Source organism: Streptomyces sp. NPDC057623 (assembly GCF_042800355.1).
In the GTDB taxonomy this organism is placed as follows: Bacteria; Actinomycetota; Actinomycetes; order Streptomycetales; family Streptomycetaceae; genus Streptomyces.
In genome coordinates this window covers 39177-96847 of record NZ_JBHVGZ010000035.1, presented here as the reverse complement: position 1 = coordinate 96847, position 57671 = coordinate 39177, and the positions used below count along the sequence as shown (strand labels likewise).

Annotated in this window: 49 protein-coding genes (1 of these 49 only partly in view); 21 read left to right on the top strand and 28 right to left on the bottom strand. The window is 68.8% G+C overall.

Annotated features, from left to right (window positions below):
• Both ACFU95_RS30090 and ACFU95_RS30085 read right to left on the bottom strand, forming a co-directional pair.
• Positions 1-185, bottom strand: partial view of a PucR family transcriptional regulator gene (locus ACFU95_RS30090; RefSeq protein ID WP_383833554.1) — the 5' end (the start) only. The gene continues 1459 nt to the left of window position 1, outside the view; only the first 185 of its 1644 coding nucleotides appear in the window; it begins with the start codon at positions 183-185; its stop codon lies beyond the left edge, outside the window.
• A gap of 601 nt (positions 186-786) precedes the next feature.
• Positions 787-1647, bottom strand: a complete 861-nt coding sequence (locus tag ACFU95_RS30085; protein ID WP_383833550.1) for a calcium-binding protein — start codon at positions 1645-1647, stop codon at positions 787-789.
• Positions 1648-1979: 332 nt separating this feature from the next.
• Here ACFU95_RS30085 and ACFU95_RS30080 point away from each other — a divergent pair, with 332 nt between their 5' ends.
• Positions 1980-4484 (top strand): DnaB-like helicase C-terminal domain-containing protein, encoded by a 2505-nt coding sequence (locus ACFU95_RS30080; RefSeq protein WP_383833547.1) that lies wholly within the window; start codon positions 1980-1982, stop codon positions 4482-4484.
• Entirely contained in the window at positions 4484-5065 is a 582-nt protein-coding gene (locus ACFU95_RS30075) for a hypothetical protein (protein WP_383833545.1), read from the top strand. The genes ACFU95_RS30080 and ACFU95_RS30075 overlap by 1 nt, the downstream gene beginning before the upstream one ends.
• A gap of 43 nt (positions 5066-5108) precedes the next feature.
• On the opposite strand, the gene ACFU95_RS30070 is transcribed toward ACFU95_RS30075, so the two are convergent.
• From ACFU95_RS30070 to ACFU95_RS30045, 6 genes are all read right to left on the bottom strand, one after another.
• Entirely contained in the window at positions 5109-6653 is a 1545-nt protein-coding gene (locus ACFU95_RS30070) for a fused MFS/spermidine synthase (RefSeq protein WP_383833542.1), read from the bottom strand.
• Between the two features lie 206 nt (positions 6654-6859).
• Positions 6860-8200, bottom strand: coding sequence for a crotonyl-CoA carboxylase/reductase (gene ccrA, locus ACFU95_RS30065; RefSeq protein ID WP_383833539.1), 1341 nt, complete (start codon positions 8198-8200; stop codon positions 6860-6862).
• 25 nt (positions 8201-8225) lie between these two features.
• Complete coding sequence (locus ACFU95_RS30060; RefSeq protein ID WP_383833536.1) at positions 8226-12698, bottom strand: SDR family NAD(P)-dependent oxidoreductase; 4473 nt, start codon at positions 12696-12698, stop codon at positions 8226-8228.
• A gap of 314 nt (positions 12699-13012) precedes the next feature.
• Positions 13013-14932 (bottom strand): amino acid adenylation domain-containing protein, encoded by a 1920-nt coding sequence (locus tag ACFU95_RS30055; RefSeq protein WP_383833532.1) that lies wholly within the window; start codon positions 14930-14932, stop codon positions 13013-13015.
• A gap of 47 nt (positions 14933-14979) precedes the next feature.
• Positions 14980-15978: a hypothetical protein gene (locus tag ACFU95_RS30050; protein WP_383833529.1), complete on the bottom strand. Its 999-nt coding sequence runs from the start codon at positions 15976-15978 to the stop codon at positions 14980-14982.
• Positions 15979-15990: 12 nt separating this feature from the next.
• Positions 15991-17184, bottom strand: coding sequence for a serine hydrolase domain-containing protein (locus ACFU95_RS30045; RefSeq protein WP_383833526.1), 1194 nt, complete (start codon positions 17182-17184; stop codon positions 15991-15993).
• Positions 17185-17201: 17 nt separating this feature from the next.
• Here ACFU95_RS30045 and ACFU95_RS30040 point away from each other — a divergent pair, with 17 nt between their 5' ends.
• Positions 17202-18779, top strand: coding sequence for an oligopeptide:H+ symporter (locus tag ACFU95_RS30040; protein WP_383833523.1), 1578 nt, complete (start codon positions 17202-17204; stop codon positions 18777-18779).
• Between the two features lie 90 nt (positions 18780-18869).
• Here the strand turns inward: ACFU95_RS30040 and ACFU95_RS30035 are convergent, their stop codons facing one another.
• Complete coding sequence (locus tag ACFU95_RS30035; RefSeq protein ID WP_383833520.1) at positions 18870-20081, bottom strand: MFS transporter; 1212 nt, start codon at positions 20079-20081, stop codon at positions 18870-18872.
• Positions 20059-20820: a class I SAM-dependent methyltransferase gene (locus tag ACFU95_RS30030; RefSeq protein ID WP_383833517.1), complete on the bottom strand. Its 762-nt coding sequence runs from the start codon at positions 20818-20820 to the stop codon at positions 20059-20061. Before ACFU95_RS30030 ends, ACFU95_RS30035 begins: the two co-directional genes overlap by 23 nt.
• Positions 20821-20984: 164 nt before the next feature.
• Between ACFU95_RS30030 and ACFU95_RS30025 the strand changes: the two genes are divergently transcribed.
• Positions 20985-22130 carry a GNAT family N-acetyltransferase gene (locus tag ACFU95_RS30025; RefSeq protein ID WP_383833514.1) on the top strand — a complete coding sequence of 382 codons (1146 nt, stop codon included), beginning with the start codon at positions 20985-20987 and terminating at the stop codon, positions 22128-22130.
• A 32-nt stretch (positions 22131-22162) separates the two neighbouring features.
• On the opposite strand, the gene ACFU95_RS30020 is transcribed toward ACFU95_RS30025, so the two are convergent.
• The 5 genes from ACFU95_RS30020 to ACFU95_RS30000 form a co-directional block, all read right to left on the bottom strand.
• Positions 22163-22729 carry an LmbU family transcriptional regulator gene (locus tag ACFU95_RS30020; RefSeq protein WP_383833511.1) on the bottom strand — a complete coding sequence of 189 codons (567 nt, stop codon included), beginning with the start codon at positions 22727-22729 and terminating at the stop codon, positions 22163-22165.
• Between the two features lie 779 nt (positions 22730-23508).
• On the bottom strand, positions 23509-24432 hold the full coding sequence (locus ACFU95_RS30015) for a hypothetical protein (protein ID WP_383833508.1): 924 nt from the start codon (positions 24430-24432) through the stop codon (positions 23509-23511).
• A 267-nt stretch (positions 24433-24699) separates the two neighbouring features.
• Positions 24700-25470, bottom strand: a complete 771-nt coding sequence (locus tag ACFU95_RS30010; RefSeq protein ID WP_383833505.1) for a DUF4328 domain-containing protein — start codon at positions 25468-25470, stop codon at positions 24700-24702.
• Between the two features lie 305 nt (positions 25471-25775).
• The gene (locus ACFU95_RS30005) at positions 25776-26309 is read right to left on the bottom strand and encodes an AAA family ATPase (RefSeq protein ID WP_383833503.1); all 534 of its coding nucleotides are present in this window, start codon (positions 26307-26309) and stop codon (positions 25776-25778) included.
• 88 nt (positions 26310-26397) lie between these two features.
• Entirely contained in the window at positions 26398-27261 is an 864-nt protein-coding gene (locus tag ACFU95_RS30000; protein ID WP_383833500.1) for a neutral zinc metallopeptidase, read from the bottom strand.
• A 586-nt stretch (positions 27262-27847) separates the two neighbouring features.
• Here ACFU95_RS30000 and ACFU95_RS29995 point away from each other — a divergent pair.
• From ACFU95_RS29995 to ACFU95_RS29955, 9 genes are all read left to right on the top strand, one after another.
• On the top strand, positions 27848-28888 hold the full coding sequence (locus tag ACFU95_RS29995; RefSeq protein ID WP_383833497.1) for a vWA domain-containing protein: 1041 nt from the start codon (positions 27848-27850) through the stop codon (positions 28886-28888).
• A 326-nt stretch (positions 28889-29214) separates the two neighbouring features.
• Complete coding sequence (gene ltnD, locus ACFU95_RS29990) at positions 29215-30132, top strand: L-threonate dehydrogenase (RefSeq protein ID WP_383833494.1); 918 nt, start codon at positions 29215-29217, stop codon at positions 30130-30132.
• A 1-nt stretch (position 30133) separates the two neighbouring features.
• Complete coding sequence (otnK, locus tag ACFU95_RS29985) at positions 30134-31414, top strand: 3-oxo-tetronate kinase (RefSeq protein ID WP_383833491.1); 1281 nt, start codon at positions 30134-30136, stop codon at positions 31412-31414.
• Positions 31411-32112, top strand: a complete 702-nt coding sequence (locus ACFU95_RS29980; RefSeq protein ID WP_383833488.1) for an aldolase — start codon at positions 31411-31413, stop codon at positions 32110-32112. The genes otnK and ACFU95_RS29980 overlap by 4 nt, the downstream gene beginning before the upstream one ends.
• 50 nt (positions 32113-32162) lie before the next feature.
• Entirely contained in the window at positions 32163-33488 is a 1326-nt protein-coding gene (locus tag ACFU95_RS29975; protein ID WP_383833485.1) for an MFS transporter, read from the top strand.
• Between the two features lie 39 nt (positions 33489-33527).
• Complete coding sequence (otnI, locus tag ACFU95_RS29970; RefSeq protein ID WP_383833482.1) at positions 33528-34331, top strand: 2-oxo-tetronate isomerase; 804 nt, start codon at positions 33528-33530, stop codon at positions 34329-34331.
• Positions 34328-35374, top strand: coding sequence for a D-erythronate dehydrogenase (denD, locus tag ACFU95_RS29965; protein ID WP_383833478.1), 1047 nt, complete (start codon positions 34328-34330; stop codon positions 35372-35374). Before otnI ends, denD begins: the two co-directional genes overlap by 4 nt.
• Before the next feature lie 10 nt (positions 35375-35384).
• Positions 35385-36137 carry a FadR/GntR family transcriptional regulator gene (locus ACFU95_RS29960; RefSeq protein ID WP_383833476.1) on the top strand — a complete coding sequence of 251 codons (753 nt, stop codon included), beginning with the start codon at positions 35385-35387 and terminating at the stop codon, positions 36135-36137.
• A 161-nt stretch (positions 36138-36298) separates the two neighbouring features.
• Complete coding sequence (locus tag ACFU95_RS29955) at positions 36299-36868, top strand: dihydrofolate reductase family protein (protein ID WP_383833473.1); 570 nt, start codon at positions 36299-36301, stop codon at positions 36866-36868.
• A gap of 91 nt (positions 36869-36959) precedes the next feature.
• On the opposite strand, the gene ACFU95_RS29950 is transcribed toward ACFU95_RS29955, so the two are convergent.
• Positions 36960-37454, bottom strand: a complete 495-nt coding sequence (locus ACFU95_RS29950) for a hemerythrin domain-containing protein (protein ID WP_383833572.1) — start codon at positions 37452-37454, stop codon at positions 36960-36962.
• A gap of 383 nt (positions 37455-37837) precedes the next feature.
• On the opposite strand from ACFU95_RS29950, the gene ACFU95_RS29945 reads away from it, so the two are divergent.
• Positions 37838-38629, top strand: a complete 792-nt coding sequence (locus tag ACFU95_RS29945; protein WP_383833470.1) for a GNAT family N-acetyltransferase — start codon at positions 37838-37840, stop codon at positions 38627-38629.
• A complete protein-coding gene (infA, locus tag ACFU95_RS29940; RefSeq protein ID WP_352391515.1) occupies positions 38626-38850 on the top strand; it encodes a translation initiation factor IF-1 in 225 nt (74 codons plus the stop codon). The genes ACFU95_RS29945 and infA overlap by 4 nt, the downstream gene beginning before the upstream one ends.
• Positions 38851-39040: 190 nt before the next feature.
• Here the strand turns inward: infA and ACFU95_RS29935 are convergent, their stop codons facing one another.
• A complete protein-coding gene (locus tag ACFU95_RS29935; RefSeq protein ID WP_383833466.1) occupies positions 39041-39817 on the bottom strand; it encodes an MBL fold metallo-hydrolase in 777 nt (258 codons plus the stop codon).
• A 276-nt stretch (positions 39818-40093) separates the two neighbouring features.
• Between ACFU95_RS29935 and ACFU95_RS29930 the strand changes: the two genes are divergently transcribed.
• Positions 40094-41341, top strand: a complete 1248-nt coding sequence (locus ACFU95_RS29930; RefSeq protein ID WP_383833463.1) for an MFS transporter — start codon at positions 40094-40096, stop codon at positions 41339-41341.
• A 306-nt stretch (positions 41342-41647) separates the two neighbouring features.
• Here ACFU95_RS29930 and ACFU95_RS29925 read toward each other — a convergent pair whose 3' ends face one another.
• The 6 genes from ACFU95_RS29925 to ACFU95_RS29900 all read right to left on the bottom strand — a co-directional run bounded on the left by ACFU95_RS29925 (position 41648) and on the right by ACFU95_RS29900 (position 47459).
• Complete coding sequence (locus tag ACFU95_RS29925; protein ID WP_383833461.1) at positions 41648-42901, bottom strand: acyl-CoA dehydrogenase family protein; 1254 nt, start codon at positions 42899-42901, stop codon at positions 41648-41650.
• Positions 42888-43709, bottom strand: a complete 822-nt coding sequence (locus ACFU95_RS29920) for an enoyl-CoA hydratase-related protein (RefSeq protein ID WP_383833458.1) — start codon at positions 43707-43709, stop codon at positions 42888-42890. The genes ACFU95_RS29925 and ACFU95_RS29920 overlap by 14 nt, the downstream gene beginning before the upstream one ends.
• Positions 43706-44524, bottom strand: coding sequence for an SDR family oxidoreductase (locus ACFU95_RS29915; RefSeq protein WP_383833455.1), 819 nt, complete (start codon positions 44522-44524; stop codon positions 43706-43708). The genes ACFU95_RS29920 and ACFU95_RS29915 overlap by 4 nt, the downstream gene beginning before the upstream one ends.
• Before the next feature lie 198 nt (positions 44525-44722).
• Positions 44723-45415, bottom strand: coding sequence for a TetR/AcrR family transcriptional regulator (locus ACFU95_RS29910; protein WP_383833452.1), 693 nt, complete (start codon positions 45413-45415; stop codon positions 44723-44725).
• Positions 45416-45558: 143 nt separating this feature from the next.
• Positions 45559-46218, bottom strand: a complete 660-nt coding sequence (locus tag ACFU95_RS29905) for an HAD family hydrolase (RefSeq protein WP_383833449.1) — start codon at positions 46216-46218, stop codon at positions 45559-45561.
• A gap of 41 nt (positions 46219-46259) precedes the next feature.
• Positions 46260-47459, bottom strand: a complete 1200-nt coding sequence (locus tag ACFU95_RS29900) for an acetyl-CoA C-acyltransferase (protein ID WP_383833446.1) — start codon at positions 47457-47459, stop codon at positions 46260-46262.
• Positions 47460-47795: 336 nt separating this feature from the next.
• On the opposite strand from ACFU95_RS29900, the gene ACFU95_RS29895 reads away from it, so the two are divergent.
• The 4 genes from ACFU95_RS29895 to ACFU95_RS29880 all read left to right on the top strand — a co-directional run bounded on the left by ACFU95_RS29895 (position 47796) and on the right by ACFU95_RS29880 (position 51720).
• The gene (locus tag ACFU95_RS29895; protein WP_383833569.1) at positions 47796-48674 is read left to right on the top strand and encodes an alpha/beta fold hydrolase; all 879 of its coding nucleotides are present in this window, start codon (positions 47796-47798) and stop codon (positions 48672-48674) included.
• Entirely contained in the window at positions 48671-49492 is an 822-nt protein-coding gene (locus ACFU95_RS29890) for a hypothetical protein (protein ID WP_383833443.1), read from the top strand. Before ACFU95_RS29895 ends, ACFU95_RS29890 begins: the two co-directional genes overlap by 4 nt.
• A 149-nt stretch (positions 49493-49641) precedes the next feature.
• Complete coding sequence (locus tag ACFU95_RS29885) at positions 49642-50370, top strand: DUF4328 domain-containing protein (RefSeq protein ID WP_383833440.1); 729 nt, start codon at positions 49642-49644, stop codon at positions 50368-50370.
• A gap of 111 nt (positions 50371-50481) precedes the next feature.
• Positions 50482-51720 carry a PP2C family protein-serine/threonine phosphatase gene (locus ACFU95_RS29880; RefSeq protein WP_383833437.1) on the top strand — a complete coding sequence of 413 codons (1239 nt, stop codon included), beginning with the start codon at positions 50482-50484 and terminating at the stop codon, positions 51718-51720.
• Between the two features lie 92 nt (positions 51721-51812).
• Here ACFU95_RS29880 and ACFU95_RS29875 read toward each other — a convergent pair whose 3' ends face one another.
• The gene (locus tag ACFU95_RS29875; protein ID WP_383833434.1) at positions 51813-52736 is read right to left on the bottom strand and encodes an MBL fold metallo-hydrolase; all 924 of its coding nucleotides are present in this window, start codon (positions 52734-52736) and stop codon (positions 51813-51815) included.
• Between the two features lie 335 nt (positions 52737-53071).
• On the opposite strand from ACFU95_RS29875, the gene ACFU95_RS29870 reads away from it, so the two are divergent.
• Positions 53072-53905 (top strand): BTAD domain-containing putative transcriptional regulator, encoded by an 834-nt coding sequence (locus tag ACFU95_RS29870; protein WP_383833431.1) that lies wholly within the window; start codon positions 53072-53074, stop codon positions 53903-53905.
• A 93-nt stretch (positions 53906-53998) separates the two neighbouring features.
• Here ACFU95_RS29870 and ACFU95_RS29865 read toward each other — a convergent pair whose 3' ends face one another.
• Genes ACFU95_RS29865 through ACFU95_RS29850 form a run of 4 tightly spaced genes read right to left on the bottom strand, consistent with a single transcriptional unit; the run spans position 53999 to position 57598 of the window.
• Positions 53999-54769 (bottom strand): siderophore-interacting protein, encoded by a 771-nt coding sequence (locus ACFU95_RS29865; protein WP_383833428.1) that lies wholly within the window; start codon positions 54767-54769, stop codon positions 53999-54001.
• 39 nt (positions 54770-54808) lie between these two features.
• Entirely contained in the window at positions 54809-55621 is an 813-nt protein-coding gene (locus ACFU95_RS29860) for a BTAD domain-containing putative transcriptional regulator (protein ID WP_383833425.1), read from the bottom strand.
• A complete protein-coding gene (locus tag ACFU95_RS29855; RefSeq protein ID WP_383833422.1) occupies positions 55618-57180 on the bottom strand; it encodes a phytoene desaturase family protein in 1563 nt (520 codons plus the stop codon). The genes ACFU95_RS29860 and ACFU95_RS29855 overlap by 4 nt, the downstream gene beginning before the upstream one ends.
• Complete coding sequence (locus ACFU95_RS29850; protein WP_383833419.1) at positions 57167-57598, bottom strand: SDR family NAD(P)-dependent oxidoreductase; 432 nt, start codon at positions 57596-57598, stop codon at positions 57167-57169. The genes ACFU95_RS29855 and ACFU95_RS29850 overlap by 14 nt, the downstream gene beginning before the upstream one ends.
• Positions 57599-57671: the final 73 nt, after the last annotated feature.

Sequence of the window (57671 nt, the reverse complement as noted above, 5' to 3'; positions counted from 1 at the left end):
CCACGGGCACCGATGACGAGGATCAACTGGCCGGGCTGGGCGCTCGGAGGGTCCTCGGGGTCGAGCAGGCAGACATCCCGGATCTCGACATCAAGCCCCGCGGGAGCGGCCTGCACCTCCACCAGTGAGTCACCCATGGACATCAGCAGTTGACGCAGGGTGATACTCGCTACGGGGGGAGGCATCGCGGCCGGATCCATGAAGGTCGCCTTTGCTGGGAACCACGCCGGGCCCTGATGCTATCCGCCCAGGCAAGGGGAGCGTACGGGGCCATCGCACCGTCGAGCGCATTCGCTCACGCCGGAAGCCACCGCCTGTGCGACCACCATGCCGCCGAATGCCGGGCAAGCCGTCGCCCCGGCGGCACACACGGCCCGCTCTCCCTTCGGTGCGATCGGCGGGTTCGTCCTGCTCAGGCTGGGCCATACCGAGAAGCCAGGGATCACCTTCGCGGACGGCCAGGTCCAGCAAGTCGCTCCGCAGTCAGTGGCGTTGTGCACTGAGACAGGGACGCCGAAGGCCGCACCCTGCGTAGACCACCAACCATCCGACGACGGCCGACCGGCGGCCGTCTGTTCAGGATCGCTGACCTGCACGTCGTCCCGCTCCATGAGCTGCGGGCGGATGGCGTGATCGGCGTCGATGCGAACGCCGACCACCTCGCCGCCGGGCTCCTGGACGAGTATGGCAACCCGGTCGGCGTGCCGCGCCGTTTGTGCAACTCGTGCTCAGTCTTCAGGAACGGTGGGAGCAGGCGTCCCAGTCACCCGGCGCGTGCTGACCGGATCAGGGTCGTACGTCGACGTAGTCGCCGGTCGCCTTGGCCGGGCCGGTGGTGGTGGTGCCGGTGAAGTCCCAACGCCAGTAGCCGTCCTTGACGGCCTTGACCGTGGTGCGCAGGGTGCCGGTGTTGCTGGTGTTCACCGTGGCCACGGTGGTGTAGGTGCTGCTGTCCTTGGGGCGGAACTGCAGTTTCACGGCTTGGCCCGTGTATCCCGCATACCGGTAGGTGTCCCAGTTGGCTCGCACGAGTTTTCCGGTCACCGTGATGCGGGCACCCTTGGCCACCGGTTCCGGTGAGGCGTTGACCGTGAGCCGCGCGGCACGCTTGAGGCCGAACGACCCCACGCCGGGGGCAAAGACCGAGTCGCCGGTGTCGGCGTCGACCAAGGCGTCGACCGACCAGGTTCCCGCGTTGGCGTTGGCCAGGTCCACCGGGTCGTCGCTGCCCGCGGCCGGGTGGGCGTTGACGGTGAACACCGTCGTGCATGCCGTCGCGGTCTCGCAGTACGCGTCAGTGGTGTAGAAGCCTCCGTGCGGCCCCTTCAGATCCACGTCAGCGAAATTCAGGCCGGGGTCATCCGAACCGGTGACCGTGACCGGGAACACCACGTCGTGCGTGATGCCCACTATGACGTCCCGTCCGGAATTGACGGTGGCACCACTGACCACCGGGCCCCTGGGCGTGGCATCGGCCGAGGAGCCGACCCCGACCAGCAGAAGACCGACGGCCGACGCCACGGCGCCGCGGCTGGTCGCGCGACCGACGGACTCGCGCCGCAGGCGGGCACGTGGGGCGGCGCTGCGCGGACCGCTGTCGCACCCGTCGCTCTGTCTGTCGCCAGGTGGCGTGGCCAGGCTTCTCATGAAATCTCCCAGGGATGACAGGCCGGCTGCCAACCACATCACCGGCAAGGTCGGTTGGTGGCTGGACCGGATACGGATACATGTCACTCCTACGACTACCGAAACGGCCCGATCGTTGCCCCCGGCCGTGAAGCGGCCAACGACCCGCCATCTGCCACGGAAGCCGGAGAGAGAGTGAACGGTGAACTCACACCGGAAGTCTTCAGAGGTGAGTGAGATTCACGAAAACAGGTATGAATAGGATCCTCTCAGTGCGTGGGTATCGCTAGCATGATGGCGAGTTCAAAGGCCCGGGAGGGTGAGTGAGTCCGGCAGAACCCGAAGTAACCGCGATGAACGCGACCGAGGCGCGCAACGCCCTCTACTCCCTGGTGAAGCGTGCCGAGGAAGAGGGGCGCACGACCCTGATCCACAAGGGCCAGAAGCGTCAGGATCGCGTGCTGCTGGCGCCACTCGACCGGCTTCCGGCAGCGCGGAAGTCCGAGGTTCCCTCCCACGTTCTCAGTGCGGCCCAGAAGGACTTCGGTGACCTCATCACACGGGCGGCTCAGGGACAGCCACAGGTGCTCCTGCGCAACACCACACCGGTCGCGGTGCTGCTGCCCGCCGACGTCCGCGCCGGTACCCACTCGTCCGATCCAGCCGCGGCCGCCGGCGCGGCGCCCGCAGGGGGTGCGGTGAACAGCCGAGGTCGTTCGGAACGCGAGAGCGCGCCGCGCAGGCTCGCCACGCTGGGCGACGCCATCGGCGCCGCACTCACCTCAGGGCCGGTCGGCAGCACCACGTTCGGGCTGCCCGGTCTGGACGCGGCGACGGGGGGCCTGCAGTCGGGCCGGCTGACGCTTGTGGCGGCCGCCCCGAACGTCGGCGGAAGCCTCCTGGGACTGGCCGCCGCAAGGCAGACCGCGCTCGTCGACAACCACAAGGTTCTCTACGCGGCGTCGGGGCCGAACCAGGCTGACGTCATGCGGCGGATCATCTCGGCGGAGACCGGCGGCGACTACCCGCGCCTGAAGCAGGGCCGCCTCACCGAACACGAGCAGCAGCTCGCCCAGCAGTTGGTCCAGGCGCCGCTGCTGATCGACGACGGCAGTGATCTGACCGCCGAGGCGATCGCGGAGACCGCCCCATACGTGCAGGACCTGGCCCTCGTGGTCGTGGACCGCCTCCAGGCCGCCCACAACGCCCGGCTCCCCCTGTCCGGCGACCGTCTTCCGGGCGCCTCGCAAGCCCTGGCCGGGCTCGCGCGCACTCTGCACGTACCGGTGCTGGCCATCGTGGACAGCGACGATCCCAGCCTCCTGGGTCTCCTGGACGCCGACATCCTGGTGACGCTCGCACCGACCGCGGACCCCGCCAAGGTCCAGGTATCGGTCACGGAACGCGACTTCGGTGCGATCGGCTCGGCATACCTACGGCCCGACCTGCTGCACGCCCGCTTCCTCGATGCCGGAGAAGCCCCCGTCGACCGTGCCGGCGGCGAAGGAACCGGCCGGCCGCCGGGCAGCCCGCTGGAGCAGGAGCTGGCCGAGGCGGCGCTCCCCTACACCTCCGGTGCCCGGCAGGGCCTGCCCGCCTCCGTCACCCACGTATTGGCGGCGCTGCGCACCGCACTGGTCAACGGCGATCTCGAAGCTCTCGCGGAACTCGGGCAGCCCCTCGCTGAGGCGGCTTCGGCGCCGCTGCGACTGCCGGACACCGCCGAGGGACGCCGTCTCGCCGCCGCGCTGGAGGCGTACGGCAACGCCGCGCCCGCCGACACCGCCGGGAGACCCGCCGTCGCCGGCGCCCAGCCCATCGCTGCCCGTGAGCAAGCGTCCGACGGCGTCGGCGAAGAGGACGACGGGGACGGCCTGGTGCCGGGGGATGAGGAGGACGAGCCGGAGGGAGCGGTCTTCCCCGCGTTGAGAATTCTCAAGGACGCGGTCGGCCGCTCGAAGATGCACCCGATCAAGGTCATCCGCACCGAGGAACGCGACAGCGCCCCATGGCCGCTGATCAGCGAGGACATGGACGGCGAGCCCGGCTGGGTCCACCCCGACGTCACCCTGGAACGCGTTCCCCACATCAAGGCGAACGGAAAGCGCGTCCGGCGCGACCGCCTCGACGTGCCCGCCTCCTTCGGCGAGGGCGTGATCTGCCTGATCGACCGCAACGGCAGCTTCCCCTCCGCCTGTTCGGCCGTCCCCCTCGCCCCGAACAAGCTTCTGCACACCGGCCCACTCGACGCGTTCGACAAGACGACGGCCGGCATCTACCTCATCGACATCCCGGAGTGGAACCGCACCGACATGCCGCACCCTCTGGGGCGGATCACCGAGCGGCCCGACGACCAGGGCCGCGTGTGGGTGACCACCCCGCACATCAGGCAACTGGAGAAGCTCGCCCGGGACGGCCACCTCGGCGCCGCACCGGCCATTCACGACTCGTGGACAGGGAAAGCCAACGAGTCCCTGTTCAAGCCCTTCTACGAGGCCACCCGAAAGGCACGGACCGAGCTGGTCCAGGTCGGCGGTGACCCCTACAAGGCGTACAAGACCCGGCTGTCCATCGCGCTGCGCCTGCTGTGGCCCAAGCGCGCCGAACAGAAGTCCCCGTTCTGGCGGCCGGACTGGCGCATGAGCATGGTGGCCGAGGCGTCGGTCCGCCACTGGTCGGTGGCCTTCAGGGCCGTCCAGGAGGGCAGCAGGCTCATCGGGCTGTTCAACGTCGACGCGGCCGCCTTCTGGACGCCTGACGGCACTCCGCCCACCACGTACCGGATCGGGACCGGATTCGGCGAAGTGAAGGCCAAGTTCATCCGGCCCGGCGAGATCATTCCCAAGGGTGACGACTGATGGCCGGCCCCACGGGCCGCGGTGGCACCCTGGGCGGCGCACTCAACGACCTCCTGCGCGCCCAGGTCACTCCCCGGCACCGCCTGTCGTCGTACCACGCCCGGCACTGGCACGCCCAGCTCAGCCACCTCACCGCAACCCACCGCGGATACCAGGCCCTCGAAGACGCTGGGCTCGACGTGACCGCCAGAACCCTGCTCAACTGGCTGTCCGACGCTGAGTACAACGTCCGCCGCAGCTACCGCGACCTCATTCACACCGCCTACGAGAACGTCGCCGTCGTCCCTGCCGACCCGCTTCCCGACCGCGTCACGGAAGGGCAGTTCGAGATCAGCGGCATCGTCAGGACAGGCAATGACGAACGTGAGCGCGGCACACGGCGGGCGGCGCCCCTGCGCATCGACGCGAGCAGGGGCGACTGGACCACGATCGAGGCACTCTGGCTGGCCGGCGAACTCACCGACGTCGAGTTCGAGGACCACTTCGTCGACGACGTCATCGTGGCGGACATCGGCGAAGGCACCGACGGGTGGGAGTTCCCCGGCGCCTCGTACTCCGTTGAACTCAGGTACGCGCGCTGACCGGTCGACCGCGCGCCTCGGCAGGGCACGGACGTGTGTCGCGTCACCGGCCGCTCCGTGGGCTGGAGGGCTGCAGGAGCTGGTCGACAGGCGCGTAGTCGTCGGTGAGTATGTGGGCATCGCCGGTCCAGGAGGTGACATCGTCGCCGGTGGCGATCTTCCACCCGGTTTTCCGGGCGTCCAGCGCTTTCTGGGTCGCGTGTAGGTCCACCGGTCGGTCGGAGGCGAGCACCACCAGATTGCCGCCTTCTGCGGTGGCGGTCGGATCGAGGCCGATATCGGCGGGTTCGCCGAGGACGGCAACGTGCTCGAAGGTCTCGCCGAGGGTGGCTACTTCAGCACGTGCGAAGGCCATACGACCGTGATCGATGAGGTTGGCCACGTACAGGCCGTCCGTCTTGAGCACCCGCCGGACGTCCGTCATCGCTTCCACGGTGGTGAGGTGCCAGGGGACGCTGACGCCCCCGAAGGCGTCGCCGACGACGAGGTCATGACTGCCTGCGCCCAGTCTCCGCAGGCCGAGCCTGCCGTCCTCGACGCGCATGTCGATACCGGCCTGTGGTCCCAGACCGAGGTGATCGCGGTTGATGCCGACGAGTCCGCCGTCGATCTCGGATACCAGGCTGCGCGTCCCGGGCCGCGTGGCCGCGAGGTAGCGGGGAAGTGTGAGCCCGCCTCCGCCCAGATGGTGGGCAGCGAGGGGTTCACCTTCGGGAAAGGCGGTATCAACCACCGACGCGATGGCGCGCACGTACCCGAACTTCAGAAAGGTCGGGTCGTCGATGTCGACGTAGGAGTGCCGCAGGCCGTCGAGAACGAGGGTGCGGCCGCCGTCCCGGTGGGGGTCTGCGACGACCCTTGCGCAGTGGTACTTGGTCTCCGTGTCACAGCCGCCGGGTGCGACCGTGGTCGCCAGGCCGCCGGCAACGACGAGGAGTGTCAGGGCGGGGGCGCCGCTCCGTCCTCGCCTTCGCCACTCCACCAGCGCTGAGCCGATGACCAACAGCGTTCCGAGGCCGATGAGTATGCCGCTGACCGGCAGCCGCGATACGAGTACGAAGCCGGTGAGGACGGTGCCGACGATGGCGCCGGCGGTGCCGACACCGGACAGGCGGCCGACCACCGCTCCGGTCTCGGCGAGGCTGGTGAGACGCAGCTTGGTGACGATCGGCGTCACCGCAGCGAGCAGCGCGCCGGGGACGAGGATGGCGGTGGTCGCGATCAGCAGGAGCATCGCCGGCGCCCACTCCGCGGTGGCGCGCAGCGCGGCAGGCGTGAGCGCGACGACCACTCCCGACATTCCGAGCGAGGGGCCGATGAGCCGGCGTGGATCGACCTGGTCGGCGATGCGCCCACCCAGCCAGGAGCCCAGGGCGATCGCGGTGAGCGCGATGCCGATCACCATCGTGCTGGTCTCCAAGGTGAGGCCGAGATAGGGAGCCAGCAGCCGCAGAGCGACGATCTCGACCACCAGCACCGCGGCCGAGGACCCGAACACGAGCACGGCAGCGACACGCGGGCCCAGGCCGTGACTGCGAGGCATGCCCTCGGCGTCAGGCGGCGAAGACAGTTTGGTCACGGACGACATCCTCGCATCCGAGTCATCGAACGAACGGCAACTTCACAGCCCTCTGTCCCAACGGGTGCGCTGCCCAGACAGGTTGGTGACCAGACCCGCTGGACTACAGATCAAGCAGGCACTTGAGGAAGATGCTCCTGGCGTACTCCTGGCGCGCGGCGCGTGCTGCGGCGAGGTTTTCGCCGGATGATCGCGTCATTCCCTCATCGCTCGTCCTACCGCCCAGAACTGCGAAACCGATTAATGGCGGCTTCGCATTTCTCCCGAAAAGCAGGATCGTCGACCCCCAGTCCCTCCCGGGGCGCCAGGCACAGGACTCCGATCTTCCCCGTGTGCACATTCTGCTGAACCTCGCGTGCCGCGTCTCCGGTGTGGAGCAGCGGATGGACGGCGGACAGCGTCGGGTGTACGAGGCCCTTCGCGATGAGGCGGTTTGCCTCCCATGCTTCCCGGTAGTTGGCGAAATGGCTTCCGACGATCTTCTTGAGCGCCATCCACAGGTAGCGGTTGTCGTATTCGTGCATGAAACCCGACGTCGAGGCGCAGGTCACGATCGTCCCTCCTCGCCGGGTGACATACACACTGGCGCCGAAGGTCTCCCGTCCGGGGTGTTCGATGACGATGTCGGGGTCCTCCCCGCCGGTCAGTTCCCGGATGTGGGCCCCGAACCTCTTCCACTCGCGCGGATTGGGTGTCCTGTCGTCGCTCCAGAACTCGTACCCTTCTTCGGCGCGGTTGATGACGTGTTCCGCGCCCGTCGCCCGGACCAGTTCCGCCTTGCGCTCGTCCGAGACGACACACACGGGGACGGCTCCGCCGTTCACCGCGAGCTGGGTGGCGTAGGACCCCACACCCCCTGCCGCACCCCAGATCAGCACCGTGTCGCCCTGCTTCATGCCGGCCCCGTTGCGGGAGACCAGCTGCCGGTAGGCGGTGGAGTTCACCAGGCCCGAACAGGCCGCCTCCTCCCAGGAGAGATGAGCCGGCTTGGGCATGAGCTGGTTGGCCTTGACCAGGGCGAGTTCGCCCAGGCCGCCGTAGTTGGTCTCATAGCCCCAGATCCGCTGATCGGGGTCGAGCATGGTGTCGTCGTGCCCGTCGGCGGAGGCGAGTTCGACGGAAAGGCAGTGGGCGACCACCCGCTGCCCCGGCTGCCATTTCGATACCCCGGGGCCGGTCCTCAGCACGACCCCCGACAGATCGGAGCCCAGCACGTGGAAGGGCTGGTCGTGGCCCGCTGCGGAGGGAACCGACCGCGCATAGCGCTGAAGAAAACCGAACGTCGGAAGCGGCTCGAAGATCGCACTCCATACGGTGTTGTAGTTGATGGAACTCGCCATCACCGCGACCAGCGCCTCGCCGGGCCCCGGCTCCGGGGTCGGCACCTCCTGGACATGGATGGACTTGCGGGGGTCCTTCTCCTTGGAGGGAAGGTCGTGGAAGATCTCGGTCTCTTCTTCGAGGATCACCGCGGCTCGATATTCCTCAGGAACAGGAAGGGACCGCATTTCCTCGGCACCGGAGCCGTCCAGTACCGCGTTCAGAATGTGCTCCATCTCCGCCATGGGATACCGCCTTCGTCTAGGCCTGCTGAGGGTTCAAGCGTGCGACGAGTTCGTCGACCAGGTCACCGACGGTCGAGTTGTCGAAGCAGACCGACGTCGGGAGCGGTATCCCCAGCCGCTTCTGCAATGCGTTCCTGATGGAAAGGGCACGTAGCGAATCCATCCCGGCGTCGGCCAGATTCCAGCTCTCGACGGCCGCCTCGGGCTCGCCCAGAATCCCGGCCACGATGTCCACGCACACGGCCTCGATCTCGGACGTCGACTCCGGCCGGGCGTCTTCGAGGTCGGTCTGGGCGCCCGAGTCCACCCGGGGCCGTACCAGTTCCGCCGCGATGGGGTTGCTCGCCAGATGATGGGCGGGATCCAGCGCGTTCCACTGGACCGGCAGTACCGCCAGTTGTCCGGTTGACGCACACCTCAGGACGCTGCGCACCGCTGTTCGGCCGGTGTCGGGATCGATGGTGCCGACTCCTTTGTCCCGGAGCTCCGAGATGATCTCGTCGTTGCCTCGCAGGTAGCCGACTCCCGACCAGGCCCCGAGGTCGAGGGACAGGCCGGGAAGGCCGAGCGAACGCCGGTGATGGGCGAGCCCGTCGAGAAAGGCGCTGGCCGCGGCGTGGTTGACCTGTCCTTCGTTGCCGAACAGCCCGGTCGACGAGGACGTCATGACGAACAGGTTCAGGTCCGGAGCATGTCGAATGGTGCTTTCGTGCAGGTTCCAGGCGCCCTGGGCCTTGGGCTGGAGCACCCGATCCATGCGGTTCCAGTCCATGTGGTCGAGGATTCCGTCGTCGACCACACCGGCAGCGTGCACGATCCCCCGTAGGCCGAATTTCGCCCCGAACTCAGCGACGAGGCGGTCGATCTGATCGCGGTCGCGGACGTCGGCCTGCCGGGTGACCACCTCTGCCCCGAAGGACTCGCGCAGTTCCGCGACGGAGCGTTCGGCATGCTCGTCGAGTTCTCGGCGGTGGCACAACACCAGTCTGGAGGCCCCGAGTTCGAGAAGGCACCGCGCGAAGACACGGCCCACTCCGGCGGTGCCTCCGGTGACGAGGTACCAGCCGTCGTCGTCGATCACGCCCGACTCGTCCACGTCGCGCAGCGGTGCCAGCCGTGGTGCGAGGAGGCGACCGCCCCGCATGGCCAACTCCGGTTCGGTGTCCGGCATTTCGGTGATGCGGCGGGGTAACCGGGCCGCCACCTCGTCCCAGCGTCGTCTGACGTCCTCGGGATCGATGTCGAGCGCGACGTGCGCCAAGTGCCGGTACTCCGTCCTGGCGGTACGGTGCATCCCCATCAGCGCCGTCTGCGCCGGGTCCGGGGCGTCGTCGGTGCCGACGCACTGAGCTCCGGAGGTCAGGGTCAGCAGCCGGAGGTCTGTACGCCCGGCCTGGGAAAGCGCCTGGTAGACGGCCAGCATCGCGCCACCGGCCGCCTGGTGCACCCGGGCTGCCACGGAGGCGCCGCCGCTCTCGCCGCCTCGCAGGTCGTCGTTCCTCTTCGCCACCAAGGGCCAGGCGTTGATCAGCAGGTCCGGCCGGACCTCGGCGAGCAGGGCCGCCAGCTTCTCGGCCATGTCGTCGCCCCGCGTGCCGGGTTCCCGGCCGGCGAACATCCGGACATCCGCACCTGCTTGTTCGAGCGGGCGCGCCAAAGTCGGCAGCAGGGCCGACTCCGGCCCGACCAGCATGCATGTCGTGCCCGCCAGATCCGATGCGGTCTGGGGGGCTGTCTCGGTCCAGCGGATGGCGTAGGGGCGTGGTGTGCCGTCATGGGGCTCAGGGAGGACCTGGTGGCTCTGCGCGTCCTCCGGTTGCGCGGAGGGCCGCCTGGTACGTGGGTCGCTCTCGGCCGAGTCGGTCCAGTGCCGGCGTCGCTGGAAGGGGTAGGTGGGCGCTGAAGCCATGTGCGCGTCCGGATGGACGGCACCCCAGTCGACCGTCACGCCGGATGTGTAGGCGGTGGCCAGCGCGCGGCGGACCGACGCCATGTCGTTCGTCTCCCACCGCAGAGGCTCAAGCCAGGTACGGCCGCTCGCGCCGTCGTCCTGGAGGGCGAGCTGGGCCAGTGTCGACAGTGCGTGGGACGGCCCCAGCTCCATGAACACGTCGGCCTTCATCGCGTCGGCTGCCCGCACGGCGTCGAGAAAGCGCACCGGGTTCCTCAACTGGTCCCGCCAGTACGAGGCTGCCGAGATCCCCGCGCCCACCGGGCTGCCCGTCAGGTTGGAGATGATCGGCCGGGACGGAGCGTGCAGGGTGACGCCTTCCAGGACAGCGGTATAGGCCTCGGTGATGGGATCGATCAGCGGGGAGTGCCCAGCCCGCGTGATCGGCAGCGGCTTGCACCTCACGCCCCGGTTCTCGGCCTTCCGTACGGCGTCGGCGACCGCCCGCCGGTCGCCCGAGACGACCACGTTGTTCGGCGTGTTCACCGCGGCGATACCGATGTCGACACTGCCGTGGAGGAGTTCGGCCACCTCCGCCTCGGGTGCGAAGACCGCGGCCATCGCACCGTTGTCCGGCAGCGACTTGAGCAGCCGACCCCGCTCGCACACCAAATACAGCCCTGTCTCGAAGTCGAACACCCCGGCGCCGTAGGCCGCCGCGTACTCGCCCAGGCTGTGGCCGAGATACACGTCGGGGTCGACTCCCCAGCTCCGCCAGAGGTTCAACAGAGCGGCCTGGACCGTGTAGTTGACAGCCTGTGCGGCGGCGATGTCGTCGATCTCCATACCCCGCCGGACGGGGTTCTTGTAGAGGATCGACGACAGCGGTTCGCCCAGGTAGCGGGAGACCGTTGCATCGGCCGTGCGGATGGTGTCCCGGAAGACCGGCTCGCTCTCGTGGAGTTCGCGTCCGGCTTCCAGGTACTCCGTGCCCTGGCCGGTGAACAGGGCGGCGATGCGCGGCGTCGTAGCGGCGGCCGTACCGGTGACGACGCCCATGTCGTCGGCCCAGAGGGTGTCAAGGCTGTCCTGGCCGTTCGCCACGGCGTCCAGGAGGTGGGTCAAGGACTCGCGTCCCGAGGCCATCACCGCGGTGCGCTCCCGGAAGTGCCTGCGCCCTTCGCCCAGGCTGAAGGCCACGTCCGCGCATCGCCGCTCCGGATGTTCCCTGAGGCTCGCGCCCACCCGTCCTGCCAGCTCTCGCAGCGCCGGGCGCGTGCGCGCCGACAAGGGAACGACGCACGGGACTTCGGCCCGGCCCGCGGAGTCGCCGCGCCCTTCCGCGCGTGTCCGCGGGGGTGCTTCCTCCATGATGACGTGGGCGTTCGTACCGCCCAGGCCGAACGCGCTCACTCCGGCGCGCAGCGGATCGTCACCGTGCTGCCACTCCTTCGTCGTGGCGTTGACGTAGAAGGGGGTGCGGTCGAAGGCGATCGCCGGGTTGGGCTCACGGAAGTTGAGGCTTGCCGGGATCACCCGGTGGGTGAGGGCCAGCGCGGTCTTGATCACACCTGCGATTCCGGCGGCCCAGCCGAGATGGCCGATGTTCGTCTTCACCGAGCCCAGAGCGCAGGAACGCGGAGGGCAACCACTGAACGCCTCGGCCAGTGCCGCCACCTCGACGGGGTCGCCGGCCAGGGTTCCGGTCCCGTGTGCTTCGACGTAGGACACGGACTCCGGCTCGACACCCGCCGCGGCGAGGGCCTGACGGATGACCGCGGCCTGTCCCCCGACGCTCGGCGCGCTGAAACCGGGCTTGGCGGAACCGTCGTTGTTGATGGCAGTGCCGCGTACCACGGCATAGACGCGGTCGTTGTCCGCGAGCGCCTGTTCCAACGGCTTGAGGAGGACGACTCCCACTCCGCTGCCGAACACCGTTCCCGTCGCGGAGGCGTCGAACACCCGGCAGTGCCCGTCCTCGGAGAACACGAGCCCTGGCTCATGGACGTACGAGTCGATCTGGGGCACCGGGATGTGGGCGCCACCGGCCAGGGCCAGGTCGCACTCGCCGTTCAAGATCGCCTGGCAGGCCAGATGCAGCGCGTAGAGCGACGTCGCACAGGCCGCCTGCACGTTGACGCTCGGCCCGGTGAGGCCGAGTTTGTAGGAGACACGGCTCGCCAGGTAGTCCCGGTCGGCGGCGAGCGCCAGCTGTAGATCGGCGGCGGAGTCGAGGTAGTTGGGCGTGGGGTTCGTGGCCTGTCCGTAGAGGTTGTTCATCAGGTACAGGCTGGTTCCGCTGCCGCCGTAGACGCCGATGTCCTCGATGAGTCTGCGCCCGGCCGTGCCGCCGTCCTCCAGCGCCTCCCAGCAGCACTCCAGAAAGAGACGGTGCTGCGGGTCCAGGAGGTCTGCTTCTCGTTTGCTGTAGCCGAAGAACTCCGCGTCGAAGCGGTCGATCCCGGCGAGCCGGGAGTGGGCTCGCACCCGCCCCTCACCGCGGGTCTCCCGGCCTTCGACGCTGATGGACTCCACTTCGTCCGCCAGGTTGTGCCAGTACTCGCCTGGCGTGCCTGCTCCGGGAAACCGGCATGCCATGCCGATGATGGCGACGCCTTGCGGCTGTAACAGCTGTTGTGGCTCTTGGGGTTCTTGCAGCTCTTGGGGTTCTTGCGGCTCTTGGGGTTCTAGCGGCTCTTGGGGATACGGCTGATCGACCATGGTGAGCTGTTCCTCTTTCGTCCGAGCTCGGCCCTGCGCTGCCGGAACCGCCGCCGGCCAGGGCCGTCCGGCGTGTCAGGTCGCGGGCCGGCGGCGCCTGCTGGGCACGGTGGAGTGGGGCCGGTGCGTGCGGCGCCCTTGGGACGGCACGACCGTGCCCCGCGGCCCCGAGTGAAACGGGGGGGCGCGGCCTAGGGCCGACGGCCCCTGCGCGCGAGCCGTCTGCGCTCTGCCGAACTGAGTTGTCCGTCCCGGAGCACCGGCTCGCGCCCTGGAGCTTCGCGGACGGCCGTCCTGTGCGGTTCGCCGGAGGCGACGTCCTGTCGGGCGGATCGAAGATGTGCGCTCAGCCCGGCGATGGTGGGATACCGGTACATGTCCGTCAGTTCCAGTCGCGGATGCTCGGCGCTCAGCTTCTGGAACACGTGCATGAGCAGCTGCGAGTTGCCGCCGTGGTCGAAGAAGTTCCGATCCGTTTCGACGTCCACGGGCCGCCCCAGCACGGAGGCCCAGACGTCGCCGATCATCTGCTCCAGCGAGCCCCTGGCCGCGGAACGGGGCTTTTCCGCAGGAGTGGTCGGGGAGAGCCGCGCTTCCAGGGTCTTGCGGTCGAGCTTGCCGTTGGCGTTGACCGGCAGGTCGTCGGTCAGGAGGATGCGGTCAGGCAGCGCGTACCACGGCAGTTCCTCCCGCAGGGCCGAAAGGATGCCCGCCTCGGTGAGCTTCCCGTCGGTGGTCCTGGCCGCTGCTCGTACTCCCTTGACCAGGTTCTGGTCGTCTCGGACCGGGACGACCGCGGCTTCCCGCACCCCGGGGATCCCCAGCACGGCCTGTTCGATCTCCCCCAGCTCCACGCGGAAACCCCGCACCTTGACCTGGCTGTCCTTACGGCCATGGAAGCGGAGGGAAGAGTCCGCTCCGACACTGACGAGGTCGCCCGTCGCATACCAACGGCCGCTTCCTGTCACGTCGCCGGCGAACTTCTCCGCGGTGAGCTGTGGATTGTTGAGGTATCCCCTGGCCAGGCCGGCCCCGCCGATCAGCAGTTCACCCGGCGCCCCGGGCGGGCAGTCCTCGCCGTCCTCGCCCACGACCCTGACCCGCACACCGGTCAGCGGCCGGCCGATGGGGACGAAGGCGGTGTCGTCGGGGCGGCACCGGTGCATCGTGGCGTACACGGTGGCCTCGGTGGGTCCGTAGCCGTTGATGACGACCGGGATCCGATCGAGCCTGCGCAGCAGTTGGGGGCGCACTTCCTCGCCGCCCATGATGAGTACCTCGACAGAGGTCAGCCCGGCCCTCAGCCGACCGTCCGCCAGCATCAGCTCCACCATCGTCGGTGTCGCCTGGAAATGGGACACGCGGCCGCTCGCGAGCACGTCGGGGAGGAAATCGCCGGCCTCGGGCGAGGAGCGTCCCGCCAGGGCCTCGCTACCGACGACCACGATGGACATGCCTCTGGTCAGTGGCCAGAAGAGCTCGACCACGGAGATGTCGAAGCAGATGTTCGTGGTCGCCAGCCAACACTTCCCAGCAGGGTCATCGAGGGCGGGCAGCACCTCGTCCAGCGCCCGGAACAGACTGACGACGCTGTGGTGCTCGATCGCCACCCCCTTCGGCGCGCCGGTGGAACCTGAGGTGTGGAGGATGTACGCCAGGTCCGCGGCTTCTGGGGCAGCGCTGTCCGACGGTGCGTCCGCGAGGGGGTCGGTGGCGGTCGCCGCCGCCACATCGACGGTGTCGCAGTCCGCCGAGGTCACCAGGTCCCGGGTACGGCTGTCCACGACCACGCACCGGGTGCCCGACGTCGAGAGGATGGAGGTGATCCGGCTGTCGGGGAAGTTCATGTCGACCGGTACGTAAGGCGATCCGGCGAGCATGATGCCGAGCATTGCCGCAACACGGTTCACCGAGGCCGGCAGGCAGATGCCCACCGGGAGCCCGTCCTCGTCCGCTCTCTCCCGCAGGAGCCGGGCCAACGACCGGGCGCGAGCCCACAGTTCGCGATAGGTGACGGTCTCCCAGGCGTCCGACACGGCCGGCCGGTCGGGAACGGTCAGTACCTGTTCCTTCAGCTGGTCGAGAACAGTGGTGTCTGCGCCTGTCAGCATGCTGTCCCCCGCACCCGAGTCATGTTGTCTCCCCTGTTCGCGGACTCTCACCCCTTGACCACGCGTGCCGAGTCGGCCACCAGATAGGGCCGAATCGACTCGAGCGAGCCGACGCTCGCGGTCTTGACGAGCCATCGTCCGCGGAGTTGCTCCACGTCCTTGATCTCCGACACCTCGCGGTTGTGGAGGCAGGCGTTGTTCGCGGCACCGACGAAGTCGCCCGACTGGATGTGCACCGGAGTCTTGACCTCGTGGACGACTCGGAGCAGTTCGTCGACGGCCTCCTGCGCCCTGGGTGAGGCGCCGACCGTCCGCTTCTCGAAGAACCGCAGGTCCGTCGGCCCGTCACCGCCGAGGATCGGATGCTGCTGCGCCTCCTCGGCCAGGTCGTAGCCGCCGGCGGACGTCAGGTCGTCATGCGGCGTAATGAACTCCGCGGCCGCGAGGATCTTCTTGGTGTCGTCCGACAGCGCCGCAAGAATGTCCTTGTTCGCGGAGTAGCAGGTGTTCACCACGTTCACCCCCGCTGACTGAATACCAAGGATGTTGAACCACAGCGGACGCACGTAGTGGTTGGCGTCGTCCTTGTGGAAGGAGAGCCCGCGCAGCGTCTTCTGTGACTGCGACTCGGCGAGTTCACGCATGGGCCGGATGTCCTGGAAGATGTCGCCGTCATTGGTGTTCTGGTAGGCGTACAGGACCTGATCCATGAATATCGCGTACAGGAGCAGGAATCCCTCTGCGACGAAGGTGGTCTTCAGCCTCCGTTTGTCGCCGACGGGGTCGTCGAAGCTGAGAGGTGGCACCTGGAGATCCACCGGGCAGTTCGCCAGCCTGACGAAGGGTTCCGCAAATCCGTGCACCTTCTTGACCCGAGTGCAGTGTTCGGCGAACCGGCTACTGCTCATCTGCGGTGCGACGGATTCGCGTACCTCCCGCTCGAATCCCTCGTAGTCACGGTAGGGGGACGTGTCGACGGCCAGGAGCAGGGTGCGTGCCGCGGCCTTCTCCTCCTCGCTGAACGTGAAGCCCACAGGGATGTCCACAAGTCCTCCTCGTCATGCCTGCTCTGAGACAACGGCCTCGACGGCAGCCGCGGCGAGCCGGGTCGCGCGATGGTCGAATCGTGCGTACTGGTCGAGCCGAGAATTCAGTTGGGTACTCGTGTAGGAAAAGGCGAGGCCATGCCCGGGAAGGGCGAAGACCAGCGAGCAGTCCTGTCCGTAGTGGCCGAACGAGTCGAACTCCATGCCCGCCTGGGGCAGATTGGGGTCCGGCAGCATGAAGCCCGTGGCGTAGGCACGCTCACGCCCGAAAACCCGGTCCGGGCGCCGCATCTGCAACCTGCGGGCCTCGCGCAGGGTCGATGAGTCCCACAGCCGGACACCGTCAACGGCCGTCATGGTCGCGGCGAACAGGCGTGCCAGAGAACGTGCGTTGGTCACAGCGTTGCAGCCGGGGATCTCGGCTCGCAGATATGGATAGGTGTTCTCGACTCCTGACACATTGGGATTCATCTGGGACCGGTAGAACAGCGAGGTCTTGTCTTCGAGCAGGCTGACCACGTCAGCGGCCGTGCGGCCCGCTTGTGGGGCGGCCTGCCGCAACGGCGTGATCCTCTCGACCACGGTGGGGTCGATGCCGATCCACAGGTCCAGGCCGAGCGGCCGGGCGAGTTCCCTGCGCACCAGTTCACCGACCGGGCGTCCGGTCGCCCGGCGCAGGTATTCCCCCACTCCCCAACCGAAGGTGAGGTCGTGGTAGCCATGGTCGGTGCCGGGTTCCCAGTAGGGCCGCTGCCGGGCCAGCGCTTCCACCGCTGGATCCCATTTCAGGACATCTTGCAGGGACAGCTGACGGTCGACTCCGACAAGGCCCGCCTGATGACTCAGCAGGAGCCGCAACGGCACATGCTGCTTTCCCCCTTCAGCGAACTCCGGCCAGACTTCCGACATCGGTGCGTCGATGTCGATGACTCCGCGCTCGTGCAAGGAGTGAACCAGCACGGACAAAATCGCCTTGCTCACAGAGCGCACGTTCTGAAGCTGTTCGGATCCTCTCCCCTCGGAGAGCAGACGCACGCGCTCCACACCATCGATGTACACACACACTTCCGCGCCCGAATCGATTCCGGTGCGGTGCAGATCTTCGAAGACATGCGCAAGGGTCGCGAACTGCCATGGCACCACTCCCGTGGCACCGACAGCTGCGGGCGCGATAACGGGATCCGCTGAACCTGCCTCAATATTCATGTGCTTCCCACCTTCCTATGCGCAGCAGTGCAGATGGTCGGAAGGCCCGACTCAAGATGGCACAGCCCACGCTTCGTCGACAAGGCGCTCACCCTGCGGCTGTCCCGCCGGCGAGACAGAGAGGCCATGGAATGGCGACCTACAACGGCACGACAAGCAGCGATAATCAGCTGCACACACGAGGGGTATCCGCCGTCTACACCCTGGGAGCTTTCGAAAGCTTCAGCCTCTACGGCGCACAAAGCGTTCTCCTGTACTTCCTGTATTTCGGTTCGGGGCACGGCGGTTTGGCTCTGGACAAAGACGTGGCGAGCGCCATCGTCGGGTCCTTCACAGGCCTGATCTATCTCTGCGGGCTCATCAGCGCGGGGATGAGTTCGCCACTGTCGGATGCGGGGCGCATACGTCTCATCCAGTTGTCCGCATGCGTTCTCGGGCTGGGTTACGGCATTCTCGCCCTGGCTCAGGGACGGGACCTCATGCTGGCGGCGATAGTCCTTGTCTCCTTGGCGAGCGGAGCCGTCAAGACACTCGGGATGGCCCAGCTCGGTGCCGTCCATGACGACAGCGGCACGCTCTCGACACAGCGCGAAGCAGCCTTCGTCAAGTACTACGCGATCATGAACATGGGGGCGTTCGCCGGTCCCCTCGCCGTCGGCTGGGTCTGGCATGCCTCCGGCTTCTCCCCTGCGTTCTGGCTCTGCTCAGCCCTGGCAGTGGCCGCCGCTGTCGCGTACGCACGTTCCACCAGGGGCGGTGACCGACCGGCCGGGACGGGCCTCGCGGAGCTCGCGAACGCCCGTACGGCTCGCTGGGCACTGATCGGGCTGGCCGTGCTGGCGCTGTTCCTGCCGGTCACCTTCTTCGCCCCGACGCGGAGTTCAGCCTTGATGGCGGTGGTGGTGGCCCTGGCGATCACGTCGCTGTTCGCTTACATGCTGTCCTCGCGCAGGAGCACCCCGGCCGAGAAGCGGAACCTCAAGCGCTTCTCGCCGGCGTTCCTGGGCAGCGTGTGCTTCTGGTGTCTGTACCAGCAGCAGTACACCGTTCTGGCGCTGTTCGTGGAGAGCAGGGTGGACCTGAGCGTCTTCGGCCTCGACGTACCTCCCGGCTGGGTACAGAGCGTGAGTCCGCTGGCTGCCGTCTTGGTCGCGACCTTGGCTCTGATGTCGCGCGAGAGGGCGCCGAAGAGCGTCTCCCGGCCCTACGCCAAGATCTCGGCCGGGCTCCTGGTCATGGCGCTCGGCTACGTGTTCTTCCTGTGGGCGTCGACGTCCGGGGGGCTCGTCCCCCTCCACGTGATCGTCGCCGTCCTGGTCGTCTTCTCGGTCTCGGAGATCCTGGTGGGTCCGATCGTCCAGTCCATGTCCACGAGCGTGTCAGGGGGGACGTGGCGCACCCAGATGTCGGCCATGTTCTTCCTGTCGGTCTCACTGGGCAGTGCGGGTGCCGGTGTCTTCGCCCAGCTGTATGTGCACTTCGGCGAGCACGTGTACTTCGCCACTCTGATTTCCGGCTCCCTGGCCGTGAGTGCCGCGTTGCTCGTGTCGCACTGGCTGCTGGCGGCGAACGGGACTCCCGGCAGCGGCGGTTGACGATCCCCACCACCTGGCCGGTCAGGTGACACCACGACATACGGGCGGTCACAGCGCACGCTGTGACCGCCCGTTCGTGCCGGTTGCTGTCTAGGCTCTGGTCCCGCCGGCACCCAGAAACCGCGGGAAGAGGGCGTAGATGATCAGGGTCGTACCCGCCACAGCCCCGCTGAAAGGCCCCAGCCAGGCGACCGAGCCCGCGGAGATGACGAAGCCCCCCAGCAGACTCCCCAAGGCCAGCCCCGCGTAGATCACGGAAGCGTTCATCGCGGCGAGGAGGCCGGGGGCATCGGGGCGCAGCCGCATCAACTGGCTCTGCAGTGCGGGCACCACCATCCAGCCGCTGATCCCCCACAACGTGATCACCAGGCAGATCACGAGCAGACCCTCGGCCCACGGCATGGCCAGGGTGGAGAGGACGATCAGTGCCAGCGACAGCGTCACTGTCCTGCGCGTCCCCCAGCGGTCCGCCAACTGGCCGCCCGCCGCGTTGCCCGCGACGCCGGCACAGCCGTAGAGGAAGAGCAGACCCCCGATCGCCGTCTCGTCGCCCGCGTTCATCCACGACAACAGCGGCGAGACATACGTGTAGACGGCGAAGTCGGCCACGGAGACCAGGCACGACACCGTGAGCAACGCCGCGACCGTGCCCACGGGGAGCCGGGCGGCCAGGAGGGAACCGGCTGCCGCGGAGGGAGTAATCCGAGGCAGCGACCACAGCGCCACGCCGATGACCACTCCCAGTACGGCGATGCCGCCCAGTACCGGCCGGAAGCCCGTCCACCCACCGACCACACTGGCGATCGGCACCGCGAGGACCGTGGCGGCGGCGAGTCCGCCGATGATGCACGCCACAGCGCGTGCCTGCCAGGCACGCGGCACCACCGCGACGGCCGCCGCGCTCGCCGCCGGCGTGAACATCCCGGCGCCCGCCCCGGCCACGACACGTGCGATCACCATCCCGGCGTAGGAACCGGCGGTCGCCGTGGCCAAAGTGCCACCGACGAACAGGGCCATCCCCCCGAACAGGACCATGCGCCGGTCCCAACGTCGCGTCAGCAGACCACAGGCCGGCGCCCAGACGGCGTATGCCACCGCGTAGGCGAAACTCAGTCGCCCCACGGCCTCCACGCTGATGCCGAGTTCGGCCCGGATCGCGGGCAGAAGCCCGGCCATGACGTACGCCCCGGTACTGATGACGAACGTTCCGGCAGCCAGACACAGCAGACGCGCGGCCGTGCCGATGCCGATGCCCGTCGGCGGGTCATCCGTGCTTGGCTCAACGTGTGTAGACGGAGACATGCTTGCGGCTGTCCGGCTCGTAGGGACTGCGCTCCCAGTCGGCCCAACGGTCCTCGAGCCGGAGACCGTGTTCGGCCATGAGGTCGTCGATCTCCGACGGCCACATGTAGCGCATACGGCCCGGGTGTATCCGTACGGGCTCCCCGTGCCTCAGGATGATCTCCTGGTAGTCGAAGCGCTTGTCCTGCGGGGTGTTGCTGGCGGCGAACAGCACCACGCCGTCCGGGACCCAGCGTTTGACGACCACGTCCGACTCCTCGGGGAGGGTTCCCGGGGTGGGCCCGTCGGGTAACCGCCCCAGATGTGGCACGAACGTCTCGAGCACAAGCCGGCCGCCAGGCGCCAGCATGTCAGCCGCACGGGCGACGAACCCCTCCTGGATCGGCTTCGTAGCCAGCAGGAAGAAGGTGTTGAACACGGCGAAGACGAGCGCCGCGGATTCCGGCGGCCGGTATTCGGCCGCATCGGCGCACACGGCTTCGACTTCCAGGCCCCGAGCCTTCTCGAAGAGCTCATCCGTCATACTCGGGGAGGCATCCACACCAATGATCCGGACACCGCGCCGAGCGAGTGGAATTGCTACCCTCCCGGTGCCCGAGCCGATTTCCACGGCGACGCCGCTGCTCGCGTATTCCGACAGAACATCTAATTGCGCCGGGCTCGGCGTGAAATCGCCGTAGAGTTCGTCATACACATCGCTGATGCGCTCACCACGAGCCGTCTCGCTATGGGTACTCACGTCACTCCCTGAAGACTTTCGGGTATGGACGGTGAAGGACTATAGACAGATGCCTGCATGACACACAAGAACGCGTTGAAGAAAATCAGTGTGGACAGATTGAGTGACGCGAAATACGGTCTGGAACCACCGCTCCGCCCTGTACCTTTAACGAGGGATTCACGATGAGTATCGAGTTGTGCGACAGTGTCGACACATTGCAGCGGCGAGGCTATGACGGCCTGCTGCCGGAAGACCACCTGTATTTGAGTTCTCCGTGGCTGCGGGTCGAGGAGCACTGGGCCCAGCCCGCCCCGTTCCACCTGGTCGCCACCGCCCCGGGCGCCCGCGAGCCCGGCGGCGCACTGTCCTGCTTCCCGCTGGACGGGACGTCGGAACCCTGGCCGTTCACGCATGTCGACGTCGTGCTCGAACGCCTCATGGACAAGCACGGAATCGAGCCTCCCCCCGGCACGAGTGCCGCGCTCGCCTCCCTCATGCCGACGATCCTGTGCGGTGGGCGACGCACGTCGGACACCCGCATGGTGCTGTCCCGCGAGGCGTCACCCGAGGTACGCCGCGGCATGTGCACCGAACTGCTCGACTCAGTGGAGGGCGCGGCAGCCCGGGCGGGCTCGCACAGCATCACCCTGCTCTATGTCGAAGAAGACGACGAGGAGTTGCGCAGTGCGCTCACCGGGCGAGGCTTTCTGGAGTTCCCCACGGATCCGTGCGCACTCCTCACATTGGCCACGCCGACGTTCGACGGGTATCGGCAGCAACTGGCTCGGTCACGGCGCGGTTCCATCGCCCGCGAGCGGCGCAAGATCGCCGATGCCGGTGTCTCGATTGACGTGGTACCGATCGATGAGGGAGTCATCGACGAACTCGCGCCGCTGCAGGAGCAGCATCACGGAAAGTACGGCGTTCACCTCAGCGCCGAGAAATCCGCGGAAATCCATCGCCTGCTCATGAAGAACTTCGGCACGGAGCTGCGGGTCGTGACAGCCCGCTCCGCCGACGGGACGCTCCGCGGATTCACCACCTTCACTCCACGGGGCGGCACTCTCCACATGCGTCAGGCCGGGTTCGACTACGAGTGGAAGAAAACAGTCCCGCTGTACTTCGAGACGGTCTTCTACACACCGGTCCAGTACGCCCTCGATCACGGGATCCGGCACCTTGACTACTCCATCGCCTCGGAGGACGTGAAGGTGTCCCGGGGCTGTGAACTGGTGGGCCGCTACGGCTACGTCAAGCTCCTCGACAACTCCCACGAGCGGGAAGTGCGCTGGGTGCTGACAGAGATCGGCAAGCGAACGGGCACCTGAGACCCGCCGAGTCTCCGCTGAGACCCCGCGCCCTACGAGCGGACGGCCGTCTCGCCGGAAGCCGTGAAGACGCTGTCGGCGGCCCGATCGAGGTTGGCGATGATCCATGCTTCGAGGCTGCTGCCGGCCAGCTCAGCGGCCCGGGTCCACAGCACGAGCCGCTCCCGGTCCACACTGAGCGGCTGAACCGACTCTCCCTGACCGGCCTGCTGGGCGGCCTTGCGCTCACCGCGGATGTGCCGCCTCAGCTGGTTCCGGGACCAGTTGCATTCCTCGGCCCGCGCCAGCCAGTGGTCCTGCTCCTGCAAGGGCAGCGACGCGACCTCGGCATGGTGCTGGAAGCTCAGATTCTCCCGCCTGCGCGTCAGCTCGAACTTGCGCGCAACCCATGCGTAGTTGCGGATGGTCTGGTAGTCGAGCCCCACGGCGTCAATCGCGTCGCGGTATCGGCTCTCGTACCGGACGGCCCCGAACGCGACCCAGTCCCCTATGAACCAGGCCGACGAACTCGCGATTCTGGCCACCTTGTAGCCGGCACGCTCCCACTCGTCATAGGAGAGCGACTGAGGAAACCGTAGCCCCACCCTCGTGGCCAGCACGTCTCCTTCAAACCTGGGCGCCTCACCCTCTTTCTTTTCCAGTAACCGGGTATCACTCCGACCCGAACTGAACACTAGAACTCCCCAAGTTTCACGTTCCAATCAGTCGGGAGTCCGACGCCTGGCCGACCCCCGGAGATAGCGCCTGCCCGCTCGGTCGCAGGTATAACCTTCAAACATTCAAGCCACTTCGCGATGCGATTCAGCCAGCAGTCGCGATCAACATCCCGAACAAGCATGCATGATGAACGAAAGTGCCAACTTACCCGACTTTGTCCAATGATTTTGCATCTCATGTATCGCAGTGCGCGTAGCTGCGGTTATCAGTCACGATGCGCCCCTCACGGACCTTGCCGGTGGCCGGACCAGGCGCGATTGCGAGCACGAATAGCTCCTCGCTCTCATCGGCGGAATCGGCGAATCGGGAGCTCTCCAGGCTATTCACGCGAAATTTTGTCCGTCGTGCGAACAACGTCGTGCGCACAAACCAGGGTGATCGTCGAGCCATGCCCGAACCTGCCGACAAACAGCCCTCCGGCGGAGAGGGTGCCCTCACCGCAGGCGGCCGTCCTGCTGCTGCGGATCGGGCATCGGGTTATCGGGGCGGTGCAGCTGATGCTCTGCGTTTTCGTGGCAGTCCACACGCTGGGTCCTGGCCCTGACCCAGATGTGGGCACAGCCATCGGAAGGGCCTTGGAAGAGCAGGATCCGGCACAGGCACTGAGGTTGTCGGAAAACGCTCAGTGCCTGAACTCGACCTCTCCGTGCGAGCGGAGGTCTCAGTACCCCTGGGTGATCATCTTTTCCCGCATCAGCCTTTCCAGCTCCGAGTCGGACAGCGGGTGCAGCGTGTCCAGGAGACGGCGCAGGCCGGCTTCGTCCAGGAACTGGCTCCTGACTTCGACCTCCGCGTCGCGATGGCGGCGGATGAGGGTGATGTCGCGGGTGCCGCCGGAGAGGTCGCTGACCATACGCACATCACCGTGCCCGTCCACCGTGCAGGTCGTGCGGTCCGCCAGGAACTCGGGACATCGCAGTGTCGGCGTGAGCGGCGGACGCGCCGTCAGGCCCACATACCCGCTCACGTCCCGCCGTTCGGGAAGGTATTCGACACTGAAGTAGGCGGGTCCGACCACAACACGATTCATCATCATTCCCGGCGGGGCCGTCCCCAGATACAGCAGCTCCGCACGTTCCCGGTACCGCGCGACCTCCGCCTCGTGCCGGCGCTGCTGCGCCTGCGCAGGGCCGACGAAGCCCCCGTAGACCACACCGGCCGCCAACACGGCCACCGCCCCCAGCCGCACCCACCGGCTCGGCACGAAGAACGCCGCGGCCACTGCGTACGGCACCCCGGTCAGCGCGACCCTCGTGCCGGCGCTGCCCAGGTCGACGTCCCCGCCGTAGGCGAACAGGCCCGCCACGACGCCAAGTGTGCCGATGACGAAGACCATGACCGCCCAGCCGAGCCGCCCGGACACGGAGCCGCACAGGGGCACCAGAGACCGCGCCGGCACACCTGCCATGGACAGCAGTCCCACCGACAGCGGCACGCCCACCGCCAAGGTCGGCACAGCCGCCCCGGTCCCACCGCCCCAACTCGCCATCACCACCCCGAAGCCGAGCACCGGCACAGCGGCCGTCATCATCGCCCAGACCAGAAGGAGATGCACAGCCGCCAGGCCTCGTCTGTCACTTGTCATGCCCAGAGACTCCCAGCCCGCGCGCTGGGGTACATGAGTTCTCGTACTCAATGCGCCCTCCTTCCTCGGTGGTAAAGAAGGCACGCTCGCGCCGAGGGTGTGGTCCAGCCAACACCCGGATTCGGCCGGTCAGTTGTGGCGCCCGCTGTCACCCTCATCGAGGTCCAGCCCGTGAAGGAGCCAAGGTGCTGCGTCAAGACGCTCGCAGCCTGCCGCCCGCGTGGAACGCACATGGCTGCGTCGCGCCCCGGTAGGCGCGGACCGGAGTCAGCCGGCGACGGGATCGGGCGCCGCCGGCCCGCTGCGTGCCTTCGCGTCCTGCATCCTGGTCAGCGCCAGCACGAAGAGGACGGCGAGGACCGCGGCGACGATGTCGACCGCGTCCGCGAACAGCACCTGCCCCACGGCCCGCCGGATCTCCGGAGCCGTCTCGGCCTTGCGGTACGCGGTGGAGGAGATCCTGCCGGCGAACAGGCTGACCACCCAGGCAGTCCACCAAGCGTTGAGGAGCCCGTGGGGCCGGGCCGCGCTCCAGGGCCCGCTGGCATCCCAGATGTCCTGCGCGATGCGGCGGGGGAACCACAGGTTCACGACCGGTACGAACCAGCCCCACACAGCCCAGCCACGCTTCTTGCGGTGCCCGAACGGGTCGAAGACCTCGGCGTTGACCCGCACCCGGTGGAACCAGACGAGGAAGACCACCGCGGTGGCGAGAAGCGCGACGGTCTGCGCGACACCGGCCGCCGCGAAGAGCGAGTCCGCCCGCTCGGCCCTGTGCTGCACGGCCGCACTGAAGTCACCGTCCACGAGGGCGCCCAGCACGTCGTACGACATGACGTCCGCCCAGACGGCGAACAGGTCGGTGGCGATGACCAGTCCAAGCAGCACGGCGACGGCCCTGCCGAGGCCGACGGGCGAGCTCAGCCGGGCGTTGTGGCCGTGCGGTGGCGCCATGAGCGGTGCCCCGGCCGCGGCGCAGTGGGCGCAGACGACCCCGTCCGGTGCCGCCTCGAAACGACGGCATCGCATGCACAACATGGTGGAGTGTCCCCCCGTGTCCGAAACCAGTAGAACCGTGCGCAGTTCTCCCCAGAACCTCACGCACGGCATGCGGAACATACGGTTCACCACCCCCGTACGTCCACCGGTTTCAGCTGCGGTTTCCCACCGACCTGCCACGCCGGCCCCGCCACCATCGCCGACAGCGAGGCACGCCTGTCCGGCTGCTACGGCCCCGTCAGAGGACGGTGCGCGGCTCGGCGGTCGCCGCACCAGGCGTAACAAGGCGTAACAAGGCGAGGTCCTGCGGTGGGGGACCAGGCAGCAGGCAAGCCTGAAGAACGTCAGCGGTCCAGTGTGGGCAGGTGGGCCAGGCCGGTGTCGGCCATGATGCGGTCGACGGTCTCGTTCAGGGCGCTCTCGGCGCAGACGACCGTCTCGATCCCCCCGGGCAGCAGATCGCGCGGCCGGTACCAGTCCCGCAGTTGCGTCTCGTTCACGTCATCGGCGATCGGCTTGGTGGCGTGTCGGGCGAGGGTTTCGGAGAAGGGCACGTCCAGGTAGTAGCCGTGGGTCGGGCCACGGTGGTCGGCGCGCAGCTGGGCGAGCATGTCACCGTAGCGGTCGGCGTAGAGGATGCCTTCGACGACGACGTGGAATCCGGCATCCAGGGCGTAGCGCGCCGTCAGGTCGATCAGGCCGATGTTCGCCGCTCCCGGACGGTCCCGTTCGCGGAGCACGACGCGGCGGAGGTTGTCCTGACCCACCAGCGCCAGGCCGCGCCCGAACCTCTCACGCAGACCGGCCGCGACGGACGACTTCCCCGACGCGCTGTTGCCCCGCAGCACAACCAGTCGGGTCTCTTCAGTTCCCACCATCACAGCGATCACGCTACCGACAACTGACGGCCCGAATGCCATCAACGTCCGCCACCGCCCTCACCCTGGAGCGGAAGCATGCAAGGAGTCAGCGGGACGGCTCATACTGCCGCTGGCACTGGGCCGGATTGGCTGCGACCAAGCCCAGAATCACAGCGTCGACCCGTTCCTGCGGGGTACCGTGGTGCTGCTGAGGATCGCTGACATCGAAGTCGCCGGAAAGGCTGGCGTTCTCCACCACCTGTTGGAATTCCTGCCGCTTGATGTCAGCAGTGAGATCGAGAGAGCCCTTCATGTAGACGCCGGCGAGGCAGTCCGCTTCAAGCTCTATCTGCCTGACCGTCATGTCGGACCATACGCCCAGCTCCTCCTGGACATTGTGGGCGAACTCGTGCGCCACTGTGTAGATGGCACTCCACTCACCGGTCGCCGGACGAGGTGACTCCTCACCAGGTAGCTGCTGCCCCAGCCAGTCGGCCAGAACGGCCTGTATCGAGAGGCGAATCGTGTCGTCACTCGAACAATAGGACAACGTCGACGGGTTCGTGGTCCCACCGCCGCAGTCGGGCGCTGTCTCACCGGGCTCCATCAGCACGTAGACCGCTTTCGAAGTGGCCTCGGCACCGGCGTCGTCGTGAATTCCGGACGAGATGTAGGCCCGGCTCCAGAAATTCGCTGCGTTTTCGAGAACTGTCGTCAGGTAGCCCCGCATGGTAGCGGTGCCCGGTTGCCCGGTGAAGGTCGGTATGTTGGCCTGGGCTGCCACCGGGCCAATAGCGCCGACACCGATGCGTTCCGGTCCGCTGCAGTTCCCCTCACTCCTGTCCGAAAGAGAACACAGACGCGGTCCGTCACTGTCGGAAGACGCTGCGCTGGAGCCCCATGCTCCGAGCACGAGCAGGGTGATCGCAGGTGTCAGCAGGGTGGCCAGGCGAGGGCGCGATCTCAGCATGAGGACTCCCCTGCGAGTCGTGCGAACAGGGTGATCCGGGTGATCCGGGCTTTCAGCAGGTAGCGCTTGGGCGCCCTGGCGTCCCAGCCGCCCGGGGCCGGCGCCGCCGTAGTGCCTGTGCCGGCGCCTGCAAGAGGTACGTAACCCAGGAGACCAGAGAGCAAGCGCGTGCGCATCCGCAGCCTTCGCTCGGACGCGCCCCCTCTGAGGTCAGGTCTCCTGAGCCGTGCCCTTGCAGAGGTGGCTGGATGCGCCCCATCCCGCGCAACAGGGCTGGCACAGCCTCTCTCAACTCGCGCGCCCAGCACGGGCGTTCATCCGTCACCGGTGCGCTGTCGGCTGCGTCGACTGTCGCCGGGACATGCCTACTCGGTGGTGGGCGGGCCTGCGTGCAGGGGCCCTGGCTTCCGGGTGCTCACGGGATGGTCCAGCCGGCGGCGTGCGGCAGTCAGGGCCGCCGTGTCGCTGCCGGGCCTCGGTCGCGCCGCCGGCCTGCTGGGTCCCTTCGTCCGGTCCGCGACCAAGATCGATTGTCAGTGCTGGGTGAGACGATAGGAGCATCGATTCGGCAAGAGGGGGAGACGTCATGTCGGGAAGCCAGAACTACATCAATCACGTTGCTCTTGTGCTGGACGCCAGTTCGTCCATGTCGCACCTGAGCCGCAAGGTCGTGGAGGTCGCCGACCAGCAGATTGCCTATCTGGCCCGCCGATCGCAGGAGTTGGACCAGGAGACCCGGGTCACGGTGTACGTCTTCGCGGACAAGGTGGAGTGCGTCATCTACGACAAGGACGTGCTGCGGATGCCGTCCCTGAAGGAGATGTACCGGGTCGGCGGGATGACGGCGCTGCTGGCGGCCACGCTCACATCGCAGCGGGAGCTCGCGCAGACGGCTCAACTGTACGGAGACCACAGCTTCCTGACGTTCGTACTGACCGACGGACAGGAGAACGCGAGTCACCGCTGCCCGGGTGCCCCCGCCAGCAGTCCGCGTGAACTGGTCGCAGCCGTGGCGGAGATGATCAGGACGCAGAAGGACAACTGGACGCTGGCCGTCCTCGTGCCGGACCAGATGGGCAAGCGCGAGGCGATGCAGGGCGGGTTCCCGAAGGACAACATCGCCATCTGGGACGCCACAAGCACCCAGGGTCTGGAGGAGGCCGGGCAGGTCATCCAGCAGGCCACCGAGAAGTTCATGGTGGGCCGCGCCCAGGGCATCCGAGGATCACGGGCGGTGTTCTCCACCGGTGCCGAGGTGGTCAACAAGGACACCATCAAGGCAGCCGGTCTCACCCCGGTGGATCCGTCGGACTACCAACTGATCCCGGTGGCTCGTGACGCGGCGATCCGGGAATGGGTCGTCGAATGCGGGCACACCTACCGCACCGGTGGCGCGTTCTACCAGCTGAGCAAGTCGGAGAAGATCCAGGCGCGGAAGCAGATCGCGGTGCTGGAGAAGAAGACGGACCGGGTGTACACCGGGCCCGAGGCCCGAGCCCTGCTCGGACTGCCGGACGTGGAGATCCGCGTCAAGCCGGACCACAACGACGACTTCACGATCTTCGTGCAGAGCACCAGCGTGAACCGCAAGCTCGTTCCGAACACGCGGCTGCTGCTGATGCTCTGACCGCTGCACTGCGTCGTTGACACAGCGCCACTCCAGACACCGGCCCCGGGATGCCATGACTGATCCCCCAGGGCCCGAGTGCGGCGCCCGCTCCGGTGATGTACCGGGTGCGGGCGCCGTTCTCGTTCGCGCCCGGGCACCCGGGGCCTGCCGGGTGCTCCAGGGGAGTGGCCGAGCGCAGCAACCCAAGCCCCGCCACCACCCCCACTTCCGTATGTGACGGACATCACAGCACGCCGGACGCTGTCCTCAGGTCATCATATGACCTGATCTCCCCCGGAGAAGTTGGGCAGCCGACACCCCGGACGACACAGACGAGGATGGGCATGGACGACCAAAACAGGGCCGGACGGCCGCGCGTGGGCGTGGTGGGGCTGGGAGCCATGGGCCTGGGGATGGCCCGGAGCCTGCGGACCGCGGGCTACGACCTCGGGGTCCACGACCTGCGACCGGACATGGCCGCGACCTTCGCCCGCGACGGCGGGACGGCGTTCGCTTCCTGCGGCGAGCTGGCAGCCTCGGTGGACGTGCTGGTCAGCGTGGTGGTCAGTGCGGCGCAGGTCGAGTCCGTGCTGTTCGGTGCCGACGGGGCGGCCGACCGGCTACGCCCGGGCGCCGTCTTCGTGATGTGCTCCACGGTCGACCCCGGCTGGTCCGCCGAGCTTGAGGGACGCCTGGCCAAGCAGGGTGTGCTCTACCTGGACGCCCCCATCTCCGGTGGCGCCGTCCGTGCGGCGGCCGGCGAGCTCACCATGATGACGTCGGGCTCCCCCGCCGCGTACTCCGTCGCCGACCCGGTGCTCGATGCCATGAGCAGCACCGTCTACCGCCTGGGAGACCGCGCCGGACTCGGCTCGAAGGTCAAGATCGTGAACCAGCTGCTCGCGGGCGTGCACATCGCCGCGGCCGCGGAGGCGATGGCCCTCGGCATCAAGGCGGGTGTCCCCGCCGAAGCGCTCTACGAGGTCATCACGCACAGCGCCGGCAACTCATGGATGTTCGAGAACCGCATGGCGCATGTGCTCGCCGGTGACTACACGCCCCTGTCCGCCGTCGACATCTTCGTCAAGGACCTGGGGCTCGTGCTGGACTCCGCCAGGCCGCAGCGCTTCCCGCTCCCCCTCGCGGCCACCGCCCACCAGATGTTCCTCCATGCCTCGGCGTCCGGGCTCGGGGCCGAGGACGACAGCGCGGTCATCAAGATCTTCCCGGGGGTCGAGCTGCCCGGACCGGTGGAGGCCTGACATGGGAATCCGCCTCGGGTGCGTCGCCGACGACTTCACCGGCGCCACCGACCTGGCCAACAACCTGGTGCGCGCGGGCATGCGTGTGGTCCAGCTGATCGACGTGCCACCGCCCGGCTCCGAGCAGGCGGTGGACGCGGACGCGGTGGTCATCGCCCTCAAGTCGCGGACCGTCCCGGCCTCGGACGCCGTCGAGGCGTCCCTTCGGGCGCTGGCCTGGTTGCGCTCGGTCGGAGCCGAGCAGATCTACTTCAAGTACTGCTCCACCTTCGACTCGACTCCGGCCGGCAACATCGGGCCGGTGACCGAGGCACTGATGGACGCCCTCGGCACCGACTTCACGGTCGCGACGCCCGCGTTCCCCGACAACGGGCGCACCGTCTTCAAGGGCCATCTGTTCGTCGGTGACGTGCTGCTCAGCGACAGCGGCATGCGCCACCACCCGCTCACCCCGATGACCGACTCCAACCTGGTCTCCGTCCTCGGCGCGCAGACCACGCGAGCGGTCGGCCTCGTCGATCACACGGTCGTCGCCGACGGACCCGAGGCGATCAAGGGCCGTATCGAGGGCCTACGCGAGGACGGCCTCGGGATCGCCATCGTGGACGCCGTCTCCACCGACGACCTCGTACGCCTGGGCGCGGCGGTCAAGGGACTGCCCCTGGTGACCGCCGGCTCGGGCCTGGCGATCGGGCTGCCCGCGAACTGGGGGTTCAAGCCCTCCCCCGCCGCCGCGCAGCTGCCGCCGTCCGGCGGTCACCAGGCCATCGTCTCGGGATCGGTCTCCGTGGCCACGAACCGTCAGGTCCTTCAGTACCTGCGCGGCGGCCGTCCCGCGTTCAGCGTGGATCCGTTGCGCGTGGCGGCAGGTGAGGACGTGGTCGGGCAGGCTCTGGCCTTCGCCGAAGCACACCTGGACGACGGGCCGGTCCTCGTCTACTCCACCGAGTCGGCCGACACGGTACGCACGGTCCAGGGTCGCCTCGGCGCCGCCGAAGCCGGTGAACTCGTCGAACGGACGCTGGCCCGCGTCGCACAAGGGCTGGTGGAACGTGGCGTCCGCCGACTCGTCGTCGCGGGCGGTGAGACCTCGGGAGCGGTCGTCCAGGCGCTCGGCATCACCGGGCTCCGGATCGGTCCGCAGATCGATCCCGGTGTGCCGTGGTGCGCGGCGGTCCTTCCCGGCGGAGACACGCTCCACATCACGCTCAAGTCCGGCAACTTCGGCGGCCCCGACTTCTTCGCCTCCTCACTCGCCCTCCTGGACGAGGAGGCCGGATGACCCACCACCGGGACACCACGCAGGCAGAGGCGGCACAGGACGAGGCCGTCGCCGAGGCGCGCGACGAGATCGTCCGCGTGGGCACGAGCCTGTTCGCCCGGGGCTACGTCCATGCCAGCGCCGGCAACATCAGCGCCAAGGTCGGCGACAGCCATCTGATCACGCCCACCGACGCCGCCCTCGGATTCCTCGAACCCGGCCGCCTCGCGCTGGTCGACGCCCGCGGTGAGCAGATCGCGGGTGACCGCGCCAGCAAGACCCTGACCCTCCATCGACGTATCTACGCCGCCGACCCCGCGGCCCGGTTCGTCGTCCATACCCACTCCACGCACCTGGTCGCGCTCACCCTGGCCGGCGTGTGGAGCACCTACGACGTGCTGCCGCCCCTCACGCCGTACTACGTGATGAAGGTCGGGCACGTCCCGCTCATCCCCTACCACCGGCCCGGCGACCCGCGCGTGGCCGACCTGGTGTCCGCCGAGATCGCCGACCGCGCGGCGAGCCGTACGCCGATCAGGGCCGTGCTGCTCGACCGGCTGGGCCCCGTCGTCTGGGGCCCCGACGCGGCCACCGCCCTCGCCGTCCTCGAAGAACTCGAGGAGACGGCACGTCTCTGGCTCCTGACCGACCGTCGCCCCGAGCCGCTCCCCCGTCCCGCGCTCGATGAACTGAGGTCCGCGTTCAACGCCGCGTGGTGACCCGCTCCCCGCCTGTCAGAGAATTCCCCTGAGCCGCACAAAGGATCGCCATGTCCCTGCCCAAAACGGCGTCCGAAGTCCCCGACGTCGCCCGTGAGAACGCCGTCTTCCGCAAGGTCGTCAGACGTATCGTCCCCTTCCTCGTCCTCTGCTACGTCGTCTCCTACCTGGACCGGGTCAACGTCGGCTTCGCGAAGCTCCAGATGTCCGACGACCTCGGGTTCAGCGAGGCCGCGTACGGCCTCGGCGCCGGCCTGTTCTTCATCGGCTACTTCCTCTTCGAGGTGCCGTCGAACCTGATGCTCCAGCGCATCGGCGCCCGTACCTGGATCGCCCGGATCATGATCAGCTGGGGCCTGGTCTCGGCGTCGTTCGTGTTCGTCACCAACGAGGCGACGTTCTACGCCCTCCGGTTCCTCCTCGGTGCCGCGGAGGCGGGGTTCTACCCGGGGGTGATCCTCTACTGCACCTACTGGTTCCCGTCCCACCGCCGTGCCCGGGTGATCGCGCTCTTCATGTCGGCGATCCCGGTGGCCGGCATCTTCGGCAACCCGCTCTCCGGCTGGATCATGGACCGGTTCCAGGGTGTGAGCGGCTGGCAGGGCTGGCAGGGCTGGCAGGGCTGGCAGTGGATGTTCCTGCTGGAGGCGATACCCGCCGTCCTCATCGGTGTGGCCACGCTGTTCTACCTGGACAACAGTGTGCGCGCCGCGAAGTGGCTCACCGACGAGGAGAAGGCCGTCGTCGAACGGGCGATCGCCGAGGACGCCGCGCACCAGACCGTGCACGGCCGGGTCTGGGACGCCTTCCGTGAGCCCAGGGTGTGGCTCATGTGCCTCATCTACTTCTGCTTCGTGATGGGCCAGTACGCCCTGACCTTCTGGATGCCCACGTTCATCGAGTCCACCGGCATCGAGGGCAACCTCGCGATCGGCGCGCTCAGCGCCGTACCGTTCCTGGCCGCACTCGTCACGATGAACCTCTTCGGACGTTCGGCGGACAAACGACGCGAGCGCCGCTGGCACCTGGTCGTCCCGAGTCTCATGGGCGCCGTCGGCTTCTCGCTGGCGGCCGGCTGGTCCGGGTCCACCGCTCTGTCTCTGGCCGCGCTGTCCTTCGCCGCGGCAGGCGTGCTGACCTGCGCACCGCTGTTCTGGTCGCTGCCCACCGCGTTCCTCGGCGGCACCGCCGCCGCGGTCGGACTCGCCGCGATCAACTCGGTGGGCAACCTCGCCGGATTCGTCAGTCCCTACATGATCGGCGCCCTGAAGGACGCCACCGGCTCGACGTCGCTGCCGATGTACGTCCTGGCGTTCAGCCTCGTCGTCGGCGCCGCCGCGGTACTCACCACCGACAAGCAGGTCGTCAACCGCTGACCGGCCCCGTCCCGGTCCCAGTCGATCACAGGAGCCAGCATGCCGAGGTTCGCAGCGAACCTGTCCATGATGTACACCGAGCACGATTTCCTGGACCGCTTCGCCGCGGCCTCGGCGGACGGCTTCACTGCCGTCGAGTACCTCTTCCCCTACGCCTACGACGCCGCGGAGCTGCGCCACCGACTCGACGCCCACGGCCTGAGGCAGGTCCTCTTCAACGCTCCTCCCGGGGCGTGGGAGTCCGGCGAACGCGGGATGGCGGCGCTGCCCGGCCGTGAGGCGGAGGTTCGCTCCGGGATCACCCGGGCTCTGGAGTACGCCGCTGCGCTGGACTGCCCGCGGTTGCACGTGATGGCCGGGCTCGTGCCGCCGGACGCGACGCCGAAGGAACTGGCCGGGCACCGCGGCACCTACCTCGCCAACCTGGCCTGGGCAGCTGAGCGAGCGGCCGCGGTGGGCGTCGACATCCTCATCGAGCCGATCAACGGCCGAGACATGCCGGGCTACTTCCTGTCCGGGCAGGCGGCGGCCCACGCGGTCGTGCGGGAGGTGGGAGCCCCGAATCTCAAGGTGCAGCTGGACCTCTACCACTGCCAGATCGTCGAGGGCGACCTCACCACGACCCTGCGCCGCGACCTGCCGACCGGCCGGGTCGGTCATCTGCAGATCGCGGGTGTACCCGACCGCCACGAGCCCGACCGCGGCGAGCTCGACGTGAGCCATCTGTTCGGCGTCGTCGACGACCTGGGCTTCGACGGGTGGATCGGCTGCGAGTACATCCCCCGCGCCGGCACGAGCGAGGGTCTCGGCTGGCTGAACGACTACCGAGGAGACAACGCATGAGGATCGTCATCACGGGTGGCTTCGGCTTCCTGGGACGACAGCTCACCGGCACACTGCTCGCGACGCGGACGTTCCGTGGTGCGCCGATCGACCGTCTGGTGCTCGCCGACCGGTTCGTCCCGGCCGACTCGCAGACGGCGTCCGACCCGCTCGTGGAGATCGTGCGGGGCGACCTGACCGACCGCCTCGACGAGGTGTTCGCAGAGCCGGTGGACGTGCTGATCCACCTCGCCGCCGCCGTCTCGGCCGAGTGCGAGGCCGACTTCGACCTCGGCATGAGCGCCAACCTCGACACCACCCGCGCCCTCCTCGAAGCCGCCCGGGCGCAGTCGACCTCCGGGGGCCCGACGCCGCGCGTGGTGTTCTCCAGCAGCGTGGCGGTCTACGGTTCCGACCCGGCGCTGCCCCTCCCGCCCGTGGTCAGCGAGGCGACCCTGCCCACGCCACGATCGAGCTACGGGATCCAGAAACTCGTCTGCGAGCAGCTGGTCGCGGACTACACCCGCCGGGGTTTCGTCGACGGACGCGTCGCCCGTCTGATGACCGTGTCGGTGCGACCGGGCAAGCCGAACGCGGCCGCCTCCGGCTTCCTGTCCGGCATCATCCGCGAGCCGCTCGCGGGCCTCCCGGCGATCTGCCCCGTGCGTCCCGACCTGAGGGTGGCCCTCGCCTCGCCGCGGCGCACGGCCGAGGCGATCCTGCGCATCGCGGAAGCAGAGCGCGGCACCGGGCAGGGCCGGCTCGACGGCGGACTTCCGGTCAACCTTCCCGCACTCACGGTCTCGGTCGCCGAGATGCTCGCCACGCTGCGGCGGGTGGCCGGTGACGCCGTGGCCGAACTGGTGACGATCGCCCCCGATCGCGACGTCGAGGCCATCGTGGGCTCGTGGCCCTCCGCCTTCGACAACACGCGCGCCGCCGCGCTCGGGCTGGAGCCCGACCCGAGCTTCGAATCGGTGGTGCGGGACTACCTCGCCGACCACCCCGACGCGGTCCTGACCTGGCCGGCGCTCACGGCGGGAAAGCCGGATCCGGGTCTATAGACTGAAAACCATGTTTTCCAAGGTGCCCGGCCCCGTCCGGCTCGCGGACCAGGTCGCCGCGACACTCTCCGCGGAGATCGAGTCGGGGCGGCTGGCCGAGGGCGACCGGCTGCCGACCGAGGTGGAGCTGGTCAAGCAGCTGGGCGTCAGTCGCACGGTGGTGCGCGAGGCCCTGTCCAGGCTGCGCAGCGCGGGCCTGGTCGAACCACGCCAAGGCATCGGCGTGTTCGTCCTGCCCCGGCGCACCCGCCCGCTCGACCTCGAAGCGGAGGCCGCCGACACCGAGGCGAAGGTGCTTCAGATCGTGGAGGTACGCCGCGCCATGGAGGGCGAGGCGGCCCATCTCGCCGCCACCCGGGCCACGCCCCGCGACCTCGCTCGGATGCGTCAGGCCCTGGACACGATCGACTCGGCGGTAGCGGCGGGCGGTGACGGCGTGGACGAGGACCTCGCCTTCCACCGGTCCATCGCCGAGTCGACCGGAAACACCGTGATGGTCTCGACGGTCCGGTACCTGGGCGAGGTGCTGCGCGGCGGTATCCGCGTCACGCGCGCCAACGAGGCACGCAGGGACGACTTCATCCAGGCGGTCCGGGAGGAGCACCACGCCATCCTCGCCGCCATCGAAGCAGGCGACGCCAAGGCGGCACGCACCGCCGCGCGCCGCCACATGAAGCACGCCGCCGCCCGGCTCCGGGACGCGGACGACCGGTTCTGGACCGAGGCCGAAGACCTCGAGGTGGACCTCGACGCCGCTCCCTGACACGCGGGGCCCCCGCGCCCAGGTGGGCGGCAGCCCAGAACCCGGCGCCCAGCCGTGCGGGGCGTGACAGGCACCGAGGACCCGGCACCAGGCCGTGTTCCGCCCGGCAGCCGGCGTCCGGTGGTCGTACTGTCGAACCCCGCTACCGAGGAGGGCATCCGATGCGCAGCGTGACGTATTCGATGAGCGTCTCACTCGACGGCTACATCGTCGGGCCGGAGGGCGACTTCAGCTGGACCGTGCCCGACGAAGAGGTCTTTCGCTTCTGGATCGACGAGATTCGAGGGGTCGGCGTCCATCTGCTGGGACGACGGCTGTACGAGACGATGCTGTACTGGGAGACCGCCGACCAGGATCCGTCCCTCGACGACGCAGGGCTCGAGTGGGCCGCGCTCTGGAATCCGCTCCCGAAGGTGGTGTTCTCGACCACGCTGTCGGCGGTGCAGGGCAACGCCCGCCTGGCCTCCGGAGGCGTGGCGGAGGAGATCGAGCGGTTGCGGGCCGAGCCGGGTGAGGGCGAGATCGCGATCGGCGGCGCGACCCTCGCCGCCGAGGCGGCCGCGTCGGACCTGATCGACGAGTACCGGACCATGGTCTACCCGGTACTCGTCGGAGGTGGCACTCCCTTCTTCCCCCGGCACGGGCGCCGGGTGGATCTCGAACTGGTCGAGACCCGCGCCTTCGCCTCGAAGGTCGTGTACCTCCGTCATCGCGTGGCCCGTCAGGGGTAGACCGCGACGAGGTGCGAGGCGTGACGGTGGACGTCGGTGCGGCCGGCCCTGCCCCCTGCCATTCGTGGGGCCGGCCCCATTCGGCGTCCGGTCAGCGCTCCTCGTCGTCGGTGAGCAGGAACGCGGGCCGGGTACGGTCCCAACTCGGCACCTTCAGCGCGTTGAGCGCCGAGACGATCCGCTTTTCCTCGTAGGTGAAGTGCGTCTCGATGAGCGCAGCGAGGCTGTCCAACTCACGCCGGAATTCGGTGGGATCAGCATCCCGGTCCAGTTCACCGACGAGCGTTTCGAGCCGTTGCAAGGAGTCGTCCACCAGCTGGTGGTCGCGCCGCAACTCCTCCAGTACAGGGCGCAGTTCCGGGAACTGCTCGGCGACCTTGACGAACGCGAAGTCGTTTTCGCCGTTGTGATGCCGGTCCAGTGCCGAGCAGAAGGTAAGGCAGTGGGTCCGCAACTCGCGGACTCGCGTGCCGCCTGCGAGATAGGCGTCGACGTCCTGACGCAGTGCTGCGAGCTCCTCGCGGAGCCATTCGTGTACTTCGATCAACTGGTTGCCGAACGCCGTCAGGCGCCCGTGGGATGTCACCAAGGCTATTCCAAAGCTGCCACGCCTCCATGCCCTCGACGGTCTCTTCGCCGGGTGCACGCGACGCTGACCCAAGGTCTTACCAACGGCACAAACGGTCTGTCAATCAAGTGATCGTCCGCCGAGTCCGTCGAGTCCGCCGACTCGGCCGCGAGTTGGCTGACGACGAGCTGTGGGCGCTGACCGAACGCCGCGGGAAAAGCATTTGAGCGAGGCGGCGCCCCGCCGCTACTTTCGTGGTGGACCGTGAAGTCGTCGTAGGGAGGTGAGCCCCGTGAACACAGTTACCCGTGGGTGCTCCCTCAACCCGTCACGGTCCGGCGGCTGACGTTCGGTGTCGCCAGGAGCGCCTGAGATCGAGGCACTCCTGGAGGGAGACTCCGATGAACACAAAGCCTTCTAGATCTGGCCTGAGCGAGAACGCGGTGATGATCACGCGCGTCGCGGACAGGCAATGGCATGCGCTGGATGACGACCTGGTGGTCGGCCGCGGGTATGCGGTGCAGCGGCCCGACGGACGCCTGTTCGTCAGCATCGACGCCTGGCACGACGCCACCTTCGACCGGCTCGCCGAGGCGATGTCGGCGCAGCTGCCGGCGCCGCTGTACACGGTGGTCGACGAAGCCGACGTCGAGCTGACGGCCGGCTGGCGGCGGGCCGGTTTCGCGATCCGGCGCCGCGAGTGGGAGTACGTCGTACCGACCGACCCGCGGGTCACAGGGCTCGAAGCGGTCCTGCCGCCGTCGGGCGTGACGATCGTGCCCGCCGGTCAGGCGGACGAGAGTCTGCTGCGGGCGGTGGACCGCGCGATCCGTGACGAAGTCGAGGCGACCGTCGGGTGGCAGTCGATGCCCGCGGAGGTGATTCCCCGCCCCGAAGGCGACACCGTCGTCGACCCGTCGAAGTACGCGGTGGCGGCGACGCCTGACCGCTACCTGGGGCTGATCCGGGTGGTGACAGTGATCCGGCCTCGCATCGGGCTGGTCGCGGTCCGGTCCGGCGAGCAACGCCGCGGCATCGCGCGGGCGCTGGTGGCCCACGCGCTGGGGGCGCTGCACCGCTCCGGGTACGCCTCGGCCTGGACCGAAGTCCAGGAGTCCAACCAAGCAGCCTCGACGCTGTTCGAGGGCATCGGTGCCCGGCCGACGAGCAGCAACCTGGAGCTGGTGCGATGACGAGGAACAAGAACGTCATCGAAGTCGAGGGCAAGGTCGTCGAGTGCCTGCGCAGCGCCATGTTCACCGTGGAGCTGGAGAACGGCCACCATGTGCTCGCGCACATCAGCGGGAAGATCCGCAAGAACTACATCAAGATCATGCTGGAAGACCGGGTGCTGGTGGAACTCCCGCCGTACGACCTGACGCGCGGCCGGATCGTGTTCCGGTACCGGAACTAGCGGCGGTCGCCCCCTTCCGCGACAGCTGAACCCTGGTCCCGGTCACGGCAGTTCCGTGACCGGGGCCGGATGAGGAGGCGCACGGCCGGGGTCGCGGCCGCCAGCGCATCTGGGCCGAGCCCCAGCCCCAGGTACCGACGCAGGATCAGTGCTCGACGTCGCAGTGCAGGTGTGTTTCGGGGCGTCCGCGTCATTCGAGGCCGGGAGCCGTATGACCGTTGCCCCGCGCGAGGTTGGTGACGAGCCCGGGGGTGGCGACGTCGATGGGGTGCCGGAAGGACTGCGCGGCTGTTTCGTGTGCGGCCTTCGGATCTGTCCCCGGCCACAGATGGGTGAGCATGAGCCTGGCGGCGCCCGCCTGGCTCGCGTACTGGCCGGCCAGTCGTGCCGTCAGCAGATACGGCGCGTCGACGGTCGGTACCTCGTGGACGTACGTGGCTTCCGACAACAGCAGGTCAGCACCTTCAGCCAGGCGCAGGATGTCGCGGCTCGGACCCGTGTCGCCGGTGTAGGCGAGCACGGCGTCCGGCGTGGTCAGTCGGATGCCGGCGTTGGGTACGAAGTGCGGCAGCAGCCAGGTGTCGGTTCTGAACGGACCGATGTCGAACCGGTCGCCAGGCGCGAACTCGCGCAGGTGGTACGCCTCGGCGAGCATGCTCGGTTTGTCGAGCGCGAGGACGGCATCGGCTGCGCCGTGGGGTGCGTATACCGGCAGTGCCGGCGGTGGCGTGTCACTCAGGCCCCGGGCGCGCAGGAGAGGGTTGAGGTCAGCACAGTGGTCGGGGTGTCCGTGGCTGAGCAGCACGGCGTCAATGGAGTCGACGGTGCTGTGGCCGAGCAGGCACGGCAGCGTGGCGTACCCGGGGTCGATGAGCAGGCGGAAACCCGCGTACTCGACGAGGTAGCCGCTGCATGCCTGAACGGCGGTGGGCCACGCCCCGCAGCCACCGAGAACGGTCAGTTGCATGCCACAGGACACTAGTTGCCATGCCTTGGTCGTGAGCAGGCATTTTCGAGGCATGGGAGCGGACGTGATCGCGACGTTGGTGCGAGGGACTTTGTGACAGCTGTTTCGATGTGTGGCTCCACCTGCACCCATGCGCCGGCCCGCAGGGTCACGCCCGCCGCGTCGGCGAAGGCGAAGGCCGGGGTGCCAATGCCCGTGGGCAGCCCCACATCTGGTCCCGGCGCCATTCCATTAATCCGTTGACGGGCTCGCCTCCCGGCCCCGACGATCAGGCCCGTGTCTGCCGCCCTGGCGCCTCTGCGCCACCGCCCGTTCCGTCACCTCTTCATCGGTACGACGGCCAACCTGCTCGGCAACGGGGTGGCGCCGATCGCCCTGGCCTTCGCCGTGCTCGACGCCACCGGGTCAATCGGCTCGCTCGGGTTGGTGGTCGGGGCCCACTCCCTCACCAGCATCCTCTTCCTGCTGTACGGCGGCGTGTTGGCGGACCGGCTGCCACGTGGCCCGCTACTGGTCGGCAGCAGCGTGGTCAGCGCCGCGAGCCAGGCGGTGGTCGCCATCCTGGTACTCACCGACAGCGCCGCCATCCCGCTGCTCATGGTGCTCGCCGCGGTCAACGGGGCGTCAAGTTCCTGCTACCAGCCCGCCGCCCAGGCCCTGTTGCCCCAGACCGTGTCGGCCGAGTCCCGCCGCGCCGCCCTCGCGCTCTCCCGGATCGCGGGCAGCAGCGCGATGATCCTGGGCGCCTCGCTGGGCGGCGTACTGGTCGCCGCGGTCGGCCCCGGCTGGGCCCTGGCCGTCGACGCGCTCAGCTTCGCGCTCGCCGCCACGTCCTTCGCGCTGATCCGCGTCCAGGTCTCGCCGCCCGCGCCCAGCCCCGGCCTGGTGCATGAACTGCGCGTCGGCTGGCGGGAGTTCACCGCCCGCAGCTGGGTGTGGGTGATCGTGGTGTCCTTCTGCTTCCTCAACGCCGGCATCACCGCCTCGTTCACTGTTCTCGGCCCGGCCGTAGCCGACACCACCGGGATCGGCCGCACCGGCTGGGGCCTGGTCGTAGCCGCGGGCTCGCTCGGCGCCGTCGCCGGCGGCGTGCTGTCCCTGAGATGGCGGCCACGGCGCGCGATCCTGGTCGGCTGCGCGCTGATGAGCCTGACGGCGATGACCCCGCTACTGCTCGCGCTCGCCCCGTACACCTGGGTGCTGGTCGTGGCCAACTTCGTGGCGGGCGTGGGCATCGAGCAGGCCGGCGTCGCCTGGTACTCGACCCTCAACGAGCAGATCCCCGAGGACCGCCTCGCCCGCGTCTACGCCTACGACGACCTTGGCTCCTACCTCGCGCTCCCGCTGGCCCAGTTCGCCGCCGGACCCGCCGTACTCCTCCTCGGCCTCCATGCCACCCTCTACGCGGCCGCCGCGCTCATCCTCCTCGCCACCCTCGCCATGGTCGCCACCCCCTCCATCCGCGCGCTGGTACCGAAGACCGCAGACTCGCTGCCCGCCTCCGAGGAACCGGTGCCTCGCTGAGCTCGACCAGGCCATGCTCGGCATCGCCCCGGCTCCACACCCGCGAGGTACCAGATCGTCCACCGCTGCGAAGGCCCACCCGTGCACGCCGACCGTTTCACCCGGTCGTTCGCGTTCCTGGCCAGGCACGTCTGCGTCACCGATTTCTTGATCAGCGCGGCCCGCGGCGGCGGCTCCCGGCACCGTCCTGCACGCCCTGTCCGCCTTCGCCGCCGACCCCTTCCCCCGTGTCCGGCATGCTCTCGAACGCGGACGTCGAAGCCGCCGCGCTCGCCGGCGTCACGTTCACCGCGCCAGGGGACATCTCTAGCGGTCGCCGGGAATGCCCGCCGCCCCCACACCCGCGGTGCCACCTTCGCGATACCGCCGCAGTTCCTGCCGGGCGATGGCCCGCTTGTGGACCTCGTCGGGACCGTCCGCCAATCGCAGTGTGCGCAGCTGGGCGTACATCATCGCCAGCGGGAAGTCGTCCGTCACCCCTGCTCCCCCGTACACCTGGATCGCGCGGTCGACGATCTTCAGCGCGATGTTCGGGGCGGCCACCTTGATGGCCGCGATCTCGGTGCGTGCTTCCTTGTTCCCGACCGTGTCCATCAGGTACGCGGCCTTGAACGTGAGCAGGCGGATCATCTCGATGTCGATGCGCGCTTCCGCGATCCAGTCCTGGATGTTGGACCTCTCGGCAACCGGACTGCCGAAGGTCACCCGTGACTGCGCGCGCCGGCACATCAGCTCCAGCGCCCGCTCGGCTGCGCCGATGGCCCGCATGCAGTGGTGGATGCGGCCGGGCCCGAGCCGGGCCTGACTGATCGCGAAACCCTCACCCTCACCCTTGAGGACGTCCTTGGCCGGAACCCTGACGTCGGCGAAGTCGATTTCGGCGTGTCCCTCGCGGTCCTGGTAGCCGAACACCGGCAGCCCGCGCAGCAGCGTGACTCCGGGGGCGTCGATGGGGACGACCATCATCGACTGCTGCCGGTGCGGGGCAGCGGTGGGGTCCGTCTTCCCCATGACGATGAGCACCTTGCAGTTGCGGTGCAGGGCGTTGGACGCGAACCACTTGCGGCCGTTGAGCACGTACTCGTCGCCGTCGCGTTCCATCCGCAACTCGATGTTGGTGGCGTCGGAACTGGCGACACGCGGCTCGGTCATCGCGAAGGCCGAGGCCATCGTCCCGTCGAGCAGGGGCCTCAGGTACTTCTCCTTGTGCTCGTCGCTGCCGAACAGCGTGAGCACCTCCATGTTGCCGGTGTCGGGAGCGTTGCAGTTGCACGCTTCGGACGCGATGTGGCTGCGCCCCATGATCTCCGCCAGCGGCGCGTACTCCAGGTTCGTCAGGCCCGGCCCCCACTCGGGGTGCGGGTGGAAGAGGTTCCACAGCCCACGGGCCCGTGCCTCCGCCTTGAGTTCCTCGATGACCGGCGGATGGAAGTGCGGGTCACCCGACGCGTGCATCTGGTCGTGGTAGACCGCCTCGGCGGGATAGACGTGCTCGTCCATGAACTCGAGCAGATCCGCCCGGTACTTGTTGGCACGGTCCGACATCTCAAACAGGGACATCCGTACTCCTGACGGGTAGGGAGGGAAAGTTCGGCGGGCGCTTGTCGAGGTGACTGGCCACGCCTTCGATGACATCGGCCCCGCGGAACGCCTGGAGCATGAGGCTCTCCGCCCGGGCCACGGAGTCGGCGTAGGTGCCGTCCGCGTCGTCGCGCAGCTGGCTCTTGATGGTGGCCATGGACCCCGGAGAGCAGCGCGTCGCCAGTTCGCCGGCGTACGCGACAGCGGCATCGACCACACCGCCGGTGGAGACGAGGTGGTCGAGGAGTCCGATACGGAGTGCCTCCTCGGCGTCCACCATGCGGCTCGACAGCAGCAGGTCCGTGGCCCTGCCGCGGCCCACCAGCCGGGGCAACAGCCAGGAGATCCCGTACTCGGCGATCAGCCCACGCTGCGCGAATGCCGTGGTGAACCGGGCCGAAGGCGAACCGAAGCGGACGTCGCAGTAGAGCGCCTCCACCATGCCCAGTCCGGCGGCCGCCCCGTTGACCGCACCGATCAGCGGTTTGCGCAGGGTCAGCGGCACGTCGCGCGGCCTGCGCCGCGCCCTGCCCGTCGCGGAGACCTCGTCGGTCTCACCGACCGCCCCCAGTAGCTGAAGGTCGGCGCCGGCGCAGAATCCGCGCCCCGCGCCGGTGATCACGACGGCGCGTACGTCCGGGTCGTCCTCGGCGTCGTCGAGGAGCGCGAAGTAGCGGTCTTCGAGTTCGTCGGTCCAGGCGTTCAGCTTGGCGGGTCGGTTGAAGGTGAGCACCAGCACGGGTCCGCGGTGTTCGGCGAGGACGAGCTCGGCCGACCCGCCGGTCATGCCTGCTCCAGCAGGGAGCTCTGGTAGCGACGCATCCCGCGCAGCCACCGGTCGTAGTCCGAGCCCTTCTGCCGGTACAGGTCCAGGACTTCTTCGTGCGGCAGGATCAGGAAGCGCTCGTCCTCGATCGCGGCCAGGACGGCGTCGGCGACCTCGGCCGGTTCCAGGACGTCACCCGCGGACGTGACGGCCTGTGCAGCCGCTCGTCCCAGCGCGTCCCCGGAGTCCTTCCCGGCGGACAGCATCCTGGTGTTCACCCCCATGGGACACAGACAGCTGACCCGGACCCCGCGATCGCCGTACGTGACACTCAGCCACTCGGCGAAGCCGACGGCCGCGTGCTTGGTGACGGCGTACGGGGCGGAGCCGATCTGCGTGAGCAGGCCCGCCGCCGAGGCGGTGCTGACGAAGTAGCCCTCACCGCGCTTGAGCCACCGCGGCAGCAGCAGACGTGCCGCACGGATGTGAGCGCGCAGATTGACGTCGATCGAGAGGTCCCAGTCCCGCTCGCTCGCGTCGAGGCCGGGCGCACCGGCGATGCCCGCGTTCGCGAAGTAGAGGTCGACCGGACCGAACGTGCCCTCGGCCAGGGCGATCAGCTGCTGGATCCGGGCGGTGTCCGACACGTCGGCGCCGACGCTGACGGTGCTTCCCGGATGGTCGGCGTTTACCGACTCCGACACCGCCCGCGCGCTGTCCGCGTCGAGGTCCGCGACGACGACCCGGGCACCCGCACGAGCGAGCCGCGCGACCAGCGCGCTCCCGATGCCGCCACCACCACCGGTGACGATGGCGACTCTTTGTGCAACGTTCACAGCGACCTCCTCCGTGGCTCCTCTCGAATGTATAGTTGAATCCGACGTCAGGTTCAATAGTTGGTCCTGAGACGCCCCCGGCAAGGCCGCACAGACGCGTGGCCGGAATGAACTACCGACGCTGAACCGCCGAAGAAGAGTGAGGCGCCCGGCGAACGGGCCGTGAGCAGCGGGCTCGACCCGGCTCAGGCCGCCGGATCAGTGGCGGCCGGGGAACCGCAGGGCGTTCGCCCAGAGCCGGGTGACCGTGGACACGAGTTCCTCGAAGTCCGCCGGCTCGCCGTCCTCCTGCCTCTCGCCGAGCACGAAGGCGTTGTAGGCCATGACGCTGACCATGCCCGACAGCGCGCGGGAGGCCATCATCGGATCGACCTCGCCGTCTGCGACACCGCGCGCCTGCAAGTCGGCGATACCGCGGGCGTTGCGGCGGATGAACGCGTCAGCGCGCCGGCTCCGGAACGTACGGAATTCCGGCTCCACTTGGGCGACCTGCTCAAGCAGTGCCATCAGCTTCGCGTTCCGCCTGTACGCCTCGAGATAGGCGCGATTGCTCGCCTCGAGCACCGCGTAGGGGTCCTCGGCGCCTTCGACCCGGGCCATGCCGGGGTGCAGCATGTCCTCCTGCGCCTCCAGGAGGACGGCGGCCAGCACCTCTTCCTTGTTGGCGAAGTAGGTGTAGAACGATCCCGCCGCGCACTGGGCTTCCTTGGTGATGTCGGTGAGGCGGGTGTCGAGGTAGCCGTCCCGTTCGAACACCTTGCGCGCGGCCTTCACCAGGGCGGCCCGGGTCCGTGCTCCACGCTTTGTCGTGGGCGGCTCGCGAAGGTGCGAGAGGGGCGCCATGGGGGGTGCCTTCTCGCCGTCGGTCTCCTCGGGCGCGGTGATGTCCATCGCGGGAACTGTACTTGAATCCGACGCCATGGTCACAAACCGCGCTCTCCGGAGAACTGGTGGTCGGAAGAACTGGGGTCGGGGGTCAGATCGGTGGACGTCACGGGACTTCCGCACGCCCGTTGGTTGGCTCGTTCGACCGGTCAGGCGCTGATCCCGAAACGTTCGGCGAGTTGGCGACGGGTGTCCGCGGCGCTGGTGTGCAGGACGCCGCCGATCCCGATCCGTGCCGCCCCGTCGAGGTTCTGCTGAAGATCGTCGATCATGACTGCCTCCCCGGGGTCGGCTCTGAGGCGTTCACACGCGATCGCGTAGATCCGTCGGGAGGGCTTGCGGATGCCGACCTCTGCGGAGATGACGACCGCATCGGCAACGGTGGCGAGGTCGACGCCGTCGTAGGTTCCGGTACCGAACGAATTCGATACGAGCGCGACGGGATGCCCTGCGGCTCGAAGATCACCGAGCAGCGCGAGCATGTCCTGGTCGATCGACATTCCGGCTTGCATCCGGGCCGTGAGCCCCTCGGCCGCCACGACGGCGCCGTGGACGCGGAGACGTTCGGCGAATCCTCGCTCGAAGGCCTCGGCGTCGATACGGCCGCACTCGTGGTCGGCCAGGAGGGTGCGTGACGGCTGGTCCCGGCCGAGGAGTTCCAACGGCAGGTGTGGGTCGCCGCCGAGCGAGGCGCCGAAGTCGGTGAACGCCTGCAACACACTGGAGGTGATGACTCCGCCGAAGTCCACCAGGACCACGGTTCGGGTCCTGTCCACCACGTTCTCCACCGCGTTCTCCACCGATGCCACGCCTCTCTCGTAATCGGCTTTCATCCGGCAGGGTTGCCGGGCTAGGCGACCTCGAACAGTCCGGCCGCGCCCATTCCGCCGCCGACGCACATCGAGATCACCACGTACCTGACTCCGCGGCGCCTGCCTTCGAGGAGGGCGTGCCCGACCAGCCGGGCCCCGGTCATGCCGTACGGATGACCGACCGAGATCGCACCGCCGTTGACGTTGAACCGCTCCGGGTCGATGTGCAGTTCGTCCCGGCAGTACACCGCCTGGGAGGCGAACGCCTCGTTGAGCTCCCAAAGGCCGATGTCGTCGATGGTGAGGTCGTGCTGCTTGAGCAGCTTCGGGATGGCGAACACCGGACCGATGCCCATCTCGTCCGGGCCGCAGCCGGTGACGGCCATCCCCCGGTAGACGCCGAGCGGTTCCAGCCCGCGACGCTCAGCCTCCCTCGACTCCATCAGTACCGAAGCCGAAGCCCCGTCGGACAGCTGCGAGGAGTTGCCCGCCGTCACGCTGGAGCGCGCACTCACCTGACCGTCGGGCAGTACGGGCGCCAGTCCGGCCAGGCCGTCGAGCGTCGTCGAGGCGCGGTTGCCCTCGTCCCGGGTCAGCGTGACCTGCTCGTCCCGCACCTCCCCGGACTGCTTGTCGAGCACCTTCCTGACGCTGTCGAGCGCGACGATCTCCTGGTCGAACCGGCCGGCCTCCTGTGCCGCCGCCGTGCGCCGCTGCGACACCAGCGCGAACTCGTCCTGGCGCTCGCGGCTCACGCCGTAGCGTTCGGCGACGATCTCCGCCGTCTGCAGCATCGGCAGGTAGATGCCGGGCTTGTGCTCGACGAGCCAGGGGTCCGTCATGCGGTGGGTGTTCATGTGGTCGTTCTGCACCAGGGAGATCGACTCGACACCGCCGCCGACAGCGACCTGCATGCCGTCCGCGACGATCTGCTTGGCGGCCGTCGCCACGGCCATCAGGCCCGACGAGCACTGCCGGTCGATCGTCATGCCCGACACGGTGTCCGGAAGCCCGGCACGGAGAGCGGCCTGGCGGGCGACGTTGAATCCGGCCGACCCCTGCTGCACGGCGCAGCCGAAGATCACGTCCTCGACCTCGCCGCCTTCGAGCCCGGCACGCTGTACGGCGTGCGACAGGGCATGGGCGGCGAGTTCCTGTGCCTGGGTGTCGTTGAACGCACCCCGGTAGGCCTTTCCGATCGGCGTCCGTGCCGTCGAAACGATGACTGCTTCCCTCATGTCGCCTCACTGCTTCCTGTTGGTCCGGCGCGCCCGGGGCCCGGGAGCCGGAATTCCGAGCTCCGTGAGCCGGGCTCGATGCCGTTGGGCGTGCGGAGCGCCAACTGCGGCGCGGTGCGGGCCCGTTACCCGTCGCACCCGATGAGCGATGACATGAGCCATAGCCGCAGGGGGGACAGGAGTCGACCTCCGGATCTGGTTATAGTTGAATCTGGCGTCATGTTCAACCACACGCCTCATCGCCACCGGGAAGCGCACATACCCGCGGCCTTGACAGCCGGCCCCTCCACCTGAAGTCTACCGACCAGTCGGTATGAAGGGGCGGTCGTGACCGAGCTGAACATCTCCACCGGAGCGGGCGTGTTCGACGCGATCGTGGCGGGTCCACCGGAGGGCCGCCCGGTGCTGCTGTTGCACGGCTTCCCGCAGACGGCGATGGCGTGGCAGCGGCAGATCGCCGCGTTGGCCGCGCACGGCTACCGGGTGGTGGCACCCGACCAGCGTGGGTACTCCCCCGGCGCCCGCCCCCAGCATCCCGCGGACTACCGCGTGAACCTGCTCGTCGACGACGTGGTCGCGATCACGGAGGCACTGGGGTGGGCGGCGTTCGACCTGGTCGGGCACGACTGGGGAGGCGCGGTGGCCTGGTGGACCGCCGACGCCCATCCGGGCCGCGTACGCACGCTGACGGTTGTCTCGACACCCCATCCCGGCGCCCTGGCCACCACCCTGCGCACCGACGACGACCAGCGCGAGCGCTCGCGCTACATGATCGACTGGCGTGAGACGCCCGCGACCGAAGAGCGCATGCTGGCCCACGACGCCCAGATGCTCCGCGCCTTCTACGCCGGGAAGGTCCCGCGGGACAGTGCCGATGCCTATGTACGGCACCTGTCCCGGCCGGGCGCCCTCACCGCCGCGCTGAACTGGTACCGGGCGGGCCGCCCCGACGGCACGATCGGCGGCATCGACGTGCCCACGCTGTACGTCTGGAGCACGAACGACAGCGCGTTCGGCCCGAGGGCCGCCCAGGAGACCGGGCGGTGGGTCAACGGACCGTACCGGTTCGAGATCCTCCAGGACGTCAGCCATTGGGTCCCCGAGGAGGCCCCCGATGCGCTGAACCGCCTGCTGCTCGAACACCTGCGAGCACACGGCGCATACGGAAGCGCGGCGAACAGCCCGTCCGTCAACTCTCCGAAGGGAAAACCATGAAGGCAGCGCGCGCGGCCTGGCGCGGACTCGAACCCGTGCACGGCATGATCTATTTCGTCCCCGAGGCAAGGCGCCGGTACGCGGACCTCGGGCTGAGTGGACGCGCCGGCTACTTCACCTCCCGCAGCGCCGCGTTCGGCCGGGCATCCGCCGAGCTGGTCATCTCGACCTTCTACAACTTCAACCCTGATCTCGTACGGCAGGCGCTCGCCGGGGCCTGGGACGCGACGACGCCACAGCAGGTGCTGGACGCCCGGTACGCCGCGGCGGGCGAAGCACTGCGGCGGGCGGGAATCCACCAACTGCCCGACCTGACCGAGGTCCTGGACCTGACCCGCCGGGCCGCGGACGCGGCCTGCGAACACACGCCGGGCCGCCCGCTGTTCGCCGCCCATGCCGCACTGCCCTGGCCGGAGGAACCCGTGCTGCGACTGTGGCATGCCCAGACGCTGCTCCGGGAGTTCCGCGGAGACGGCCATGTCGCGTGTCTGCTCAGCGAGGGCGTCGGGAGCCTGGAGGCCCTCGTTCTGCACGCGGCCACCGGTGAGGTTCCCGTCGACTTCCTCAAGGCGAGCCGCGCATGGCCCGAGGCGGAGTGGGCCGCCACCCAGGAGCGCCTGCGAGAGCGAGGTCTCCTCGACGGCGACTCCCTCAGCGCGGAGGGCGTCACCCTGCGTCGGCACATCGAGGACCGCACCGACCAGCTGGCCCTTCCCGCCTACGCCGCCCTGGGTGACGCCGAGTGCGAGCGCCTCGCCGAACTGGCGAGCCCCTTCGGCCGCGCCGTGATCGAAGGCGGCCTCCTCAAGCTCGGCTGACCTCGGCCGATCTCCGTCCGCTGAGAACAGGCCCCCACCGGACCCTCCTGGATTGTCATGGACGGGATATGCGCGATCGGCGTATCGTGCGTCGGCCGCGCCTCGTTCCGCGGACCGTTTGATCTCTCGTCCGTGGGGGCCTCATCGCCATGTCCGCATCCAATGAGCTCCGTCCGCGTCCCCTGCTGTCCGCCGGGGCGCCGGTGTCGTCCCTCGGTCTGCTGGTCGCCGCTGTCGCGGGGATCGCTCTGGTTGCCCTCTGTGACCTGTTCAGTCTGTTCGCGGGCTTTCGGCTCCTGGCGGTGTTCGACGGAGACGGCGGCTTCCTCACGGCTCCGCAGCAGGAACTGGATGCCGCCACGGCGCTGTACGCGACGTCCGGGAGGTACCAGAACATCGTGTACCTGCCCGCCGCGATCGTGTTCGTCGTCTGGTTCTTCCGTATGCGCCGCGACACCGGGCTTCTGGCGCCGGACCGGTTCCGCAACGGACCCGGGTGGGCCGTCGGAGCCTGGTTCATCCCGCTGGTGAACCTCTGGATGCCGTACCGCATCGCTCTCGACATGTGGGGGGCCGCCACTTTGCTGCCCGCCGAGGACGAGCGGTACAGGGCGCGGATCTGGCCGGTGAACCTGTGGTGGGGGCTGTTCGTCCTCGTCTCCCTGTTCAACGGGTACCAGGAGATCAAATACAAGAACGCCGCGTCGTTGCTGGAGATCAGGGACGCGGTGGTGCAGTACATGATCGCCGACGTGGTGCGCGTCGCCGCCGCCGCTGCCGCCATGTACTTCGCCGTCCGGCTGACCACCATGCAGCGGTTCAAGGCGTTCGAGGGACCGTTCCGGTCTGTGGTCGTCAAAGACGACGCGTCGGCCTGACAGCGTCCCCCGTGCGGCAGCGAGTGCCGCTCTCCAGGTGGGCCGGGCCACTGGATCACTCGTAGAGTGGAGGTGCCGGCAGCCGCGCTCGTAGGCGACGGAGACCGCGTGGTGACAGCGGACATTGATTTCACGGCGTTCTTCGACGCCACACCAAGCCCGTACATCATGCTCGACACGGACCTGGTGATCCGCTACGTCAACACGGCCTACCTCCAGGCCACCGGCCGGACCAGGGATCAGCTGGTCGGGAGGTACTTCTTCGACGCCCTGCCGGAGAGTCCCGGCGCACCCGACGACACGCACCAGAACCTGAAGGCGTCGTTTCACCGGGTCCTGGAGTCCGGGAAACCGGACACCCTGGTGTTGCAGCGGTACGACATCCCCGCCCTCGACCAGCCAAGCGGATTCCAGGAGCGCTGGTGGTCCGAGATCCACACCCCGATTCCCGGGCCGGACGGCAAGGTGAGGTGGATCGTTCAACGAGCCGAGGACGTCACCGCCTTCGTCCGCTCGCGCTGGGCACGCCAGCTCACCGTCGAGTTCACCGACCGGGAGAAGGGCATGGCCGCCGAGCTGTACGCGCGGGCCCGCGAGCTGCACCGGCTGAACCAGGAGCTGCGCCAGGCCCACGCCCGCGAACGCCAGGTCGCCGTCGCGCTGCAAGAGGCCATGCTCTCCGCCCCCGACCTGGACCGGCACGGCGACAACATCGCCGTGCGCTACTTGCCGGCGACCACGTCACTGAATGTGTGCGGCGACTGGTACGACGTCGTCGACCTGCCGCCCGACCGCTACTCCGCGGCGGTCGGAGACGTCGTCGGCCACGGCCTGCACGCTGCCGCGGTCATGGGCATGCTCCGCAGCGCCCTGAGCGCGGTGATCCGCGCCATTCCCAGCCCCGCCCAGGCCCTGGAGATCCTCGGCCTCTACGCCCGCTCCGTGGACGGTGCGACGGCGGCGACCGCGGTCAAGGTACTCATCGACACGCGCAGCAGGCTGATCATCTACAGCAACGCCGGTCACCCGCCGCCCGTGCTGCTCCACTCCGACGGCACCTGCGAACTGCTGGACCAGGCGACCGATCCGCCGCTCGGCGCCCGCATGCACCATGTCCCGCGCCCCCAGGCGGGCCTCACCTACACCCCGGGGGACACGCTCGTGCTGTACACCGACGGCCTGATCGAACGCCGCGACGAGGACATCGACGAGAGCCTGGAGCGCCTGACCACGGCCCTGGCCCAGGACAGCACCCGCGCCCCTGCCCAGCTGGCCGACGCGCTGCTGGCCCGCCTCGACGTCGCCGGCGGCGCCGACGACGACATCGCTCTCGTCGTCATCCGCCTCTGACCCGGCACGGGCTCCCGACCGCTCACACACGTGGCCCTGAAGTCCGGCTGCCTGGCCGGGGGCGCTCGTGGAGGGTGCTTCTCCGCCCACGGTCAGGCACCGCAGTGGGGAAGGCTTCCGTGTAGCGCGACGATGTCCTCGAACGCGGCCCGTACGTCCAGCGGGGCGGCCGGCTGTGCGCCGTGTCGCTCGGCGTAGGCCCGTACGAGGTTCCCCACCAGCCGTTCGCTGTCCAGGAGTTGGCCGTACGGTCCCGGCCCCACGGCCCGCGCCAGGTCCAGCGGGGCGAGTCCCTCGGCGATGCCCGTGCCGGCCAACTGGTCGACCCAGCGCAGGTAGTCGACGTTGGCGTCGAGCAGTTCCGGTCCGCCCAGCGGGCCGTGACCGGGGACGACGTGCAGGGGTTCCAGCTCGCGCAGTCGGTCCAGCGCGTGGAGTGATCCGGTCAGTGAGCCCATCAGCACGAAGGGGGTCGCGCCGGAGAAGACAAGGTCTCCGGTGAACAGCACCCTTTCGTCGGGCAGCCACACGACGGTGTCTCCGGCGGTGTGCCCGGGGCCGACGTGCAGCAGTTCCACGCGCGCTCCGAGGTCGGGCAGGGACAGCCGTTCCCGGTAGGTCACCTTCGGCAGCGTCGGTTCGACATGACCCCAGCGCACCTGGGGCCACAGGTCCCGCAGGGCCAGGCCGTACTCGGCCATCTCTGCCGCTGCCCGCTCGTGGGCCACGATGGTGGCGCTCTCGCTGAAGAGGTGGTTGCCGAAGGTGTGGTCGCCGTGGCTGTGGGTGTTGACCAGCGTGCCGACGGGACGCGGGCTGAGAGTACGCACCGTCTCCCGCAGGACGAGCGCCCGCGCCTCGGTGGCCGCGGTGTCGATGAGCAGGGTGTTCTCGGCGCCGATCACGATGCCCGCGTTGTTCAGGCACCAGCCGCCGTCCGGCTGGAGATAGGCGTATACGCCTTCCGCGAGCTGCTCGAGCCCGTAGGTGATGAGGCTGTTCGGCGTGGTGTCCATGTCGCGCTCCCCTGGCGGGCGGGATCTCTTTTCAGCCTTAGCGAACCCGGTCTCACCAGAGAATCGGTCAAGACTGCCCGAGCAAGCGGTTTCGACCATGGAATTCTGCCCGACGGAACGCGTCGGTTCGAATTTTACTGTCCATTAACAGGACAGCGCATTCACAGCGGAACAAATCCACATGAAGGACCTTGACGCACCGGCCGGTAGCGCTTGTAGCATCGGGGGAAAGTCTCAAAGCGGACGGCCTGCGACCGCATGGCCGGACGCGATTCATTCCGTAGCATTGTGCAAAATTCAAACTACGGATTTGTGCAAGCTTCAACGGGGGTGGAATGGACATAGGAATTCTGGGTCCCTTGGTGGTCAGGTCGGACGGCAATGAGGCCGCTCCCTCCGCGCCCAAGCCACGGCAGCTGCTGGCCCTGCTGGCGGCCCGGGCGGACGAGGTGATCTCCATGGACCTGCTGATCGACGAGTTGTGGGAGAGTCGTCCGCCGTCCAGCGCGGTGACCACCGTGCAGACGTACATCGGGCAGCTGCGCAGGTCACTGGCGCAGGCTCTGCGGATCGACCTGAGCGAAGTGGCCACGGACGTGCTGCCGTTCACCGGCTGGGGGTACCAACTGACGGCCGACGGGGGAACGCATGACGTACGGGCCTTCCAGCGCTGTGCCGAGCTGGGGCGCAACGCACTGGCCGCCGGCGCCAACGACCAGGCGTCGGTGCTGCTGCGTCGCTCCCTGCGGATCTGGCGCGGCCCCGCGCTGGCCGGCGTGCGGCTCGGGCCGCATCTCCTGGCGCACCGCACTCATCTGGAGGAAAAGCGGCTGACGGCCGTCGAGCAGCGAGTGGAGGCCGACCTCCGACTCGGTCATCACCATGAACTGATCGGCGAGCTGTCCGGTCTCGTCCTGCAATATCCGCTGCACGAGAACCTGCATTCCCAATTCATGGTTTCGCTGTACCGGGCGGGGCGGCCCGCGCAGGCTCTCGACGTTTTCCACAAGATCCGGAATTCCCTCCGGGAGGATCTGGGAATAGATCCGTCGCCGCGTCTGCGCAAACTGCAGCAGGCCGTCCTGGCGGCCGATCCCCGGCTGGAGGCGGAAACCCGGTCCCGGCTGTTCCGGCTGGAACTGGACCTGCCCGCGGTGCGCTCGGCCTGAGCACGTCCGAGATGGCCCGACGTCGTGTTGCGGCTGCGCCGACACCGGTGGCAGCCGCTCCTCCCGGTGCACCCCGGAACCGGGCGGAGGAGCTCAGTCCATGCCCCGCCGACCGGGCGTCCAGAAAGGCTTGACCAGGACGGAACGCCGGGGCCAGCCACGCTCGTCGACCAGGTGCCGACGTACGGCCTGGCAGGCACGGGCCTCCCCGGCCAGATACGCGACGCCGGGCTCGCCGGGCAGGTCCAGCTCGCGTACGGCCGCGAGCAGCGAAGGGGACGCGGCCGCCGCGCAGTCCCCGCGAAAGCGCCAGCGCAGCTCAGCGGAACGCGGCAGCGGCAACCGGTCCTGCGGCCCGGCGACCTCGACGACCCCGTGCACGCGGGCCTCGTCGGGCAACGCCCGCAGCATCGCGCCGAAGGCCACCGAGGCGGTCTCCTCGCCGACGAAGAGGTGATAGGGGGCCGACCGGTCGACGACGAACCCGCCCTCGGGTCCCCGGAAAGCGACCTCGTCCCCCACCCGCACGGAGCGGGCCCAGCCCGCGCCAGGTCCGTCGCCGTGGTCCAGGGGACAAAGCTCCAACCCCTCCCCGTCGTACGCCCAGACCGAGTAGGTACGCAGCACGTCGCGCAGCATCCCGGCCCACACCGGTGCCCCCAAGTCCTTGACGTGCACCCGCACATGATGGCCCGGTGTCCAGGCCAGGTCGCGCACGGCCGGCCCGGAAACGCGGATCATGCGGACCCGGGGGGTGAGCCGTTCGACCCGCTCGACGCGTCCCCGGGTGAAGAACAGGCCGAGCAGCGGGTCGAAGAGGAGATCGGCCGGACGGCGTCGACGGGCGGGCGATTCGGTGGGCATCTGCTCACTCCTGGCTTCTCACGGACGGGAAAACCGGGGTCACGTAGTGGTGAGGATGGCTTCCTGAAGATCGCGTACTCGGGGCGAGGGGTCGATGCCCAGCTCTTCCCGGAGGTTCTCGCGCAGCGATGCGAACGCCCGCAGGGCCTGGTCGGCGCGCCCGTCGCGGTACAGCGCGATGATGAAGAGGGAATGCAGGTTCTCGTGCAGGGGGTGGCGCGCCGTCAGCTCGGCGAGTTCCCCGATCAGATGGTGGTGGCGGCCGAGGCGCAGGTCCGCCTCCACGCGTTGTTCCATCACGCCCAGCCGACGTTCCTCCAGCGTGGTGCGATGCGCCAGCAGGTGCGGCCCGATCCTGACGTCCGCCAAGGCGGGGCCGCGCCACAGTCGCAGCGCCTGGTGCAGCAGCGCCGACGCCCGGTCGTGCTCGCCGTCGAGCAGCGCGCGCCTGCCGTGTGCGGCATGGCGCGCGAACACACCGGCGTCCAGTTGGTCCGGGTCGACGGCGAGGCGGTATCCCCAGCCGGCGAACGGCAGGACGTCTCGTGCCACCTCGACCGTGCTGGTGCGCAGGGTGCGGGCGAGCGACTGGCGCAGCTGGACGACGTAGGTGCGTACGGCGGTCAGCGCGCTGCGCGGGGGTTCGTTCTCCCAGAGTTCGTCGACCAGGACGTCCACGGGCACCACCGTGCCCGCGCGGGCCGCCAGGAGAGCGAGCAGCTGTCTCGGTTTCGGCGCGGTGGGCACGGCCTGGCGCTGTCCGCCACCCGCGCACACCGTCAGGGGGCCAAGAATTCCGATGTCCACGCCGCTCGCCTCCGTGCGGTCCGCACCACGGGTTGTGTGGGTCACGTCCCGGTCATCACCGCTGCGACGTCGAGCCCCAGGTCGCGCAGGACGGCCTGGGCGCCGGCACGTGCTCCGCCCGTGACCCCGGACCCGGGGTGGGTGGACGGTCCCACGAGGTAGAAGCCCTCGCCGGGCAGCCGGTAGCCCATGTTGGGCAGGGGCCGATAGCCCATGAACTGGAAGAGCTGCGACCCGAAGTGGCCCGGATCGCCGCTCGGCCACGCGGCGTTGAAGCGCTCGCCGTCCAACGGGCTCTCGACGGCCCTGCCGAGCACCTTCTGGGCACTCATGTTCGTGGTGAGGCCGCAGAAGGTGTCGAAGACCTGGTCGAAGATCTCTTCCTTGCGTTCGTCCCAGCGTCCCGCGTCCAGTGCGAGGGGCGCGTAGCTCAGCAGGTACAGGGTGTGCCGTCCGGCGGGCGCACGGGTGGGATCCCAGGCGCTCGCCACCGAGATGCTGGGGATGCCGGTGGCCGGGATGCCGTACTTCAGCCCGTCGAAGGTCCGCATCAGGTCGGGCAGGGCGGCGGCCGTCTCCTGGAACCCGGCGCCGCCCACCTCGGGGCCGGCTTTGAACACCGGTGCCTCGCTCAGGGCCAAATGTCCGGTCAGCAGTCCGAATCCCGCGGGCTTGATGCGCCGTACCTTGCGCTCCCAGTCGGGTCCGAAGCGGTGGTCGACCATGGCCGGCAGCTGCTTGATGTTCAGATCCGCCACCACGGCACGCCGGGCCTCCACCCGCTCCCCCGAGGCGAGCACGACGCCGGTCACCCGGTCACCGGTGAAGGTGAACCGCTCGACCGGGGCGCTGGTCCTGATCGCCCCTCCCTGCTCCCGGAGGGCACCGACCAGTGCTGTCGTCAGGGACCCGGATCCGCCGACGGCGTAGCCGAGGCCGTAGCGGTGGATGACCGGCACCATCATCAGCAGGAACGCTCCGGTGCCGCCCTCCTCGGGGGCGGCCAGGATCTCCGACACCCAACGGACCAGTGCCGCACGGACCTTGGGGTGCTCGAACCACTCGTTGACGACGTCGTGATAGCTCATCAGCAGCATGCGCAGCAGTTCCTGACCGGCCTCGGACCGATCGAGCCCGGCGAGGAACTCCCCCAACGGGGGCGGCGGCCGGAACAGACTGCCCATCAGGGTGTCCAGCAGCTGGTCGGTGAAGGCGTGGAAGCGCAGGTAGTTGTCCGCGTCCCGTGGCGAGATCGCGGCGATCGTCTCCGCCGTGCGGTTCACGTCCCGGTAGAAGGCGATGTGGTCGCCGTCGGGGAAGGTGACGGCGATGCTCGGGTCGGGGAAGACGTAGCGCAGGCCGTGCCGGGAGAGCAGGCCCAGTTCGTCCTCGCGGATCAGCGGATTGCCCTGGATGAAGATGTGCGCGATGGCGTGCAGGTCGTGGTGGAACCCGGGCAGGGTCACCTCCCGGGTGACGACGCCGCCGCCGGCGTACTCCTTCGCCTCCAGGACCACTACGTCCAGTCCCGCCTTGGCCAGATAGGCGGCCGCGGTCAGCCCGTTGTGGCCGCCGCCGACGACGACCACGTCATGCGGCGTCATGGTGGACTCCTTCGGGGCCGGTGCCGCGGGCCGGTCCGCCCGGGTCGCGTTGGAAGCCGCCGTCGATGTCCCAGACGGACCCGGTGACAAACCCGCTGAGGTCCTCGTCGAGCAGGGTCAGCACGGGGTGGGCGATCTCGTCGGCGGTGGCGAGCCGCTTGATCAGGTTCGTGTCGATCACGGCCTGTTCGAGGCCGGGGAGACGCGCGGCGCCGGCGCGCAGGCCCGGTGTGTCGGTGATGCCCGCGCACACGGCGTTGACCCGGATGCCGTGCGGGGCCAGTTCGATCGCCCAGGTCGGGACGAGGTGGTGCAGGGCGGCCTTGGTGGCGCCGTACACGCCCATGCCGGGGGTGGGCCGGCGGCCGAGGGAGGAGGAGATGGCGACGGCGGAGGCGGGGGCGGGGAAGGGCAACAACGGGGCAGGGGGGGGGAATCAAAGGGCGGTTTCCCCCCCGAGGACACCCACCCCCCACTCCCCCCCCCCCCCC

Coding starts and splice junctions, on each gene's coding strand:
- ACFU95_RS30080 (WP_383833547.1), top strand. CDS start 1,980: ATGAACGCGACCGAGGCGCGCAACGCCCTCTACTCCCTGGTGAAGCGT.
- ACFU95_RS30060 (WP_383833536.1), bottom strand. CDS start 12,698: ATGGCATGCCGGTTTCCCGGAGCAGGCACGCCAGGCGAGTACTGGCAC.
- ACFU95_RS30040 (WP_383833523.1), top strand. CDS start 17,202: ATGCGCAGCAGTGCAGATGGTCGGAAGGCCCGACTCAAGATGGCACAG.
- ACFU95_RS29885 (WP_383833440.1), top strand. CDS start 49,642: ATGTCCGCATCCAATGAGCTCCGTCCGCGTCCCCTGCTGTCCGCCGGG.
- ACFU95_RS29890 (WP_383833443.1), top strand. CDS start 48,671: ATGAAGGCAGCGCGCGCGGCCTGGCGCGGACTCGAACCCGTGCACGGC.
- ACFU95_RS30025 (WP_383833514.1), top strand. CDS start 20,985: ATGAGTATCGAGTTGTGCGACAGTGTCGACACATTGCAGCGGCGAGGC.
- ACFU95_RS30070 (WP_383833542.1), bottom strand. CDS start 6,653: ATGTCGTCCGTGACCAAACTGTCTTCGCCGCCTGACGCCGAGGGCATG.
- ACFU95_RS29870 (WP_383833431.1), top strand. CDS start 53,072: ATGGACATAGGAATTCTGGGTCCCTTGGTGGTCAGGTCGGACGGCAAT.
- otnI (WP_383833482.1), top strand. CDS start 33,528: ATGCCGAGGTTCGCAGCGAACCTGTCCATGATGTACACCGAGCACGAT.
- ltnD (WP_383833494.1), top strand. CDS start 29,215: ATGGACGACCAAAACAGGGCCGGACGGCCGCGCGTGGGCGTGGTGGGG.
- ACFU95_RS29945 (WP_383833470.1), top strand. CDS start 37,838: ATGAACACAAAGCCTTCTAGATCTGGCCTGAGCGAGAACGCGGTGATG.
- ACFU95_RS30085 (WP_383833550.1), bottom strand. CDS start 1,647: ATGAGAAGCCTGGCCACGCCACCTGGCGACAGACAGAGCGACGGGTGC.
- ACFU95_RS29865 (WP_383833428.1), bottom strand. CDS start 54,769: ATGCCCACCGAATCGCCCGCCCGTCGACGCCGTCCGGCCGATCTCCTC.
- ACFU95_RS30055 (WP_383833532.1), bottom strand. CDS start 14,932: ATGCTGACAGGCGCAGACACCACTGTTCTCGACCAGCTGAAGGAACAG.
- ACFU95_RS30000 (WP_383833500.1), bottom strand. CDS start 27,261: ATGCTGAGATCGCGCCCTCGCCTGGCCACCCTGCTGACACCTGCGATC.
- ACFU95_RS29900 (WP_383833446.1), bottom strand. CDS start 47,459: ATGAGGGAAGCAGTCATCGTTTCGACGGCACGGACGCCGATCGGAAAG.
- ACFU95_RS29995 (WP_383833497.1), top strand. CDS start 27,848: ATGTCGGGAAGCCAGAACTACATCAATCACGTTGCTCTTGTGCTGGAC.
- denD (WP_383833478.1), top strand. CDS start 34,328: ATGAGGATCGTCATCACGGGTGGCTTCGGCTTCCTGGGACGACAGCTC.
- ACFU95_RS29925 (WP_383833461.1), bottom strand. CDS start 42,901: ATGTCCCTGTTTGAGATGTCGGACCGTGCCAACAAGTACCGGGCGGAT.
- ACFU95_RS29960 (WP_383833476.1), top strand. CDS start 35,385: ATGTTTTCCAAGGTGCCCGGCCCCGTCCGGCTCGCGGACCAGGTCGCC.
- ACFU95_RS29920 (WP_383833458.1), bottom strand. CDS start 43,709: ATGACCGGCGGGTCGGCCGAGCTCGTCCTCGCCGAACACCGCGGACCC.
- otnK (WP_383833491.1), top strand. CDS start 30,134: ATGGGAATCCGCCTCGGGTGCGTCGCCGACGACTTCACCGGCGCCACC.
- ACFU95_RS30045 (WP_383833526.1), bottom strand. CDS start 17,184: ATGAATATTGAGGCAGGTTCAGCGGATCCCGTTATCGCGCCCGCAGCT.
- infA (WP_352391515.1), top strand. CDS start 38,626: ATGACGAGGAACAAGAACGTCATCGAAGTCGAGGGCAAGGTCGTCGAG.
- ACFU95_RS29875 (WP_383833434.1), bottom strand. CDS start 52,736: ATGGACACCACGCCGAACAGCCTCATCACCTACGGGCTCGAGCAGCTC.
- ACFU95_RS29980 (WP_383833488.1), top strand. CDS start 31,411: ATGACCCACCACCGGGACACCACGCAGGCAGAGGCGGCACAGGACGAG.
- ACFU95_RS30005 (WP_383833503.1), bottom strand. CDS start 26,309: ATGGTGGGAACTGAAGAGACCCGACTGGTTGTGCTGCGGGGCAACAGC.
- ACFU95_RS29935 (WP_383833466.1), bottom strand. CDS start 39,817: ATGCAACTGACCGTTCTCGGTGGCTGCGGGGCGTGGCCCACCGCCGTT.
- ccrA (WP_383833539.1), bottom strand. CDS start 8,200: ATGGAGCACATTCTGAACGCGGTACTGGACGGCTCCGGTGCCGAGGAA.
- ACFU95_RS29855 (WP_383833422.1), bottom strand. CDS start 57,180: ATGACGCCGCATGACGTGGTCGTCGTCGGCGGCGGCCACAACGGGCTG.
- ACFU95_RS30035 (WP_383833520.1), bottom strand. CDS start 20,081: ATGTCTCCGTCTACACACGTTGAGCCAAGCACGGATGACCCGCCGACG.
- ACFU95_RS30075 (WP_383833545.1), top strand. CDS start 4,484: ATGGCCGGCCCCACGGGCCGCGGTGGCACCCTGGGCGGCGCACTCAAC.
- ACFU95_RS29955 (WP_383833473.1), top strand. CDS start 36,299: ATGCGCAGCGTGACGTATTCGATGAGCGTCTCACTCGACGGCTACATC.
- ACFU95_RS29975 (WP_383833485.1), top strand. CDS start 32,163: ATGTCCCTGCCCAAAACGGCGTCCGAAGTCCCCGACGTCGCCCGTGAG.
- ACFU95_RS30015 (WP_383833508.1), bottom strand. CDS start 24,432: ATGACAAGTGACAGACGAGGCCTGGCGGCTGTGCATCTCCTTCTGGTC.
- ACFU95_RS30010 (WP_383833505.1), bottom strand. CDS start 25,470: ATGTTGTGCATGCGATGCCGTCGTTTCGAGGCGGCACCGGACGGGGTC.
- ACFU95_RS29910 (WP_383833452.1), bottom strand. CDS start 45,415: ATGGACATCACCGCGCCCGAGGAGACCGACGGCGAGAAGGCACCCCCC.